At 60.2% G+C, this 56,923-nt stretch carries 54 protein-coding genes (1 of these 54 cut by a window edge); 34 read left to right on the top strand and 20 right to left on the bottom strand.

Annotated features, from left to right (window positions below):
• Positions 1–148 precede the first annotated feature (148 nt).
• From WJU23_RS22155 to WJU23_RS22165, 3 genes are read left to right on the top strand one after another with little or no spacing between them, the layout of a single operon-like run.
• Complete coding sequence (locus WJU23_RS22155) at positions 149–805, top strand: phosphoadenosine phosphosulfate reductase family protein (protein ID WP_346334819.1); 657 nt, start codon at positions 149–151, stop codon at positions 803–805.
• A gap of 25 nt (positions 806–830) precedes the next feature.
• Complete coding sequence (gene cysD / locus WJU23_RS22160) at positions 831–1,739, top strand: sulfate adenylyltransferase subunit CysD (protein WP_346334820.1); 909 nt, start codon at positions 831–833, stop codon at positions 1,737–1,739.
• 46 nt (positions 1,740–1,785) lie between these two features.
• Positions 1,786–3,126 carry a GTP-binding protein gene (locus WJU23_RS22165; RefSeq protein WP_346334821.1) on the top strand — a complete coding sequence of 447 codons (1,341 nt, stop codon included), beginning with the start codon at positions 1,786–1,788 and terminating at the stop codon, positions 3,124–3,126.
• A 91-nt stretch (positions 3,127–3,217) separates the two neighbouring features.
• Here WJU23_RS22165 and WJU23_RS22170 read toward each other — a convergent pair whose 3' ends face one another.
• Entirely contained in the window at positions 3,218–3,760 is a 543-nt protein-coding gene (locus WJU23_RS22170) for a hypothetical protein (RefSeq protein WP_346334822.1), read from the bottom strand.
• A gap of 214 nt (positions 3,761–3,974) precedes the next feature.
• On the opposite strand from WJU23_RS22170, the gene WJU23_RS22175 reads away from it, so the two are divergent.
• Genes WJU23_RS22175 through WJU23_RS22185 form a run of 3 tightly spaced genes read left to right on the top strand, consistent with a single transcriptional unit; the run spans position 3,975 to position 5,872 of the window.
• Positions 3,975–4,622: a YqiA/YcfP family alpha/beta fold hydrolase gene (locus WJU23_RS22175; protein WP_346334823.1), complete on the top strand. Its 648-nt coding sequence runs from the start codon at positions 3,975–3,977 to the stop codon at positions 4,620–4,622.
• A 42-nt stretch (positions 4,623–4,664) separates the two neighbouring features.
• On the top strand, positions 4,665–5,294 hold the full coding sequence (locus tag WJU23_RS22180) for a lysophospholipid acyltransferase family protein (protein ID WP_346334824.1): 630 nt from the start codon (positions 4,665–4,667) through the stop codon (positions 5,292–5,294).
• A gap of 56 nt (positions 5,295–5,350) precedes the next feature.
• Positions 5,351–5,872, top strand: a complete 522-nt coding sequence (locus WJU23_RS22185; protein ID WP_346334825.1) for a GNAT family N-acetyltransferase — start codon at positions 5,351–5,353, stop codon at positions 5,870–5,872.
• Between the two features lie 24 nt (positions 5,873–5,896).
• On the opposite strand, the gene WJU23_RS22190 is transcribed toward WJU23_RS22185, so the two are convergent.
• From WJU23_RS22190 to WJU23_RS22210, 5 genes are all read right to left on the bottom strand, one after another.
• Positions 5,897–6,838: an ROK family protein gene (locus WJU23_RS22190; RefSeq protein WP_346334826.1), complete on the bottom strand. Its 942-nt coding sequence runs from the start codon at positions 6,836–6,838 to the stop codon at positions 5,897–5,899.
• Positions 6,839–6,978: 140 nt separating this feature from the next.
• Positions 6,979–7,851 (bottom strand): L,D-transpeptidase, encoded by an 873-nt coding sequence (locus WJU23_RS22195; protein WP_346334827.1) that lies wholly within the window; start codon positions 7,849–7,851, stop codon positions 6,979–6,981.
• 39 nt (positions 7,852–7,890) lie between these two features.
• Positions 7,891–8,550 carry an HAD family hydrolase gene (locus tag WJU23_RS22200; RefSeq protein ID WP_346334828.1) on the bottom strand — a complete coding sequence of 220 codons (660 nt, stop codon included), beginning with the start codon at positions 8,548–8,550 and terminating at the stop codon, positions 7,891–7,893.
• Between the two features lie 38 nt (positions 8,551–8,588).
• Entirely contained in the window at positions 8,589–9,653 is a 1,065-nt protein-coding gene (locus tag WJU23_RS22205; protein WP_346334829.1) for an alpha/beta fold hydrolase, read from the bottom strand.
• Positions 9,654–9,740: 87 nt separating this feature from the next.
• Positions 9,741–10,352 (bottom strand): Uma2 family endonuclease, encoded by a 612-nt coding sequence (locus tag WJU23_RS22210; protein ID WP_346334830.1) that lies wholly within the window; start codon positions 10,350–10,352, stop codon positions 9,741–9,743.
• Positions 10,353–10,438: 86 nt separating this feature from the next.
• Here WJU23_RS22210 and WJU23_RS22215 point away from each other — a divergent pair, with 86 nt between their 5' ends.
• Both WJU23_RS22215 and WJU23_RS22220 read left to right on the top strand, forming a co-directional pair.
• Positions 10,439–11,527 carry a type III polyketide synthase gene (locus WJU23_RS22215; RefSeq protein ID WP_346334831.1) on the top strand — a complete coding sequence of 363 codons (1,089 nt, stop codon included), beginning with the start codon at positions 10,439–10,441 and terminating at the stop codon, positions 11,525–11,527.
• Entirely contained in the window at positions 11,524–12,723 is a 1,200-nt protein-coding gene (locus tag WJU23_RS22220; protein WP_346334832.1) for an NAD(P)/FAD-dependent oxidoreductase, read from the top strand. Before WJU23_RS22215 ends, WJU23_RS22220 begins: the two co-directional genes overlap by 4 nt.
• A 3-nt stretch (positions 12,724–12,726) precedes the next feature.
• On the opposite strand, the gene WJU23_RS22225 is transcribed toward WJU23_RS22220, so the two are convergent.
• A complete protein-coding gene (locus WJU23_RS22225; protein ID WP_346334833.1) occupies positions 12,727–13,911 on the bottom strand; it encodes a GntR family transcriptional regulator in 1,185 nt (394 codons plus the stop codon).
• 158 nt (positions 13,912–14,069) lie between these two features.
• On the opposite strand from WJU23_RS22225, the gene WJU23_RS22230 reads away from it, so the two are divergent.
• Together WJU23_RS22230 and WJU23_RS22235 are read left to right on the top strand one after the other, a co-directional pair.
• The gene (locus WJU23_RS22230) at positions 14,070–14,942 is read left to right on the top strand and encodes an HAD-IB family phosphatase (RefSeq protein WP_346334834.1); all 873 of its coding nucleotides are present in this window, start codon (positions 14,070–14,072) and stop codon (positions 14,940–14,942) included.
• Complete coding sequence (locus tag WJU23_RS22235) at positions 14,932–16,197, top strand: MFS transporter (RefSeq protein WP_346334835.1); 1,266 nt, start codon at positions 14,932–14,934, stop codon at positions 16,195–16,197. The genes WJU23_RS22230 and WJU23_RS22235 overlap by 11 nt, the downstream gene beginning before the upstream one ends.
• Before the next feature lie 82 nt (positions 16,198–16,279).
• Here WJU23_RS22235 and WJU23_RS22240 read toward each other — a convergent pair whose 3' ends face one another.
• Positions 16,280–18,175 carry an AsmA-like C-terminal region-containing protein gene (locus tag WJU23_RS22240; protein ID WP_346334836.1) on the bottom strand — a complete coding sequence of 632 codons (1,896 nt, stop codon included), beginning with the start codon at positions 18,173–18,175 and terminating at the stop codon, positions 16,280–16,282.
• Between the two features lie 238 nt (positions 18,176–18,413).
• Here WJU23_RS22240 and WJU23_RS22245 point away from each other — a divergent pair, with 238 nt between their 5' ends.
• The 3 genes from WJU23_RS22245 (at position 18,414) to WJU23_RS22255 (ending at position 21,506) form a co-directional block, all read left to right on the top strand.
• Positions 18,414–19,301 carry a GH25 family lysozyme gene (locus WJU23_RS22245; RefSeq protein ID WP_346334837.1) on the top strand — a complete coding sequence of 296 codons (888 nt, stop codon included), beginning with the start codon at positions 18,414–18,416 and terminating at the stop codon, positions 19,299–19,301.
• A gap of 60 nt (positions 19,302–19,361) precedes the next feature.
• Positions 19,362–19,916 (top strand): hypothetical protein, encoded by a 555-nt coding sequence (locus WJU23_RS22250; RefSeq protein ID WP_346334838.1) that lies wholly within the window; start codon positions 19,362–19,364, stop codon positions 19,914–19,916.
• Between the two features lie 177 nt (positions 19,917–20,093).
• A complete protein-coding gene (locus WJU23_RS22255) occupies positions 20,094–21,506 on the top strand; it encodes a serine protease (protein WP_346334839.1) in 1,413 nt (470 codons plus the stop codon).
• A gap of 34 nt (positions 21,507–21,540) precedes the next feature.
• Here the strand turns inward: WJU23_RS22255 and WJU23_RS22260 are convergent, their stop codons facing one another.
• Positions 21,541–22,944: a sulfatase-like hydrolase/transferase gene (locus WJU23_RS22260; protein WP_346334840.1), complete on the bottom strand. Its 1,404-nt coding sequence runs from the start codon at positions 22,942–22,944 to the stop codon at positions 21,541–21,543.
• A gap of 98 nt (positions 22,945–23,042) precedes the next feature.
• Here WJU23_RS22260 and WJU23_RS22265 point away from each other — a divergent pair, with 98 nt between their 5' ends.
• Positions 23,043–24,305, top strand: a complete 1,263-nt coding sequence (locus tag WJU23_RS22265) for an NAD(P)/FAD-dependent oxidoreductase (RefSeq protein WP_346334841.1) — start codon at positions 23,043–23,045, stop codon at positions 24,303–24,305.
• A 9-nt stretch (positions 24,306–24,314) separates the two neighbouring features.
• Here WJU23_RS22265 and WJU23_RS22270 read toward each other — a convergent pair whose 3' ends face one another.
• The gene (locus WJU23_RS22270) at positions 24,315–25,604 is read right to left on the bottom strand and encodes an acetylxylan esterase (RefSeq protein WP_346334842.1); all 1,290 of its coding nucleotides are present in this window, start codon (positions 25,602–25,604) and stop codon (positions 24,315–24,317) included.
• A gap of 208 nt (positions 25,605–25,812) precedes the next feature.
• Here WJU23_RS22270 and WJU23_RS22275 point away from each other — a divergent pair, with 208 nt between their 5' ends.
• The 4 genes from WJU23_RS22275 (at position 25,813) to WJU23_RS22290 (ending at position 32,664) form a co-directional block, all read left to right on the top strand.
• Positions 25,813–28,386 (top strand): tetratricopeptide repeat-containing protein kinase family protein, encoded by a 2,574-nt coding sequence (locus tag WJU23_RS22275; RefSeq protein WP_346334843.1) that lies wholly within the window; start codon positions 25,813–25,815, stop codon positions 28,384–28,386.
• Positions 28,387–28,391: 5 nt separating this feature from the next.
• Positions 28,392–29,873, top strand: a complete 1,482-nt coding sequence (locus tag WJU23_RS22280) for a carboxypeptidase M32 (RefSeq protein ID WP_346334844.1) — start codon at positions 28,392–28,394, stop codon at positions 29,871–29,873.
• Positions 29,874–29,891: 18 nt separating this feature from the next.
• Entirely contained in the window at positions 29,892–31,835 is a 1,944-nt protein-coding gene (locus tag WJU23_RS22285) for an ATP-dependent DNA helicase RecQ (protein ID WP_346334845.1), read from the top strand.
• A gap of 91 nt (positions 31,836–31,926) precedes the next feature.
• Positions 31,927–32,664, top strand: a complete 738-nt coding sequence (locus WJU23_RS22290; RefSeq protein WP_346334846.1) for a dienelactone hydrolase family protein — start codon at positions 31,927–31,929, stop codon at positions 32,662–32,664.
• A 37-nt stretch (positions 32,665–32,701) separates the two neighbouring features.
• On the opposite strand, the gene WJU23_RS22295 is transcribed toward WJU23_RS22290, so the two are convergent.
• Positions 32,702–33,268, bottom strand: a complete 567-nt coding sequence (locus tag WJU23_RS22295) for a hypothetical protein (protein ID WP_346334847.1) — start codon at positions 33,266–33,268, stop codon at positions 32,702–32,704.
• 54 nt (positions 33,269–33,322) lie between these two features.
• The gene (locus WJU23_RS22300; protein WP_346334848.1) at positions 33,323–33,493 is read right to left on the bottom strand and encodes a hypothetical protein; all 171 of its coding nucleotides are present in this window, start codon (positions 33,491–33,493) and stop codon (positions 33,323–33,325) included.
• 123 nt (positions 33,494–33,616) lie between these two features.
• Between WJU23_RS22300 and lpdA the strand changes: the two genes are divergently transcribed.
• The 3 genes from lpdA to WJU23_RS22315 all read left to right on the top strand — a co-directional run bounded on the left by lpdA (position 33,617) and on the right by WJU23_RS22315 (position 35,881).
• Entirely contained in the window at positions 33,617–34,993 is a 1,377-nt protein-coding gene (gene lpdA, locus WJU23_RS22305) for a dihydrolipoyl dehydrogenase (protein ID WP_346334849.1), read from the top strand.
• 14 nt (positions 34,994–35,007) lie between these two features.
• Complete coding sequence (locus WJU23_RS22310) at positions 35,008–35,418, top strand: hypothetical protein (RefSeq protein WP_346334850.1); 411 nt, start codon at positions 35,008–35,010, stop codon at positions 35,416–35,418.
• Between the two features lie 88 nt (positions 35,419–35,506).
• Positions 35,507–35,881, top strand: a complete 375-nt coding sequence (locus tag WJU23_RS22315; RefSeq protein WP_346334851.1) for a hypothetical protein — start codon at positions 35,507–35,509, stop codon at positions 35,879–35,881.
• A gap of 60 nt (positions 35,882–35,941) precedes the next feature.
• Here the strand turns inward: WJU23_RS22315 and WJU23_RS22320 are convergent, their stop codons facing one another.
• Positions 35,942–36,469 (bottom strand): hypothetical protein, encoded by a 528-nt coding sequence (locus tag WJU23_RS22320; RefSeq protein ID WP_346334852.1) that lies wholly within the window; start codon positions 36,467–36,469, stop codon positions 35,942–35,944.
• A gap of 69 nt (positions 36,470–36,538) precedes the next feature.
• A complete protein-coding gene (gene ychF / locus WJU23_RS22325) occupies positions 36,539–37,654 on the bottom strand; it encodes a redox-regulated ATPase YchF (RefSeq protein WP_346334853.1) in 1,116 nt (371 codons plus the stop codon).
• Between the two features lie 141 nt (positions 37,655–37,795).
• Between ychF and WJU23_RS22330 the strand changes: the two genes are divergently transcribed.
• The 4 genes from WJU23_RS22330 to WJU23_RS22345 all read left to right on the top strand — a co-directional run bounded on the left by WJU23_RS22330 (position 37,796) and on the right by WJU23_RS22345 (position 42,095).
• Positions 37,796–38,440, top strand: a complete 645-nt coding sequence (locus tag WJU23_RS22330; RefSeq protein WP_346334854.1) for an AAA family ATPase — start codon at positions 37,796–37,798, stop codon at positions 38,438–38,440.
• Positions 38,441–40,027: an MBOAT family O-acyltransferase gene (locus tag WJU23_RS22335; protein ID WP_346334855.1), complete on the top strand. Its 1,587-nt coding sequence runs from the start codon at positions 38,441–38,443 to the stop codon at positions 40,025–40,027. It begins immediately after the preceding gene.
• 13 nt (positions 40,028–40,040) lie between these two features.
• On the top strand, positions 40,041–41,033 hold the full coding sequence (locus tag WJU23_RS22340) for a hypothetical protein (RefSeq protein WP_346334856.1): 993 nt from the start codon (positions 40,041–40,043) through the stop codon (positions 41,031–41,033).
• A 282-nt stretch (positions 41,034–41,315) separates the two neighbouring features.
• Entirely contained in the window at positions 41,316–42,095 is a 780-nt protein-coding gene (locus tag WJU23_RS22345) for a ThuA domain-containing protein (protein ID WP_346334857.1), read from the top strand.
• Positions 42,096–42,224: 129 nt separating this feature from the next.
• Here the strand turns inward: WJU23_RS22345 and WJU23_RS22350 are convergent, their stop codons facing one another.
• The 4 genes from WJU23_RS22350 to WJU23_RS22365 form a co-directional block, all read right to left on the bottom strand.
• Positions 42,225–43,430 (bottom strand): homoserine O-acetyltransferase, encoded by a 1,206-nt coding sequence (locus tag WJU23_RS22350; protein ID WP_346334858.1) that lies wholly within the window; start codon positions 43,428–43,430, stop codon positions 42,225–42,227.
• A gap of 57 nt (positions 43,431–43,487) precedes the next feature.
• Positions 43,488–44,507: an A/G-specific adenine glycosylase gene (locus tag WJU23_RS22355; RefSeq protein WP_346334859.1), complete on the bottom strand. Its 1,020-nt coding sequence runs from the start codon at positions 44,505–44,507 to the stop codon at positions 43,488–43,490.
• Between the two features lie 68 nt (positions 44,508–44,575).
• Positions 44,576–45,286: a DUF1003 domain-containing protein gene (locus WJU23_RS22360; protein ID WP_346334860.1), complete on the bottom strand. Its 711-nt coding sequence runs from the start codon at positions 45,284–45,286 to the stop codon at positions 44,576–44,578.
• Positions 45,287–45,354: 68 nt separating this feature from the next.
• Positions 45,355–47,478 (bottom strand): tetratricopeptide repeat protein, encoded by a 2,124-nt coding sequence (locus WJU23_RS22365; RefSeq protein ID WP_346334861.1) that lies wholly within the window; start codon positions 47,476–47,478, stop codon positions 45,355–45,357.
• Between the two features lie 158 nt (positions 47,479–47,636).
• On the opposite strand from WJU23_RS22365, the gene WJU23_RS22370 reads away from it, so the two are divergent.
• Complete coding sequence (locus WJU23_RS22370) at positions 47,637–49,088, top strand: Gfo/Idh/MocA family oxidoreductase (RefSeq protein ID WP_346334862.1); 1,452 nt, start codon at positions 47,637–47,639, stop codon at positions 49,086–49,088.
• Positions 49,089–49,165: 77 nt separating this feature from the next.
• Here WJU23_RS22370 and WJU23_RS22375 read toward each other — a convergent pair whose 3' ends face one another.
• Positions 49,166–49,678 carry a peroxiredoxin gene (locus WJU23_RS22375; protein WP_346334863.1) on the bottom strand — a complete coding sequence of 171 codons (513 nt, stop codon included), beginning with the start codon at positions 49,676–49,678 and terminating at the stop codon, positions 49,166–49,168.
• A gap of 183 nt (positions 49,679–49,861) precedes the next feature.
• Complete coding sequence (locus WJU23_RS22380; protein ID WP_346334864.1) at positions 49,862–50,575, bottom strand: hypothetical protein; 714 nt, start codon at positions 50,573–50,575, stop codon at positions 49,862–49,864.
• 107 nt (positions 50,576–50,682) lie between these two features.
• Here WJU23_RS22380 and serS point away from each other — a divergent pair, with 107 nt between their 5' ends.
• The 8 genes from serS to WJU23_RS22420 all read left to right on the top strand — a co-directional run.
• Positions 50,683–51,954 carry a serine--tRNA ligase gene (gene serS / locus WJU23_RS22385; RefSeq protein WP_346334865.1) on the top strand — a complete coding sequence of 424 codons (1,272 nt, stop codon included), beginning with the start codon at positions 50,683–50,685 and terminating at the stop codon, positions 51,952–51,954.
• Between the two features lie 170 nt (positions 51,955–52,124).
• Positions 52,125–52,496, top strand: a complete 372-nt coding sequence (locus WJU23_RS22390; RefSeq protein WP_346334866.1) for a hypothetical protein — start codon at positions 52,125–52,127, stop codon at positions 52,494–52,496.
• Positions 52,497–52,562: 66 nt separating this feature from the next.
• Entirely contained in the window at positions 52,563–52,904 is a 342-nt protein-coding gene (locus WJU23_RS22395) for a hypothetical protein (protein WP_346334867.1), read from the top strand.
• A 287-nt stretch (positions 52,905–53,191) separates the two neighbouring features.
• Entirely contained in the window at positions 53,192–54,379 is a 1,188-nt protein-coding gene (locus WJU23_RS22400) for a PQQ-dependent sugar dehydrogenase (RefSeq protein ID WP_346334868.1), read from the top strand.
• A 41-nt stretch (positions 54,380–54,420) separates the two neighbouring features.
• Positions 54,421–55,551 (top strand): hypothetical protein, encoded by a 1,131-nt coding sequence (locus WJU23_RS22405; RefSeq protein WP_346334869.1) that lies wholly within the window; start codon positions 54,421–54,423, stop codon positions 55,549–55,551.
• 191 nt (positions 55,552–55,742) lie between these two features.
• Positions 55,743–56,126 carry a glycine zipper domain-containing protein gene (locus tag WJU23_RS22410; RefSeq protein WP_346334870.1) on the top strand — a complete coding sequence of 128 codons (384 nt, stop codon included), beginning with the start codon at positions 55,743–55,745 and terminating at the stop codon, positions 56,124–56,126.
• Positions 56,127–56,267: 141 nt separating this feature from the next.
• Positions 56,268–56,702, top strand: a complete 435-nt coding sequence (locus WJU23_RS22415) for a glycine zipper domain-containing protein (protein ID WP_346334871.1) — start codon at positions 56,268–56,270, stop codon at positions 56,700–56,702.
• A 43-nt stretch (positions 56,703–56,745) separates the two neighbouring features.
• Positions 56,746–56,923, top strand: partial view of a lactonase family protein gene (locus tag WJU23_RS22420; RefSeq protein ID WP_346334872.1) — the 5' portion only. Its footprint extends 902 nt past the window's final position; the window shows 178 of its 1,080 coding nt (coding positions 1–178); it begins with the start codon at positions 56,746–56,748; the stop codon falls past the right edge of the window.

The raw sequence follows: 56,923 nt of genomic DNA on the forward strand, positions 1-56,923 counted from the left end.
CTGTTGCGCCGATGATAGTTGGGCGATAGGCCCTGCGAAAGTAGGTCGCTGCCAGTTTATACCCCCTCCTTCAGCAATGAAGCGAGGGGGTTTTTTATGACACCTTTTAATTGCATACCTAACAGATATACTTTATCGGGAATCACTCATGACACCTGACGAAATCCAATCCGCCAACCAGCAGCTCCAGGGAGCCACCCCACTTGAAATCATTCAGTGGGCCGTCAATCAGGCTCCTGATGCCTCCATTGTGACGACCAATTTCCGTCCCTATGAAGCGGTCATCCTACATCTGGCCACCCAAATTCAGCCGCAGATCCCAGCACTTTGGATTGACCATGGAACCAATCTTCCTGAGACCTATATCTTCGCTGAAAAAACTCGGGCTAAACTCAATCTGAATCTCAAACCTTACCTCCCCAAAATGACCGCCGCCCATTGGCTGGCGCTCAATGGCGGCCAGGTCCCCATGCCAGATGAAGTGGAGCGTGTGGAATCCTTCAGCCGCATCATGAAATTGGAGCCTTTCGAGCGCGGCATGACCGAGCTTGCCCCTAAAGTCTGGATCACTGCCCTTCGCAAAGAGCAGAATCCACAGCGCGCCGCCACCCTCCAGCCAGTCATGTGGGATGCCAAATTCCAGTGCCTGAAGATCAATCCCATCCTCGAATGGACCCCGGTTGAAATGGATGCCTACCTCGCCGAGCATGACCTCCCGAACGAGCGCACCTATTATGATCCCGCCAAAGGCGACGAAAAGCATGAGTGCGGTCTGCACGCCAAGCTGGTCACCGATAAGCAGTAATTTCCATCCTGATTTCTCCCGACGAATGTCCTCCATCACGCATCTTCAGTTCCTCGAAAGCGAAGCGATCTTCATCCTTCGTGAAACCGCCGCCCAGTTCCAGAAACCCGCGCTCCTTTTCTCCGGGGGCAAGGATTCAATTGTCATGGCCTGGCTTGCACGGAAGGCTTTTTATCCTTCCAAGCTCCCCTTCTCCCTGCTGCATGTGGACACCGGCCATAACTTCCCGGAGGCCATGACTTACCGTGACTGGTTCGTGGAGGAGATCGGTGCCCAGCTCGTCGTCGGCAGCGTGCAGAAGAGCATTGATGAAGGGCGTTCTCAGGAGGAGAAAGGCATCAACGCCAGCCGCAATAAATTACAAACCGTTACCCTCCTCGACACCATCGAAGAACACCAGTTCGATGCCTGCCTTGGTGGCGGCCGGCGCGATGAAGAAAAAGCACGCGCCAAAGAACGCTTCTTCAGCCATCGCGATGAGTTCGGCCAGTGGGACCCCAAGAACCAGCGCCCGGAGCTCTGGAACATCTTCAACGGCCGCAAGCATTTCGGCGAGCACTTCCGCGTCTTCCCGCTGAGCAACTGGACCGAGATGGACATCTGGCAGTACATCCGCCAGGAAAACATCCCCCTTCCAAGCCTCTACTTCAGCCACAAACGCAAGATCATCGAGCGTCACGGCCAGCTCCTGGATACCGAAACCGGCTTCATCCCCTTGCTGGATGAAGAGAAGCCGAAGATCAAAGAGATGGTCATCCGCTTCCGCACCGTCGGCGATGCCACCTGCACCGGCGCGGTCGAAAGCACCGCCAGCACCATTGACGACATCGTCGCCGAAGTCGCAGCCGCCCGCCAGACAGAACGCGGCACACGCGCCGATGACAAGCGCTCCGAGACCGCCATGGAAGACCGCAAAAAAGAAGGCTATTTTTGATTCCAACGAGACCCGCCTGCAACGCAACCTATACTTTTCTGATCACATGGACGTTCTCGTCAACCCTACCGAATCCTCCCTTCTCCGTTTCACCACCGCTGGCTCCGTGGATGATGGCAAAAGCACCCTCATTGGCCGTCTGCTGTATGATTCCAAATCCATCTTCGAAGACCAGCTTCTCGCCGTCGAAGAATCTTCCAAGCGTCGCGGTGATGGCCACGTCAACCTGGCCCTCCTGACCGATGGCTTGCGTGCCGAGCGTGAGCAGGGCATCACCATTGATGTCGCCTATCGTTACTTCGCCACACCGAAGCGCAAGTTCATCATCGCGGATACACCTGGCCACATCCAGTACACCCGCAACATGGTCACGGGTGCTTCCACGGCAGACCTCGCCATCATCCTCATTGATGCGCGTCTGGGCGTCATCGAGCAAACCATGCGCCATACTTACCTGGCAAGCCTGCTGCGCATCGGGCATGTCGTCCTCGCGGTGAACAAGATGGACCTCGTGGATTTTGACGAGGCTGTTTATAATAAGATTGTCAGTGACTACATGGCCTTCGCCGGCGGCTTGGAAAACCTGCCGAAAATCTGCCCCATCCCGATGAGTGCGCTCAATGGCGATAACGTCGTGGAACGTTCCGCCAGCACGCCATGGTACACTGGCCCCAGCCTGCTGGAGCATTTGGAAAACGTGCAGGTCTATGCCGAGACGGCTGCCGATGCTGCACGCTTCCCTGTGCAGTGGGTTATTCGTCCGATCTCGGACGCAGCCGATGCACGCCTTGGAAATCTTCATGATTATCGCGGCTTCGCCGGCCGCATGGCCAGCGGCACTTTCCGGACGGGTGATGAAGTCATCGCCTATCCCTCCGCGATGAAGTCCACCATCACCGGCATTCACACGTTTGAAGGCCCGCAGGAAGAGGCCATCCCGCAGCTCAGCTACAGCCTGACCCTGGCAGATGAAATTGATACGAGCCGTGGCGGCATGATCGTGAAGGCCAGCGAGCCTGTCGAAACCAACCAGGAGTTCGATGCCATGATCTGCTGGTTTGCCGACAAGAAGACCCTCAAACCCCGCAGCCGCTTTCACCTCCGCCACACCACCAACGAAGTGCGCGCCGTGGTCACCGATGTCCTTTACAAAGTGAACATCAGCACTCTGGAAAAATCCCAGGAGAGCAAGGAATTCAGCCTCAATGACATCGGCTCCATCCGCCTGCGTGTCTCGGCCCCCATCTTCTTTGATTCCTATTCCAAGAACCGCACCACCGGCAGCTTCGTCCTTGTGGATGAGCAGACGAATAACACTGTTGCAGCCGGAATGATTATTCGCCCCGTCGCAGACGCTGCGGATGAAGACTCTGAAGTGGTGATTTAAGGCGGGTTAAGCAACTCTTATCTAAGATCTGACGGGACGGCATGCACACTCTTCATACCGTCCCGTCATGTTTCCCATGGGGATGCGAAGGTTAATTTCCCGCCGTCGCAGCACTGGAGAAGATCACCGCATGCTTGTCATAGGAAGCATTGGCACCTGACAGATCGGCAAGGTACTGGATGGCGTCCGTCAGAGGCAGATTACGAATGCTTAAAGTAAGAGTTTTCGCGGCGAGCGCGGGGTCCTTGATGATGATGTTTGGAATCACCTTGCCGTCGCTGGCTGTCTTGGAGAGCACCCGCAGGCCTTCCACAGCCTCGGCCAGAGTCACCTCGGTGAATTCAATTTTAGGAATCACAACGGATTCATAACTCTTCCGCACGGTCGTGACTCCAGACTTCTTCTGGGTACGAATCTGGGCCAGCAGGGCTTTGGTTTCAAAGTGGCGAGGATTGCTCGCCTCCACCTGGGTCAGAAGCTGGTAGGCCAACTCAATGTCGCCTTTGTAATAGGCGGCGCGGCCCATCTGGAACATTTCGTTTACATCATCCGCCGCTTGGGCAGTCATTGAGCAGGCAGCCAGGGTGGTGATGAACGCCAAACGAACTCCGACACGTTGAAGAAGTGCTTTCATAGGGTGGGGGGATAGTTGGATTAACCCAATCATTTCAACAGGAAAGGCTCTGAAAGACAAGCCTGTAATTGCATCAAGGCCTAATCAAAGGTTCGGCAAAGCCCGACGAGGCGTAAACACATCAATGCCCAGCTCACGCCTCCATTTTCTGCGCCTTCTCCTGGCGCTGCCTCTCGCATCCTGCAGGGTGATATTGCCAGAAGCAGCCCGCCCCGTGCGCAAGCTGATCTATGAAGCGCCCACTGGCAGGGCCACGGAGCTAGTGGTCCTGCTCCCTGGGCGCCACAGCAAGCCGGAAGAATTTGTCCGGGAGGGCATCGTCCGTCAGGTGCAGGAAAAGCGTCCCGGATCCCGCATCATCGTGCCGGATCTTCATTTGCGATACTACATGGAGCGCACGGCCAGCCAGTGCCTATGGGAGGAGATCATCCATCCGGCCCGGCAGAAGGGATTGCCAGTCACGCTCATGGGAGTTTCCTTGGGCGGACTGGGGGCGCTCATCACCTGGCTGGAGCACCCACAAGACATCCGCCAGGTTCTGCTGCTGGCCCCATATTTAGGGGAGGAGGAACTGATGACCGAGATCCGCGAGAACGGCCTGGCAACGTCTGGTTTTCCTTTGAAGGAGCCCCACAATCAGGAAGATGCCATGCGCCTGCTTTGGGTGAAAATGCATAAACTAAAGTCCCTGGCCACCTCTCCAGCCCTGCCAATCCGGCTGTCTTGTGGGCGAAAAGACCGCCACCTCTCAGCCAATCGCCTTTTTGCAGAGCGTTTCCTGTCCCCTGAGCAGTATCAGGAAGTGGCAGGGGGACATGACTGGGCGGCTTGGCGGCAGGGTGCGGCCTGGCTGCTGCGGTGAGACCCTTGCACTCAGCCGTCACACCTCTATGAGTAGGTGTTCATGGCCAAGATACGGATCAAAAACATCGGCAAGGTGATCGCGCTGCTCATGCGGGGCATCGGGGCCACTTTGCGGTTTGAGGTGGAGGACAAAGCGGGCGCTTTTAATACCTCGCGCACGGGCTGGATCTGGGCCTTCTGGCATAACCGCATGTTTGTCATCCCTTACATCCATGAGCTATGGTTTGCCCACATTCCGGGGGCCATCCTCAGTAGCCCCAGCGGTGATGGGCAGATCATCGCGGACGTCTGCGCCACCTTCGGTTTTGAAGCCGCCCGTGGCTCCAGCTCGAAGCCGCAAAAGGGCCTTGCGGCCCTCATCATGATGGCGGAAAAGGTGAAGGAAGGCCGGGACATTGGCATCACCCCGGATGGCCCGCGCGGCCCGCTTTATCACCTGCAGCCGGGCATCATCAAGCTCGGTCAGCTCACCGGCGGCACCATCGTCCCCGTGCGGGTGGAATACAGCCGTGCCATCCGTTTTAAAACCTGGGACCAGTTCCTCCTTCCCCTCCCCTTTTCCACCGTCCGTGTGATCTTTGAGCCTACGATGACAGTGCCGCGCAAGATGACCGAAGAGGAGTTTGAAGCCCAACGTCTCCAACTGGAACAGGCCATGGGCGGGGACTGAGAGCCAGCTTGACACCCAAGGGAGTTTCCGCAGACTCTCAAGAATCTATGCGTGAAATGCTATCAGACGGAGTCATTACCCTGCACCGGTATACCTTGCAGGATGCCGATGATCTCCATACAGCTGGCCTTGAATCTGTGACGGAGGTTTACCCATGGCTGCCCTGGTGCCACCCAGACTATACTCTCGAGGAGGCCGCGTCCTGGATCACCGGGGAAGAACATGCTTGGGAGGAGGGTCGTAATTACGAGTTTGTCATCCGCACCCAGGAGGGTGCCCACGTCGGAGCAGTCGGGCTCAATGGCCTGCATCATGTCAAGGGCGTGGCCAATCTAGGCTACTGGGTGCGCACTAGCCAGACCGGTCGCGGCTACGCCTCCCGCGCCGCCCGGCTGCTGGGTGAGTTTGGCCTGCAAGACCTCAAACTCAAGCGGCTAGAAATCGTGGCCTGCGTCACCAATGTGGCGAGCATAAAAGTCGCCGAGAAGTCAGGCGCTTTGAGGGAAGGCATCTTGCGCAACCGCATTCAGCTTCACGGGAAGTCCCATGATGCAGTCATGCATTCGCTCATCCCCTGAATCCCCCTTGCCTCTCGGCAATATTCACACCACCGAATCCGCCGCCAGCGCGGCATTGCCGATGATGCCGGATTCATTACTGAAGCGAGCCGGGACGATCTGCAGGCGCTCCCAGACCACGGTGCTGAGCATGGACTGGACTTTGCGCTTCAGAGGATCAAAAATCAGGTCACCGGCCTGGGCCACCCCGCCGCCGATCACGAAAGCGTCTGGGTTCAGCAGCCAGGCGATGCTGGAGAGGGCGGTGCCCAGCCAGTCGGCGATTTCATCCCAGATCTGCCGGGCGATGTCATCACCTGCTTTGGCGGCTTCAGCGATCATCTTGGGGGTGCATTCCTCCAGGGTCTTCTTAACGTGAGCCTCCGCATAGCGTTGCACTGCGTGCTCCGCGATCTCCCGGTTGCCCGTGTATTTTTCCAGGGCGCCCAGATTGCCGTAGTGCCCGGCGCGACCGTCACTGTCGATGCTCATCTGGCCGATTTCCCCCGCTGCACAGCCGCTGCCGCGATAAAGTTGGCCGTTTAAAATGAGCCCGCCGCCAATGCCGGTGCCCATGGTCAGGGCGACGACGTTGTTCAGCCCACGACCTGCGCCGTAGCGGAATTCCGCATAGGCCATCGCATTGGCATCATTTTCCACCACCACCGGCAGGCCTGTTTTTTCACTTAGAATGGCCTTCAGCGGCACATGCTTCCAGCCTGGGACATTCGTCAGCACATGGACAAAACCGTGGTCAAAGTCCACGAGCCCCGGTACGCCTACGCCGATGGCGGCAATGTCGGGATAGGTCTCGCGCAACTTGGCCACCCGGAGGGCCATCTCGCCGATCAATGCGGCAGGTCCGGGAAAATCAGCCGTGGGGATGGGGGCATCCGTGGTGAGCAATTCGCCGTCCCGGCAGACACCCAGCTTCACTGAGGTGCCGCCGAAATCAATGCCAACTGAGGTGATGGATCTTTCAGACATAGAAGGGGCGCGGAGGATGCGCGGGGCATCGTGTGGCGCAAGGACAAAAGGTGAAGGGCCTCCGGTCCGCCCTTCCATCGGAATCAGCTCCAGCCGGGTATCAGGCTGGGTGGTGATACTTCAAAAATGTCCTTCGTGGGCTATTGCAGCCCAGGTTCCGCAGGCCGCACCTCTTCAGGGGCAACCGGTGGCGCCGTCACCGATGCCGGGGCGGGCAGAGTGGTGATGGTGGCTGTGCCTGGGGCCGTTGCCCCTGTGGTGACATCGGGTCCTGGACCATTTGGATCATCAGGTTCCAGGGCGGTCGCTTCCTCGGCCTTTTGCGCTGCATCGGCTGCTTTTTTCTTGGCAGCCGCCAGCTTGGCCGCATTGGCTTTAGACTTCGCATTGGACTGTTTCAAATATGTCGCGTAGTCCGGGCCGCTGCCCACGATGGTCACGGGTGTGCCAAGCGTCACGTTCTGATAGATAGTGCCTGCGAATTTGGACGGCAGGCGGATGCAGCCGTGGGAGGCGCGGCGCCCCGGACGGGGAATCGGGCCGATGTGCATGCCCACACCATCGTTGGTCAGGCGCATGAAGTAAGTCATCTTGGCGGCTTCAAAGCGGCCTCCGGGCGGTAACAGGTCGCGTCCCTGCTTAAAGTCGGAATTGATCAGTTTGCCATTGGCATCGTAGCCCTTGCCATAAAGGTTGGACACTTTGTCCTGCACCTTCTCGATGATCTTGAATTCCCCGGTGGGAGTCGGAAAGCTGGTGATGCCGGTGGCCACATAGGTCCAGCCGATTTCATCATCGCCGTTGTAGAGAGTCGCGATCTGCTCATCCACATTGATTTTGATGGAGGTGATGCTTTTGCCTTGCCCCTTCCATTCATACAGTCCCGTGCGCTTGGCGGCTTCCGCAGGGGCAGGCGGGGGTTCTGCCGGTGGAGTTTGACAGGAAGTCAGCCAAAGGGCAGCCAAAAGAGCGGTAGTCTGGGCTGCGAAGCGCAGGAAGCGGATGGGGGGCATAATCGCCATACTACCCTCATACGATCTTGCACTCAAGAGTCAGCATGATTTGTCGAAGATTTCGAGCAGTTCGCCCGGATTCGAAATAACATGAACGGCACCATTGTCCCTCAATTCCGTCACCGAGCGGAAGCCCCAGTCCACCCCAATGGCCAGCATGCCGGAGCTTTTGGCAAACTGCATGTCAATGCCCGAATCCCCTACATAGGCGCATTCATGGATGTCCACGCCGAGCATCGCCGCTGCCTCGTGAGCCCCCGCAGGGTCCGGCTTGCGTGGCACCTCCAGGCGCTGGCCGAGGATGAGGTCAAAGAAGCCTGCGCCGAAAAAATGCTCCGTCATCGGCACGGTAAAACGGTGCGCCTTGTTGGAGATGACGCCGGTTTTGAGACCGCGTTTTTTGAGCTCATTCAAATTCTTCACAATGTCCGCATAAGGCTCCGTCTGCTGCTTCCAGAGGGTGTCGTAAAGGCTGCGGTATTCCTCGGTGCAGATGCGGATCAGCTCCTCACTCCGCACCGCTTCCGGCAGGGCGCGCTCCACCAGTTTCTCCATGCCATCGCCCACCATCTGCTTGAAGATTTCCACCTCACAGCGCGGATAGCCGCGTGCATCGAGCATGCGGTTGATGGATTCGGCAATGTCTGCCAGGGAATCAATGAGCGTGCCGTCCAGGTCGAAGATGAATGCTTTGAGCATCCCATCACTTGGCCCGGATTGCCCGCCGGTTCAAGGACTCACAGCCCGGACTGAGTATCGCCGGAGCCGATGACGATGGGGTTTTCGAGCTTCCACACGGCTGGTTGGCCCTTCTTTTGAGCCGCCAGCCAGTTGAGCGCCGGTGTGTAAAGGATCTCATGCCCGCCATCAAAAATCGTGATGCGGGCCTGCCCGGACACCTGGCGGAAGACCACCGGCTTGGGCACCCGCATCGCTTCATTTAGCAGGCGCGTTTCGGGCGATCCCGGCATCCAGCCTGGCCGTTTGGACCCTGGCGGATACAGCGCTACATACAGCGGGTCCGGCTCCGGCACGGGCCAGGAGGCAGGGATTTGCAGCGTCTCATAGTATTGAAGGATCTCCGCTTCAGGGAGCGGCGCTTCAGCCACTCTGTTAAACGCTAACAAACTATGCCGGAACGGAACGCTGCCCGTCCTGCCGTCCTGGAGGCCGTGGTTGATATCCAGCGGCACTGCTTTCGCCCGCGCCAGATGAGTGAGCGGCGAGCGCTTCATCGCCTCTGCCAGCGCCTCGCCCACTGGCGGACCACCCAGGCTTGCCTCGATGTTTTGGGCATACTTGTCCGGCCTGCCCTGCTTCACATGCTCAGTGTGCCAGGCGGCGATGTCGCTGATGCCACACCAGGCAGACACCCCTGCCCAGATTTCCGGATGCCGCCCGGCCATTTGCATTGCCATGTGGCCGCCGCCGCTCACGCCGATGAGGTAAATGCGGCTGGCATCCACCTTGTGGGTCTTTTTCATGTGCTCCACTGCGTCCACAATGTCCTGCACCGCCAGGTCACTGCCCATGGCCGCAGGGGTCATGTTAGGCCCCCGAAAGTCCGGTGCGATGAAGTGCCAGCCCCGGTCCATGCACCATTGGGCGTAAACCGGCCCATTCGATACCTGTGAATAGCCTCCGCTCCAGGTGTGCAGAGCCACCAGCAGGGGCTGCGGGTCCTCTGTTTTTGGCGACCAAGTGAGCGCAGGCTGGTCCGTCTGGTCCGCCGTGCTGCGGATCTTTATTTCCTGAATGTCCGCCTGCCAGCCGCGCAACGATTGGGCGGGCAGATCTGGCAAAAGGGATAGCAAACAAAAGGAGGCAATCAATAGACGGAGCATCCTTAGCCAACGTGCCGTCATCAGCACCTCTTGCGGGCCTTCACCTCACGCGAAGATCTCTCCCACTTCGACGCTGAATTCCGCAAATACCGTGCTCTGCACATGCCCGCTTTCCACAATGGCCAGCAACCTCTCATAACCGCTGCCCGATGGCTGGGTGTAAAGTGTAATGCTCTTGTTCTCCGGCTCCACCAGCCAGTACTCCTTCACCCCGGCCTCCGCATAAATGCCTGCCTTGCTCCGGTCCCTCTGCTGGGTATTGATCGCCACTTCGATGATGAGTTCGGCGGTGGTGGGGTGGGAGAGGGCAAAATCTTCCTCATCTCCAGCAATAACCGCAATATCCGGTTCAGGTTCCGAGTGAGCACAGGTGATGGGCCCCTCCTGGGTTAGAAAATAGCTCGGAGGAATGCAGGCGCGAAGCGTGCGCAACAAACGTCGCAAGATGGTTTCATGCAGTGGTGACTTGGGCAGCTTTTTGAAAGGCAATCCTTGGAGCAGCTCCACATCTTCTCCGAACATGCCCCGCCTGGAGAACTCGTGAAAAAGCTCCACGCTGATTTGGAACACCGTTGCCCGGTTTTCTGGACTGTCCAGGATCGTCATCAGTAGTCCATTTTGTCCCGTCTCCTCCCCGCCTGCAATCTCAGGATTCACCTCTAAAAGACGCCCGTCATCCCCCCAGGCGCGTTCTTTTGGGGCTGTTCATCCGGGCAGAACCGATTTATCGAAGCCATACTTTCATGCCTGCGTATATCCATCACATCGTCACCCAGGTCCCGCAGCATGCCAGCGCTCAGACGGAAGTGCGGGACCGCATGAAGGAATGGGCACCTGAGACCAAGACGCGTCGCCTAATCCAGACCCTGTATAACCGCAGCGGCATCGAGACACGCCACAGCGTCTGCCCGGATTTCACCGCCGGCTCAGAGCCCCTCCTGTATTTCACTGATGAGCAGGGCCTGCTCGTCTCCCCCAGCACCGGCCAGCGCAACCGCGTCTATGCACGCGCCGCCCGCAGCCTGGCCTCTGAAACCGGACGGAGGCTCATGGAAAAGGCCACCGGTTTCGCCCCGGCGGACATCACGCACATCGTCTTCGCCTCCTGCACTGGCTTCTCCAATCCCGGGCCGGATTACCACCTCATCCGCGACCTTGGCCTGTCGCAGAGTGTGGAAAGATACACCCTCGGCTTCATGGGCTGTTATGCCGCTTTTCCCGCGCTGCGCATGGCCGCGCAGTTTTGTGAGGCACGCCCGCAGGCCGTCGTTCTGGTCATGTGCCTGGAGCTTTGCACCCTGCATTTGCAGATGACGGACCAGCCGGATGACATCCTGGCCCACTCCCTTTTTGCCGATGGTGCCGCCGCCGCCATTGTCAGCGCCCGCCCGCCCACCGGTCCGGCCTGGCGGATGGACAGCTTTGAATCCGCCCTCCTGCCCATGGGGGAATCCGACATGGCCTGGGACATCGGCGACCAGGGTTTTAACATTGTCCTCTCCAGCTACGTCCCGGACGTCATCGGCACGAACATCCACGGCCTGCTCGCGGGGGTGCTTGGCCGGCAGGAGAAAATCCAGACCGATGTGCAAAACTGGGCCGTGCATCCCGGCGGCCGTTCTATTCTGGACAAAGTCAGCCAAAGCCTCGCCCTGCCGGAGGACGCTCTCCAGACTTCCCGCAGCATCCTCAAAGATTATGGCAACATGAGCAGCGCCACCATCCTCTTTGTCCTCGCCCGCATGCTGCAGCAGCCCGTCCAGGGCACGACGTGCGCACTTGCCTTCGGTCCCGGCCTCACCGTGGAGACGGCCCTGCTGGAACCTGTATGAAAACCGCCCAGGTCATCATCATCGGTGCTGGTCCCGTCGGTCTCATGCTGGCCAATTTCTTCGGCGACTCGGGCATCCGCGTGCTCGTGCTGGACCGCCGCATCGCGCATCCGCCCACCTCCCAGGCCATCGGCGTCACCCCGCCCTCCCTGCATCTTTTTGCCCGGCTCGGCCTGGCGGATTCCTTGATCCCCCAGGGAGTGAAAATCCAGGACTGCCACGTCCACGGCCAGACCGGTTATCTCGGCTACGCCTCCTTTCGGAAAATAGACCCGCCTTACCGCTACATCCTCTCCCTGCCCCAGCGCATCCACATGCAGGCGCTGGAGGACCGGCTCGCCAAATGTCCCAGCGTCACCCTGCTGCGTGGCATTGAGGTACACTCCGTCACCCAGGCATCCGGTTCCTCGCAGGCCACTTGCCTAACCAATGATGGCGAATTCAAGGCGGATTATCTCATCGGCTGCGACGGCCACCGCAGCCTCCTCCGCCAGGCCATCGGCGCGAGCGTGCAGCGTGTGGATTACGGCTGCCACTTTATGATGGGCGATTTTACCGACCACAGCAGTCTCCAGGAAGAAGCCCATCTTTGGTTCACCGCCGCCGGTGCTGTCGAATCCTTCCCCCTGCCCCAGGGTCTGCGCCGCTGGATCGTCCAGACGCCGCAGCCTGAGACCTCCGGCAGCTTTGGCCTCATCAGCCAGCACGTCCGCCAGCGCACCGGCCACCTGCTGCCGGTGGAGCATCAGCTCAATCAGACCTACTTCAGTCCCTGGCGCCTCGACTGCACCCCTTATCATCAGGGCCGCCTCATCCTCTGCGGAGATGCTGCCCATGTCATGAGCCCCATCGGTGGCCAGGGCATGAACACCGGCTGGGCAGATGCGGAGTTCCTTGCGCATGCCCTCACCGGCATCCTTCAGGGCCGCTTTCAAGCCGCCCCGGTCCTGGCGGCTTATGAAAAGCATCGCCGCCGTGCTGCCGGTGTCGCCGCCACGCGGGCTGCACGCGGCATGTGGTTAGGCACGCGCACCGGCCCCATCTCCAGCCTGCTGCGGGATGCCAGCATGAGCCATCTCCTGTTCAAAGGCCCCCTCGCTTCTCATCTCGGCCCCTTCTTCGCCATGCAGACCATTCCTTTTCGCAGCCTGGACCAAGTGCCTGCTTCTGTCTGGAAAAACGCCGCTATCCCATAAACTTCACTCCACCAAAAACTCCCTTTCATCCCTGGCGGAAATTTTTCCACCGCAAGACTCTCGCACCACCAGCGTAGCCTCCAGGCTGATCCGCCGCGCGGGCATCTCCGGCCGCTTCAGGCGCTCCAGCATGGTCTGCATGGCCACCTGGCCGATCTCCCGGCAGGGCTGGTGCAGCGTGCTAAGAGGCACGGAAAAGAATCCCGCAAAGGGGATATCATCCACGCCCATGATCCGCACCTCCTGCGGGATGCGTATTCCCAGGCCAAGCAGCACCTGCATCAGGCGGCCCGCTGTCCGGTCATTGGCACACACAAAGGCATCCGGCCTCACCGCCTCCACCATCTCCCGCAAGCTCCCTTCATCTTCTAGATCCACGCGCTGCACCTGCTCCGCCTCACATGCCAGCCCCGCTCCTGCGATGGCCGCACAGAACCCCGCTATTCGCTCCTCCACGGAGGAAGCCATCCGCTGCCTGCTGCATAAAAACACCGGGCGCCGGCTGCCCTGGCCTAACAAATGATTCGTCGCCAGCATTCCCGCCCGCCAGTTGTCCAGCCCCACCAGGTCAAGACCGCTGCGTCCTGGAAAAGGCACCGCATCCCGGTCCAGCAGCACCACGGGAATCTGTGCCGCCTTCAGCGCCGCCAGAATCTTCGTGTTCATTCCCTCGCGCTCCGCCGCCGTGATCTCCCCGGCTTCCTCAATCGGCGCAAAAAACACCCCTGCCACCTGCCGCGTGATGCACTGCTGGCAGATCTGCCACGCCCGCTCCAGCGTCCCTGTGCCTGGCGTCCCCGGCATGGCATTGCACCACAGTAGCGCATGCTCCTCCGCATGGGGTGCCTCCGCCAGACCCTGGCAGATGAATTCAAAAATGTCAGTCCTTCCCAGGTCCGGGATCATCAGGCCAAAGGACAGTGCCCTTTTTTCCCTCCTCCCTTCCCCATTGGCCCGCACAAACGTTCCCGATCCTGCCCGGCGCTCCACCAGCCCCTGGTGGCAGAGGTCCCTCACCGCCCGGCCAATCGTGATGCGCGAAGCCCCAAACCGCTTCTCCAGATGCGCCTCGCTTGGGATCCTTTCCCCCGCCTGATACTGCCCCGAAAGAATCTCCTTCCGCAAATTTTCAAAAACGAGCTGGTACTTGGGCTGCGCTGGACGGCGGACGGGCGGGGATGGTGTCATTTAAATATGACATTACAGCTTTGATGGATGTGGAGGCAAGCTAAAAGCGGCTTTTACCGCCTGTTGGCATCACCGATGCTTGGTAACCTGTTATATCAATTTTCACCGCCACCCTTATGGCTTATCGCACTTTCCCTTCCCAAACCCCCCCCACCTCCATGTTCAAAACATCCGATGCTGTCACGCAATACCTCGTGGCCAGCGACTTCGACAAAACGCTCAGTTTTAACGACTCCGGTCTCGTCCTCAGTGAAATGATGGGCGTCCCCGATTTCGAAGAAAAAGTCGCCGGCCTCGCCAAAATCAACCTCGTCCAGCAGGGCGCGGAACTCGCCTACCTCCTCCGTCACGATCCCGGTTTCCGGGGCGTCCGGCGGGAGCACCTGATTGAAACGGGCAAACAGGTCCGCCTCAAATACAACGTCCCACTCCTCACCCAGATCCTTGGCCAGCAGATCGCCAACTGCCGCTTCCAGTTCCATGTCATCTCCGCCGGCCCTACCGAGGTCGTCCGGTCAGCCCTGGAAGGAATTGTCCCGCCCGAGCGCGTGTTCGGCACCGACTTCGACTTCGACAGCTCCACTGGGGAGATCTCCTCCGTCCGCCGCGTTCCCGCCGGTTATGGCAAGGTGGCCGTTCTTCAGGATCTGGAATCCCGGCTCCATGTCAGCCCGGACCGCACCATCTACATTGGTGATGGCAGCTCGGACCTGTACGTCATGCAGCATGTCAACAGCCGCGACGGCCACACCATCGCCGTGTCCGAGGCCAAATCCATTGGCCGCATCGCCAAGCGCACCGTCCTCAGCGACCACAGCCCCAGCGTTCTTGTCCCCATCCTGGAAGACATCCTCAAATGGGATTCTGCCCAGATCCGCCAGCTCTTCGCGGCCCATGGCCTCACCCTTCAGGACTGGGATAAAGTACGCACCGACTGGCTGGCCTTCCATGACGAGCTGGAACCACCTCTCGCCGTGGAGCATCGTTGGTTAGGCGCTGAACTCAAGCCCGTTCATCTCAATGGAAACTGATCCCCCCTCTCCAGGGGATGCAGCCTCAGTGCCACCGCCCGTCGCCGCACGGCGGGCGGTGACCCTGCTGTTTTTCATCAATGGCGCCCTCTTTGCCAGCTGGGTGTCGCGTATCCCCGCCCTTCAGCAAAAGCTGGACCTCAGCCACGGCACCCTCGGCCTTGCCCTCCTCGGCATGGCCACCGGTGCCCTCGTCTCCATGCCCCTTGCTGGCTGGTGCTCCACCCGTTACGGCAGCCACCGCGTCTGTCAGCTTTCAGCCGCTCTTTATGCCCTGGCACTGCCCCTGCTGGCCTTCGCGCCCGGCACCGCCGCCTTCATGATCGCTCTGGTCTTTTTTGGTGCCGCCCATGGTGCCCTGGATGTCGCCATGAATGCCCAGGCCGTGCAGGTGGAAAAGCAGTACCCCCGGCCCATCATGGCCGCCTTTCATGCCTGGTTCAGCCTCGGCGGTCTCGCCGGGGCCGCGCTCGGCGGCAGCCTGGCCACCTGGGGTCTTTCCCCCGTGGGCCATTACCTCCTGGCAGCAGGTCTTCTTGGCGGCGTCGGTGCCGTCTTCGCCCTGCCGCGCCTTTTCCAGGATACGGAGCCGTCAAACCCGACCCTTTCTTCCCTCGCGTCCACTTCAACGCGTGCCCCGCTGGACTGGGGTCCCGAAAAACGCCGCCTGCTCCTCCTCGGCACCGTCGCCTTCTGCGTTATGATTGGCGAAGGGGCCATGGCGGACTGGAGCGCCGTCTTCCTCCTTCAGGTGACGGGCGCAGCGGAAGGCATCGCCGCTGCCGGTTATGCTGCTTTTTCCATCGCCATGGCTGTGTGCCGTTTTTGCGGGGACCGCCTCGCCCAGCATCTCGGTCCCGTTCATCTCGTCCGTCTCAGCGGTCTCCTCGCCACCGTTGGTCTTGCCCTCGCTCTTCTGGACGGGCGGCCCGTATCCGCCCTGATCGGCTTCGCTGCCGTCGGGGCGGGCTTTGCCACCGTCGTGCCGCAGGTCTTCAGCGCTGCCGGGAATGTCCCCGGCGTCGCCTCTGGCCCTGCCCTCGCCACTGTCACCACCATGGGCTACCTGGGTTTCCTCATCGGTCCGCCCTTCATCGGTCTTGTGGCGGAGGCCGTCGGCCTGCGCCTCTCTCTTGGCACCATTCTGTTGACCAGCATGATGCTCATCCTTCTCGCTCCTGCCTTGCGCCTCCCCTCCGGTCGTCGCCGCCGCTCATCTGCCACAAAAAACAAATCCATCTTTGTTCCCATTTGATCTTGTTATCCACTCCAACCCGGTGTCCCCAAACCCAAAGATGCAGGTCTTGAACAAGACTAGGATGAAGAAATAACTGGCCTCACTCCCCCTCGTCCCCAAACATTCCCAGTGCCTGGAACGGCAGCGTCAGGCCTTCCTTCAGCACCTTCCCGCTGAGCTGCACACTGTCCTTCGTCACCTCGGCGGACCCGCCCAGCAGCTTCTTCACGCCGCCTACCGGCCCGTCCGGAGAAACGCGGATGTCATCCAGCGGCCCTCGAATGGTCATGTCCGTCAGCACGTGGCTTAGTGGCAGCGTGATCCGGCCCACCACTCCGCGCAGATTTGCCCGGGCGTGCCCCTCCACCTGTCGGCTGACCAGATCCACCGTCCCTTTGGAGGTCACCGTCACGGCCTCGCTCCGACCTTTGAACGGGTCGATGGTCGCCACCCCGCGTGTCATCGAAAACGTCACCTGGAACGATCCCGCCCCCGCGCGGCCCCGGTCCGGCAGCAATTTCGGGAAGAGCGCATACGTCTGCTCCAGCAGCGGGATGTGCACGACAGGCGCATTCGTCAGCACCAGGCTGCCACTGCCGGTGGAGCGCACCGGGTCATTGCAGATCACCCCGTTATACTCCAGCGACAGGTCAGACTTTTCCAGCCCACCGCCCACCTCCCCCAGCCACGGCTCCAGCCGCGCCAGTTGCAGGGACTTGATCGTCACCTTGGCCTTGCTCAGTGTTTCCCCGTCATAGTTCGCATCCAGAGTGAACCGTCCCTCCAGCATTTTTCCGTTGAGCCCGTCGAATTTCCATTCCCCGTCCTGGTAGGAAAGCCCGCCCGTGATCTCATCCACCTCCACCGGTCTCCCCCGCACCTGCACCACGATCGCCGCCGGCGTCTTAAACTGCGCGCTCGCCAGCGTCCACACCGGCGGTTGCTCGCCCGTTTTCAGTACAAAATCTCGCGCCACGATCTCCGGGAAAGTCTTCACCGTCACCCCTGCAGGCACCTTGTCCGCCAGCGCCGGGAATCCCCGCGCCAGCTCCACCAGATCCGCATTTCCCTGGATCTCCGTCACCGTCACCGTCTTCGTGCTGCCTTCATAGCTGCCTTTAAAAGCATCGCTCCGGCCCCCACCATCGGTCAGCGTACCGCCCATCATCAGCGGCGTCTCCCGCCAGCCGGACCGTGTTAGCTCCACCAGCGCCGCCCCCGTTGTCAGCTTCAGGTCAGCGGCCAGGCTCAGCCCGCCCTGGGACACCTGTCCTTCCACCAGCGCCTCCCGCATCGGCAGGCCCCGCCAGTTTAGCTCCGTCCCGGTGCCCTTCACCTCCGCGCTCCACACCACCGGCTTGCTCTGCAAGTCCGCCGAAAACGCCCCCGTGATCTGAAACTCGCCGCTGCCATCCTCGAAGCGCAGCGTGTTCAGCACACTCCGCAACGCCCGTAAATCCATCTCGAACGCCTCCTTCGGCCCCTCTCCCTTGGCCCCCAGCAGGATTTCCCCCTTCATATCCGTCCTCAGCGCCCCGTGTCGCATTCCCACCTGGGTCAGTTCCAGCTTCCGGTCCTGCAGCACAAAGTCCGTCGAAAAATCCGTCAGCTCCACTGTCCCCTCTTCATCCGTAAAGACCAGCGTCGCCTCCTCCGCCCGCCATTTCGTGATCGCCCGCCGCTCAGCCCAGGCCTTTCCCCACAGCACATCCACATCCAGCCGGCTGATCTGCAGCAGCGGCTGCCCCTCATCCTCCAGCCGGTACAGCGCCGCCTCCGTCAGCGTGATTCCTCCCCACACTGTCCACGTTTCCGCTTTCGATTTCAGCATCAACCCCCGCTCCGCCAGCCGCTCATTCACCTTAGCCTTCGCCTCCCGTACCAGCCAGTGGTGCCCTATCCATAGTCCCCCCAGCACCACCACCAGGACACACACCACCCAACCCAGCCTGCGAAAAGGGGAAGAAACAGAATCAGAAGCAGTAGTCTCAGCCATACCCATCAAATCGAATCCTCTTCCCCAGACACGCCTGCACATCTTCTTTAGACTTTTACAACCCTTCGTGATCAGAGCGGAATCCGTCAGAGGCAGAAGCCCAAAATAAATCTTCGAACAAGTCAGGCTGCGCCAGATTGAGCAACGTTCTCATTCAGGTTGTCTTCCGTGCACCGTCAGGCTGCTGTGCATCAGGGTTGACGCTGTGCGCCTTTCTGCCTGATTCGTCCTCATCACCATGAAACGCCTTTCCTTCCTGCCGCTGGTTTTCCTCCTTGCCCACTGCACCGCTCCACAACCGGGGAGCAATGCTGACAGCCTTCCGCCGGCGGCCACACGCGGCCTGCCTCAGATCATCAACGTCTCCGCCTATGACCCGAAAGAGCGCCAGCGGGAAGGCCGCAGTTATTCGGAGAACGATGTCTCCGCCCTGCGCGCCAACGGCGCCAGCGGCCTCATCGCCCGGGCGGGCAAGGGTGGCAACCTGGACACCAAATGCGCCAATTTCCTCACCGCTGCAGATCGTGCCGGGATGCTGGTGGGCGTTTATTACCGTCTGCAAAACCATGTGGATGCCGTCGCCCAGGCGGACCAGTTTATTAACCGTGCTCAGTCGCTGGCCCGCAGCCGTTCCTGGAATGCTTCCTCGCTGCTCCTGTGTGGAGACTTCGATGCCAACTCCCGCCTCTCGGATATCCTGCGCTTCATGGACAGGGTGGAGTCCCGCACCGGGGTCGTCCCCGTAGCTTATCTGGAAAACAGCGCCCATTTAAAAATCCTCCTGGGAAATGCCGATGCCACCACCAAAGCCAAACTCCGCCGCATGCCCTACTGGCTGGCCCTATACTCTCACGAAAGCGGTGCAGGGCCGCAGTTCCCTGCCCCAGGGAATCCTAAAGGCCTCGTCAACCAGTACCGCGTCTGGTCTGACTGGACCCTCTGGCAGTATGGCGGTGTGGACTGGGAAGGCGGCCGCTCACGCCCCAAGGTGTATAACCACGGCCCCTGGCGTTTCAGTCCCTACTTTGGCAACATGGACCGTCCGCTGGAGCGCAATGTTTTCAATGGTTCTCCTGCCGCCCTCCAGAACTTCTGGAAGCGCCATGGCCTGCCACTCAAGCGTTGAGTTTTGCGGATCCCTCCGTATAAGCATCCACTCATGAACCCTTTGTCCTTGCTCCCTTTCATGACACAAAGCATTCGGCGGGCTGGGACCGCTGCCATGCTGGCTTTCCTGGCCAGTTGCAGCACCCCGAAGGATGCAACGGAACCAGTTGAAACGCTAGAAACGGCGGAAACGTTTTCCTCGCCCGCCGCTGAGACCCCGGCTGCTGCACCTACCGATCCTGCCGTCAGCCTGTCGGAAAGATCCCTCTTGGAAATGACCTTTGAGGAAGCCCAGGCCCTCAGTCCCCAGAACCTCCAGGTCGGCCCCCTATATCGCGTCGCTGCGGATGCGGTGGAAGTCCTCAAAACAGACCGCGCTGGCAACCCCGTCAAGGTGCTTGCCAAGGGCCATGTCTTTTTGGAAATGGACCTCGGTGAACGTGCCACCGGACTCTGCGACGAAGCCACCGTGAGCATCCGTGACATCTTGCTTGAGGGCAATCCCATGGTCAAACAAGGCGTCAACGTCGCCAAATCCACTTCGGAGAAAACCACCATGTTCATCCACTATGACCGCCTCAACATCCGGGGCCGTTATGAGATTGTGAAGCTGGAGGACATGCCCCTGTTCTGAGTTCGGTATAGATCACTCTTCCGGCACCAGTTCATGCTTCAGGGTAAAGGGATCCAAGCCGGGTCCCGATGCCATTTAGCCTACACACATGTCGAAATATTCTTCGTGATTAATTCGTTTATGTCCGAAAGCTGACTAGAATAAGCGGAAAGCATAACCCTTAGCCTGAGTTCCCTTATGTTGAAATATCTCCGCAAATATTCCATTGCCACAGGCATTTTTGCAGCCTGCGCCTTCATGGTGCCATCAGCACCGGCAGATGACGGCCAGTTAGGCAGATTAGAAGTGCAGGATTTCATGGGGAAAAAGGTCTATGAAAATGCACGTGTTATCGGCCCCACCGACAAGGGCTTGAAAGTGGTGCACGATGCAGGCATCTCCATCATCGCCTTTAAAAACCTGCCCCCTCACATCCTCGCCAAGTATCCCCAGACTGAGGCACCAAAAATGGAGGATCTAAAACCCGCCCCTGTCCCGCCGACGACAGCAGCCAAGCCTGAGGGCACCCAAGTGAACCCCGGTGTACCTGGTGCCGCGGTATCCTCTTTTGATCCGAACTGCCTTGTGCTGATCAGGACTGATGGCGGAGCCGGGTCGGGTTTCATTGCCTCCACTGGGGGCAAGAGCTACGTCTACACCAATGCGCATGTACTTTGTGGAACGCCAGGCTCCTTCACGAAAAAAATTGTCAGTATCAAGACCGCCAGCGGGAGAACCCTCCCGCTCCCTCCCGAGTTGGAACTGTCCGACTCCTATGATGCAAATTCTCCTGGCGGACTGGAAGACATCGCGCGCTTTCCAGTGACCTTGCTGGAGGGGGAAACGGCCTATGAAATCAAGCCCTTCGATGTGACAGGATCCATGAACCGCAATGTGGTGGCCTATGGCAACAGTGCCGGAATGGATGTTGTCACCTCCCTCAAAGGCCAGATTCTGGGCCTGGGCACCGACCGGATCGAAATAAGCTGTGAAATCGTCGGCGGAAACAGTGGGGGACCCGTGGTTCTGGAAGATGCAAAGCAGGTCATTGGAATTTCCACTTACCTGTCTGCCAAAGGAACGCGGGACATTTGGAGCAAGAATACCGTTTTTGATGGAGTCCGCCGCTTTGCCGTCCGGCCTGAACAGGTCACCAAATGGCGAAAGATGTCCCTCGGCGCGCTTCTCCATGGTCTCAGTGAGCTTGAGGCCTTTGACCGGGATACTCTGACATTAGCCGCCGCCTGTTATCTGAATCCCAGACCCAATCGCGGCGGATTTGACATGCCCACCTTGTCGAGGGGTGACTTTGTGGTGAAGCAGATCATCATTGATGGCGGGCGTCATCCATTGGGTGCAACGATTTCGAATGGCATTGCCCGTGTCAATCAGCGGCTGGGAGCTTCTTCCTCCACGATATCCATGCAAGGGGTGGTCCCCGTTTTTTCCGAGTTTTTCTCGTCGGTAACACAAAAATCAAATGCGCAGATCACCTCGATACAAATGTCGGACCGGGCTCCCTATGTCCGACAGTTTTTTGCCGAACTCATCGAGACTCGAAAGGCTGTCCATGCCCAGTTTGTGCAAGAGGGCCTAACCCGGTTCAGATAAGGCTTTCCACCATTAAAAGCGTGCCTAAAAAACGTTATAGTTCTGGAAATACTGCCGTCAGGTCCAGCGGATCCTCCATCTTCTTTTGCAGATCGCGGAGCTGCTTGAACAGGGTCTTCACCCGCTCCTTTTGCTCCGCTTGGCCGGCCAGGTCATGCAGCTCATCGGGATCTTCGGTCACGTGGTAAAGCCGCAGTTTTTTGGCCACAGGATAGGCGATGAGTTTCCAACCATCGGCGATGATGGCTCGCTGAAGGTTCAGGTAGGCTCCATAGACAGGGGCTGCGGTGGGTGCGGAGGACCCGTCCCGGATCAATGGCAGCAGGCTTTTGAACTCGACGTCCTGAGGTTTGCCGCCGGCCAGGTCCAGGCTGGTGGCCATGACATCCTGTAGGTAGATGGGCGCGCCCACTTTCCCGGGCTGCACGCCGGGGCCTTTGACCATGAAGGGCACGCGCAGGCTGTGTTCATACATGTTCTGTTTGCCTAACAAACCATGCTTGCCCACGGCCAGACCGTGGTCGGCGGTGAAGAAGATCCAGGTATTCTCCGCCTGGCCGCTGGCATCCAGGGCCGCTAGAATACGGCCGATCTGTGCATCCAGATGAGTGATCAGCGCATAGTATTCGGCCCGGTGCGTCTTGACGGCAAATTCCGTGCGGGGAAACGGGGCCAGCTTCTCATCCCGCAGGGGATAGCAGCCGATCTCCTTTTTATACGGGTATTCCGGCTGATAGCTGGCCGGGATGGCGATGCGGTCCAGCGGATACTTGGACACATACTCCGCCGGTGCCTGGCGGGGATCATGCGGGGCATTGAAGGCCACATACATAAAGAAAGGTTTCGTCTTGCCCAGGCCGCTTTGCAAGAAACCCACGGCATCATCCGCCGTCACCTCGCTCCAGTGCTTGCCGCCCTGCCAGAAGCCGCCCTGGGCGGGATCGGACGGGCTCCAGACATCCGGCTGGCCAGCAATGGGGCGGTTGTACGCCGCCGGTGTATCCTTGGGCATCCCTCCACGGACATTGGCGGTGCGGCCGAAACACTTGTCCGCAGGCACCGCCACATGCCACTTGCCAGTCATCAGGGTTTCATATCCGTGGGCCGCCATGCGCTGGGACCACATCTGGCCCTCCTTTTGCGCCTGTGGAAGGTTCACCTGCTGCGCCCGCCACACATGCTTGCCGGTATTCAGCATGGTGCGGCTGGCCACGCAGACTGCTCCGCTCCAGGAGCCCATGTTATACGCATGGGTGAAGACTTTGCTTCTCTCCGCCAGTCGGTCCAGGTTCGGCGTCTCAATGTCCGTTTTTTCAAAATGGCGGACTGCATCATAAGTATAGTCATCGGCAAAGAGGAACAGGATGTTCGGTTTCTCCGCCGCACTGAGGCTGATGGGCAAAAGGCAGGCGCAAAGGACAAGAAGCTTCGAATACATGGGAGGAGTGCAAACGAACGAAACTTCCCGTCATTTCAACCCATCCCGCTGGCGTGCTGTGTGCTTGTCTGAAAGCCGAACTTCATCTATCTGTGCCCATGTCCCAATCCCCCCCGTCTGCTGTGGAAAAGCCTCAAGAGGTGCTCATCCTGGGAGGTGGCTTTGCCGGCCTGTCCTGCGCCAAGGGGCTGGATGATCCCCGCTTTCACGTGACCCTGGTGGACCGCTGGAACCATCACCTCTTTCAGCCCCTGCTCTATCAAGTGGCCACAGCCGGCCTTTCCACCACCGAGATCGCCCAGCCGCTGCGCTCCATCCTATCGGATTACAAGAACGTCACTACGCTCATGGATGAGGTGGTGCGCATTGACCTGGAGGGCAAGCAGGTCATCACCAAGGAGCGCACCCTGCCCTATGATCACCTGGTCATCGCCCTGGGAGCCAAGACAGGGTTCTTTGGCCGCAATGAATGGGAACCCTTCACCTTCGGCCTGAAGAGCCTGGAGGATGCCATGAACATCCGTCGGGAAGTGCTGCTGGCTTATGAGAAAGCCGAGGCCGCCAATGATCCTGCGGAGACGGCGCGGCTGCTGACCATGGTCATCGTCGGTGGCGGACCCACTGGCGTGGAGATGGCAGGCTCCCTGGCGGAACTGGCCAAGGTGGTGCTGCGGGAGGACTTCCGGCACATTGACCCGGCACAATCCAACGTGCATCTCATTGAGGCAGGACCGAAGCTCCTGCCAGTCTTCCCGGACACGCTGACCGACTATACCCGCGAGCACTTGGAGGAGTTGGGAGTGAAGGTGCACCTCAACTGCCCGGTGAAGGAAGTGGGGCAGGGGTATGTCATTGCCGGAGAGCAGCGCATCGAGGCCAACATCATCGTCTGGGCCGCGGGCGTGGAGGCCAGCCCGGTGACCAAGACACTGGCCGGCGTTCCCCTGGACCGGGGCGGGCGCATCCAGGTGCAGCCGGACCTCAGCCTGCCGGACTATCCTCAGGTTTACGCCGCCGGAGATCTCGTCAGCCTCACCGATGTCAATAAGGTACGCGTGCCCGGCGTCTGCCCCGCCGCCATCCAGATGGGCCAGCACATCGCCAAAGTCATCCTGAAGGGCGACCGCATCCCCTATGCCTATTGGGACAAGGGCAGCATGGCCACCATTGGGCGCAAGGCCGCCGTGGCCATGTTCAAAGGCATGAACTTCCGCGGTTTCTTCGCCTGGCTCATGTGGCTGTTCGTCCACCTGCTGTTCCTGGTCGGCATGAGAAATCGCGCCGCCGTCTTTCTGCACTGGGTGTGGTCCTACTTCACCTGGCAGCGCGGGGCACGGATCATCCTGAACCGGGACGAATAACCAAAAGTATCACTGGCCGCGCATGGCCCGCACGTGAGTGAGTGCGGCCTCGGTCATGAACTTGCTGGCCTCAGGGCTGCTTTTGTGGCCCGTCAGCGGCATGGTGAGGATGCTTTTGGGCACCGTCAGCGCATTGTAGGCGGCATAAACGCTGGTGGGCGGGCAGACGGTGTCAATGAATCCCACAGTAATCGCCGCACCCTGGCACTTGGCGCGGCTGGCGAAGTTCACATTGTCAAAGTAACGAGCAGTTTGCAGCTCGGCCTCCACCGGTTTGCCTTCGATGTGGGTGACTAACTTGGGCCAGCCATTGATGCGGCCCACGACGCTGCCCGTGTGATCGCAGCCGGCGGGCACGCCGGCACAGAAGAAGGTGACGCGCTCGTCCAGCCCGGCGGCGGCGAAGGCCTGAAAGCCGCCCTGGCTGCTGCCATAGACGATGAGCGTCTTGCCATCCCACTCCGGCTGCGCCGTCAGGAAATCCAGCGCGCGGATCACGCGCAGGAACATGCTTTTGAAGTAGTTTTTCTCGCGGTCATCCCGGCCCTGATATCGGTAGTTCAGCAGGGCACCGGCCGCCTGTTCGTCATAAAATTCTGTGGGCTTGCCGTTAGGCAGGCCGTGCGCATTGATGTCCATGGCCAGCATGCCGCCTTCACGCGCAGACCACGACAAAATTCCCATGCTGGAGCCGCCCACACCTGCGCCATGGACGAATAAAATGGCCGGACAGCTTTTGGCCTTCGCCTCCTTCGGCCTGCCATAATAGCCGGACACCGGAGCTCCCAAGCAGGTGATCTGCGCATCAAAGGCATCCACATTGGCCACCGTGCTTTTCACTGGAGTGAGAGTGGATTTCATCTCCACCTTGGCCAGCGCGGCTTTTTGGGCGGTCCAAAAGGCGTCAAAATCGTCCGGCACGGGCAGGCTGGGCTGGATCTTCAGCGGGCTGAAGGCGGCCCCGGCCTGGGCGAATTCTTTCTGGCCTGGCAGGCTGAATCGCATCAGCAAAAAACCCGGCTCATCCAGAGTGCCTGTGATGCTGGCTTTGCCATTCTTGATTTCCACCGTTTCTTCCCGCTTCGGCTCCACGCCATCTTTGGACAGAATGCAGATGACCTTGCCATGGGATAAAGATTTTCCTTGTTCAGTTACTTCCAGATCAAACCGGACAGTCTCTCCCACCTCGTAAACAGCCTTTGGCCGGCCGGTCACGGCTTTCAAGGAATAAGCCGGCTTTGGGGCCGTCTGGGCGGCCAGTGGGAAGGCGATGGCTAGAAATAAGAGGCTGCGGATCATGAGCCAGATTCAACGGCGAAATGAAGGAAAGTCTGTCGTCGGGCCTTCGCTCTTTTCTTGAGGAAATCAGCAAGGCTGAACGTTTGAGGTGCCAGGCAAGTCAAAGCGCTGGCTTGACCCTGGCCCGTGCTCGTTGCAAGTTTGTTGTTAAGCGTTAAATCCGCGCCCATCCCCCATTCATCATGACAACCCCCGCCGCACGCCTTGCATGAGTTTGCCGGATATCGCTGGACATGAATTGCAGGACCTGATCGGCAGCGGCAGCTGCGGTGCGGTTTACCGTGCAAGCGCCGGCGGCAAAGCCTGTGCGGTAAAGGTTTTCTCCTCCATGGCCATCAACCGGAAGGCGCTGGCCACGGCCCTCAATGCCCTGCGCCAGGTGCCGCATCATCGCGGTGTGCTGCCGGTGGAAAATTTTAATTTCGACCGCAGTCCCTATTACACAGCCATGCCCTTGGTGGGCATGATGATGAAGGATACCCAGGGCCGGCGGGTGTGGCAGACGCCCACTCTGGAATCCCTCTGCAACCAGCCGAATCCAGAACAGGCCTGGAACTACATCTACCAGCTTGCCGATGCCCTGGCCTGGCTTCATTTGCATGGCATCCCGCATGGTAACCTGCGTCCCGGTAATGTGCTGCTGGAGGATGACGCCGAAGCCAGCCTCCGCCTCACCGACATCGCCCAGGGCTGGGTGGGCGGCATCCACCACCTGGAGCTGACAGACCATTTTGTGCATCTATGTCCCGAGCAGGCGGAAAATCCAGATGGCGTCTTTGCCGGATACGGAGCCAGTTGGGATGTCTATAGCTTCGGCGTACTGGCCTACCGCCTCCTCACCGGCCAGCTCCCCCGTGGAGCCCGGGCCTGGGCGGAGCAGGTGGCCTCTGTCCAGAAGAAAGCGGCTTCCGGCCTGGCTTATGGCATTGACAGCGCCGCCCTCATCACGGCAGTGCGCGCGCAGCCCAAGATCTCCTGGCCGGACACCCCGCAATCCAAGTGGGATGAACGCCGCCGCAACATCATCGAGCGCGCCCTGGATCTGAATTCCGCCGCCCGCTGGACGGACATGCGGGAAGTGGTACGCGAGTTTGAAGTGCTGGAGTCTGATTATTTGCTGGAAGAATCCCGCGAGCAGACCGTGCAGGAGCGCAAGAGGCAGGCGGTCAAAGTACGGTCCCTCCAGGTCGTCACGCTCAGTCTCGTCACGCTGGTGATCCTCATCAGCACCTATGCTTTTATGACCCTGCGTCGTGCGCAGAAATCCGAAGTCACGAACTTGCAAAGCGAGGCGGTTTTAAAAGACGCCATTGAGACACGCGAGGCGGACAAGGCCGCGCTCACCACCCAGCGGGACCAAGCCCTCGCCCAAAAGAAAACGGCCGATGCCAACCTGCAGCACTCGCAGAGAGCGGTGGACCAGTTTCTGACGCAGCTCCTGCAAACTCCCACCAGCAACGAGCTGGACACTGAATTCTCCAAAGGCCAGCTCCGCGATGCCCTCGCCTTTTGCCAGGCCGGGCTTCCTTTGCTGGAGGCCGATCCGGCGCTCGGTGTGGAACGGCTGCGCTCCTATGGCAACATAGGCCGGATCTATCTGCGCATGCGGGACTATGATGAAGCCCGCTCGTATTTGGAAAAGGCCCGCGACCAGGCCGCCATGCTCCTGAAGGATAACAAAGACCACCCGCAGGTGGCTTTGTACCATCAGTGGTTCGGCAGATACAGCCTGCTGCTTTCCGACCTGTCAGATCGCAAAGGGGAAAAAGCCAGCTCCCTGGCCTTCCTCTCAGACGCTACCCACAGCCTCACTGAAGGCCTCGCCGCCGATCCCAAGAACCGTCTGGCCCGCAACGAGTGTGCCCGCGCCTGGATGGAATACGGAAAGCGCATGCTCAGCCATGGCGACCTGACCGAGGCTGAACAGGCCCTGGCCCATGTCTCTGAGGTGCTGGACCCCAAACTCCTCGGCGGCGAGCCCATCCCTGATGAGCAGTTCCTCCTGGCCCGGGCCCAATTTGCCAAAGGCCTGACGCAGCGGGATGCCGGGCGCATCCAGGACGCCCTCACCACTCTCATTGATGCCGTCACCGTCATGGGAGACCTCGTCATGGGCTCCTCCCCGCGCAACCAGGAGCAGGCACTCATGCTGGCGGATGCCTACACGGAGCTCGCGGAGCTGATCGGCAAAAGCATCGGGGCCAAAGAAGCCCGGGAGGCCCATATGCAGGCCATCCCCATTCTGCTGGAGCTTAACCGCCTGCTGCCGGAGTGGACTGAAGTAAAATACCAGCTCGCCAAAAACTACGGCGGCATCGCCCTGCTGGAGCGGGATGCAGGCAACAACACGGAGGCAGTGAAGAAGAAGCAGGACGCCATTGAACTAATGAACGAGATCCTGGAGGAGGAGCCGGACAACCTGCACTTCGGCGTTCTGCAGGCCAAGCTCAAAGGCGAGTATGCGGAGCTGATGTCCGATACCGGCAAGCCCACCGCTGCGCTGCCCATTGTGCAGCAGGCCGTCACCTCTCTGGAGGCGCTGCTTTCCAAAGAACCGGACGCGCGCCTCACGCCGGAGCGCAGGAACCAGGAGATCCAGCTCGCCCAGATGTATGGCGTGCTGGGCCACACGAGCCAGACACTCAGCAAAAAGGACGATGCCAGAAACGCCTTCAGCTTTGCCGTGAAGCGCTGGGAAAAACTCGCCGCCCTCGTCCCTGGGGATGACACCATCCAGCAGGGTCTCACCTGGGCGAAGGATCGCCTCACGAAGCTGAAATAAATCTCATGCCATCCACCGCTTTCGACCAGCTGATCGCCCTCGCCCAAGAGGTCTCCGTTCTTACCTCCACCGAGTCCATGCTTTCCTGGGATCAGGAAACGTACATGCCCGCGCGCTCGCTCAACCATCGTGCCCGCCAGATGGCCTACCTGAATGGCAAGGCCCACTCCCTGGCCACCGGTACCGTTTTCCGCAAACTGCTGGCCAAGGCCGAAACCGAAAAGACCCGCGATGCCAAAGCCGCCGCCAACCTGCGCGAGCTGCGCCGTGACTATGACCGCGCCGCCAAACTGCCGCAAAAGCTCGTTATCGAGGAAAGCGAACTCTGCGCCCATGGCAAAGCCGCCTGGGCGGAAGGACGCAAGAAGTCTGACTTCAGCCTCTTCGCCCCGCACCTACAAAAGCTCGTCACTCTGGCCCGCAAAAAGGCCGATCTGTGGGGTTACGCGGATGAACCTTACGATGCCCTTTTGGAGACCTATGAGCGCGGCGCCCGCACGCGGGAAGTGGCTGAACTCTTTGCCAAGCTGAAGCCCGACCTCACCCAGATCGCCCGGCAGGCGGTGGAGCAGAGCGCCTCCGTGAAGCCTAACCTGTTGCGTGGCAAATATCCCATTGAGAAACAGCAGATCCTCAATGCCGAAGTCGCCGCCAGCCTGGGCTTCGATTTCGAGGCGGGCCGCATTGACACTACCGCGCATCCCTTTTGCACCACCCTCGGTCCTGCCGATATCCGCCTAACCACACGTTATGATGAGGCGGACTTTACCTCTTCCCTCTTCGGCGTCATGCATGAGGCCGGGCACGGGCTTTATGAGCAGGGCCTGCCGGTGGATGACTTCGGGCTGCCCTCCGGCCGCGCCTGTTCTCTGGGCATCCATGAATCCCAAAGCCGACTGTGGGAAAACCACGTGGGCCGCTCCCGCAGCTTCTGGGAAAAGTGGCTGCCACGCACGGCCGAGATCTTTCCTCATCTGAAGAAGATCAAGCTGGATGACTTCCTCCGCGCCATCAACCGCGCCGAGTATTCCTTCATCCGCGTGGAGGCGGACCAGGCCACCTATGACCTGCACATCCTTTTGCGCTTCAGCATCGAGCGCCGCCTCGTCAGCGGCGAGCTGGCCGTCAAGGATGTGCCGAAGGCCTGGAATGAGGAGTTTGAAAGTTTGTTCGGCATGGTGCCTCCGGATGATGCCCACGGCTGCCTGCAGGACATTCATTGGAGCATGGGCGGCCTCGGATACTTCGCCACCTACACGCTGGGCAATCTGAACGCCGCCCAGCTTTTCGCCACTGCCCGCAAGCAGAAGAAAATCGCCACCGCCCTGGATCGGGCCGACTACGCCCCGCTGCTCACTTGGCTGCGCGACAAAGTCCACTCCCAAGGCGGCACCCCCCTCCCTGGTGAGATCATGCTGCATGCCACCGGCAAGCCTACCGACGCCAAATGGCACCTCAAGCATCTGCGGGAGCGGTTTGGGGAGTAATTGCCTTCCTTCTCAGTCATGCCGCACGATCTCACCGCCACACTTCAACAGCATTTTGGCCATAAGGCTTTCAGGCCGGGGCAGGAACAGGTGATGGGGGCGCTGCTGGAGGGGCGGAGTGCGCTGGCGCTTTTTCCGACGAGTGCGGGGAAGTCGTTGTGCTACCAGCTGCCGGCGCTGCTGATGGACGGGGTGACGCTGGTCATCTCGCCGCTGATTGCGCTGATGAAGGACCAGGTGGAGGCGCTGCGGGCGCGGGGGATTGGGGCGGCGCGGCTGGATTCATCGCTGAAGCTGGATGAGGCGCAGCAGGTCTTTGATGACCTGCGCTCGGGCAAGACGAAGCTGCTTTACATCGCCCCGGAGAGGCTGATGAATGAAAACTTCATCGAGCGGCTGAAGCGGCTCAAGATTGCCATGATGGCGGTGGATGAGGCGCACTGCATCTCGGAATGGGGACACAATTTCAGGCCGGAATATCTGCGCCTGGCGCTGGTGGCGAAGGAGCTGGGCATCCGGCCTGTGCTGGCGCTCACAGCCACGGCGACCCCCAGTGTGGCTGCGGACATCCGGCGGGCGTTTGACATCGCGGATGCGGATCATGTGCAAACGTCGTTTCACCGGCCTAACCTGCATTACCGAATCACGCCCTGCCCGGCGGCGAAGCGTAAGGAATATCTCACCAAGCTGCTGAACAAACGCAAGGTGCCCTCCATTGTCTATGTGACGCTGCAACAGACGGCGGAGGAGGTGGCAACGCATCTGCAGCGCAATGGCGTCAATGCGCTGGCCTATCATGCCGGCCTGGCCGATGAGCATCGCCATGCGGCGCAGGACGGTTTCATGACCGGGGAGACGGATGTCATCGTGGCGACGATCGCTTTTGGCATGGGCATTGACAAGGCGGACATCCGCGCGGTTTACCATTACAACCTGCCGAAGACGCTGGAGAACTACATGCAGGAAACCGGTCGCGCGGGGCGCGATGGAAAAGCCTCTGTCTGTGAGATGCTGGCCTGCCAGGATGACTGCATCGTACTGGCCAATTTTACTTATGGCGACACACCGACGCCGCAGGCATTGCGGCAATTGTTGGATCATTTGTTACGCCAGGGGGATGAATTTGACATCTCCATCTATGAGCTTTCCGGCAGCACGGACATTCGTCCGCTGGTCATTGAGACGGTGCTGACGAATCTGGAACTGAACGGACTGGTGCGGCCACTGGGCATGTTTTATTCCAGCTATAAGTATGCCTTTCTCCAGCCGGAGGCGCGCATCCTCTCTGGTCACAAGCCGGAGCGGCAGGCATTCCTTCGGCGGCTGTTTTCCTGCGGCAAACGCGGGCACAAATGGACGACAATCAGCCCCGATGAGGCCGCTGCTGAAATGGAGGAGCCGCGTGACCGCATCATGAAGGCACTGACCTGGCTGGAGGAGGCCGGCGAGATCCAGATGAAGCCCAGTGGTGCCCGCCAGCGCTACCGCCTGTGCGGGGAGCCGGCGCGGCGCGATCCCGACCAGGTGGCGGTGAAAATGCAGGCGCTGTTTGCGGAGCGCGAGACGCGGGATGTGCAGCGGCTCCAGCAGATCCTGGAACTGGCCAGCCAGCGCGAGTGCATCACCCGCTGGCTGCTGCGTTATTTTGGCGAAGAGATGCCCGCCGACTGCGGCACCTGCACGAGCTGCAAGGAGCGGGAGAAAGGGGTGGACATGAGCCAGCCGCGCCCCATTCCCCAGGCGGCCCGTCCCAGCGTCACCACCGAGGATGTGGCGGTGATCCGCGACCTCATGGACGAGCGCCACGCGGCGCTGCGCACGCCGCGCCAGCTGACCCGTTTCCTCTGCGGCATCTCCAGCCCCGCCACCAGCCGCTCCCGGCTGACGCGTCTAGGCACCTTCGGCATGCTGGACCAGGTGCCTTTTGATGACGTGCTGGCGCAGGCGGAGACGATGCGGTGAGGTGATGATTGTGAATTGCGATGGATCGCTTGTATCCCTCCGGCTCCCCTGCCACGTTTGACCGCCAGCAAAACCTTTTTTCAAGCGCCCTATGACCCTCCGCGAGCCTGAAATTGTTGAACTCTCCACACCCTCAGGTCCCATGCGCACGATGGTGCTGCGGCCTGCGGGTCCGGGACGTTATCCAGGGCTGATTTTTCACTCAGAGATTTTTCAACTGACGGCTCCGATTGTGCGCACGGCAGCCTTTCTCGCAGGCCATGGGTTCATCGTCGCCGTGCCGGAGATTTATCATGAGTATCTGGCTGCGGGGACGGTGCTGGCTTATGACCAGGCGGGCTCGGATGTGGGGAACCGGCTGAAGACGGAAAAGTCCGTCGCTGCCTATGATGCGGACAATCGGGCGGTGCTGGACTACCTGAAAGCTCATGAAGACTGCACGGGGCGGCTGGGTTCCTTTGGCCCGTGCATTGGCGGACATCTGACTTACCGCGCTGCCCTGCAGCCAGATGTGGCTGCGGCGGCCTGCTTTTATCCCACCGACCTTCACAAGCGCAGCCTGGGGGCCGGCATGAACGATGACTCCCTGGCCCGCGCGGCAGAAATCAAAGGCGAGCTGATGCTGGTCTTCGGACGTCAGGACCCGCATGTCCCTGCAGAAGGCCGTGCGCTCATCTACCAGACACTGACCGCTGCCGGGGTGAATTTCACCTGGCATGAATTCAATGCCGCCCACGCCTTTCTCCGCGATGAGGGCCTGCGCTACGATGCCGAACTGGCCCGTCAGGCGCTGGGCCTGACGGTGGATTTTTTCCGGCGGTGTTTGTGAGACTGACAGGCAGAGTCACTGCAACCGGTGTGGTGGGCTAATCCTCCGACGGCTCCCACAGCTTCACTGCCCCCGGTAACAAGGCGGAAGCACCCGGAGGAACCAGGGCGATGACGAGGTCCACGGGGATGATGACGCCATCCAGGTCACGGCGGAAGTTGCGCGCGTGGGCATCGGTGATGAGAATGCCGTCCCGCTGGCGATACCAGGTCACGCCGTGGACTTCGGGGTTGATGATGCAGGCATCGTCCACCCGCTCAAAGCCATGCGCAATAAAGAAGTCCGCCGCGTCTTCCAGCGTGGCGGGCAGGTTTTCATCTTCCGCAATGAAGGGCTGCTCCACTGCCATTTGCGGCTCCGCGTCTGTACCGACCACCTTGCCAAGATACTGGGTGCGCATCCCGAAAACATCCGTCATGACCGCCCAGCGGCGCAGGTATTCGGAGGGCAGCGCGGCCCGCATCATCAGACGGCTCTTGTTTTGAAACGTGCGCGGATCCAGCAGCCGGGTTTCATCCATGATGCGGCCGTAAAACCCGGGGAGGGTGTGTTTGACGACGACACCTAATGTCTCGGAGCCAAAAATAGTATGTTCACCGCCCACGCCGAAAACTTCAGACGGGGGGTGGTGGAGACTCGGCCTCAGCCTGCAACTGCGTCAGTTCACCTTCGCGGGCTGCGAAGAGCGGCTGCTTTGAATGCCTGCCAAAACGGATTTGCGCATCTGCTCCCGCGAGACGCGTGGCTGATTGGAGCAGATCGCGAACAGCTTTTTTGGGTCGGTGATGATGACGGCTTCCGGTTTCGTCTTGGATGATTGTAACGCCATTCGGCCGGGATTCCATGCAGAAAATCACCTGCACCGTTTCTCCCGGCGGGGGCAGTCTCTTGTTGAACTCGCCCACCCCCTGCGCTTTTCTGCGCGTATCATCACTCCCCCAATCTCACACTCATGAACTACGACCTCATCGTCATCGGCGGCGGGCCTGCGGGCTACGTCGGAGCCATCCGCGCAGCGCAACTCGGCAAAAAAGTGGCCTGTGTGGAGAATGACCGCGCCGGGGGCACCTGCCTGAACTGGGGTTGCATTCCCACCAAGGCCCTGCTGAAAAACGCCGAGCTTTACCACACCCTCACCCACCGGGCCGAGGAATTTGGCCTCAAAGTGGAAGGCCTCAGCTATGACTGGTCCAAGGTCGTCGGCCGCAGCCGGGGCGTGTCCGACAAGCTGAACAAGGGCATCGAGTTCCTCTTCAAAAAGAACAAGGTGGACTACCTCAAAGGCACCGCCAGCATCCCGGCCGAAGGCAAGGTGGAAGTGACCGCTGCCGACGGCAGCAAGGAAACCCACGAGGCCGCCAACATCCTCATCGCCACCGGGGCCAAAACCCGCGACATGCCCGGCTTCCCCTTCAACGGCACCACCGTCATCGGCAGCAAGGAAGCCATGACCCTGGAAAAGCAGCCAAAGAGCATCATCGTCATCGGCGCAGGTGCCATTGGCATCGAGTTCGCCTATTTCTTCAACGCCTACGGCACCAAGGTGACCGTGGTGGAAATGCTGCCTGACGTGCTTCCTGTGGAAGACACCGAAGTGTCCAAACTCCTGGAAAAAAGCCTCACCAAGGCCGGCATCCGCATCCTCACCAACACCAAGGTCACCGGCACGTCCGAGGACGGCAAAGGCGTCAAAATCACCGTCGAAGGCGCTGCCAATGAAACCCTCGAGGCCGATGTCTGCCTCGTCGCCATCGGCGTGAAGCCCGTGCTGCCAGGCGGCATTGAGCTGAAGCTGACCGACCGCGGCTGGCTGCACACGGACGACAAGTATCAAACCAGCGTCAAAGGCATCTACGGAGCTGGCGACATCATTGGGCCTCCGTGGCTCGCCCACGTGGCCAGCTACGAGGCCGTGCAGTGCGTGGAAGGCATCTTCGCCGGTCACAAGCCGAAGAAGGTCACCGTCTTCCCAGGTTGCACCTACTGCCATCCGCAGGTGGCCAGCATCGGTCTCACCGAGCGCGCTGCCAAGGAAAAGGGCCTCAAGTTCAAGGTCGGCAAGTTCCCTTACGTCGCCAGTGGCAAGGCCCTCGCCGCCGCCGAGCCGGAAGGTTTTGTCAAAATCCTCTACGGTGAGCCTCATGGCGAGATCATCGGCGCCCACATCGTCGGCAGCGAAAGCACCGAGATGATCGCCGAGATCGGCCTGGCCATGAACCTCGAAGCCACCTGGGATGAAATCGAAGCCACCATCCACGCCCACCCGACGCTGAGCGAGATGGTCAAAGAAGCCACCGAAGTGGCCAAGGGGCACCCGATCCACGTTTAACTTCACATCCCTCAATGAAGGCGATCACCGAACACTTGATAGTGGCGGTGATCGCCATTTTTATGGCCTTCGTCGGTTATTGGTTGATGGATAAATATGCCTCCCTAGACTTCGGATGGGGAAGGATGGAATGGACGAAGGAGAGCTTGGGCTGGGCAGTCTGGTTGTCAGTCATCTCGGTTTTGACCTGGCTGTATCTCTACCGGGTGTGCCGCCGGCTTCACTGGTTGGTCATGCCAGTCATGGGCGTTTTCAGCCCGATTATCGGAGCCCTACTCCTTGTCATCCCGTATCTTATTTTTCCTTTTTTGGTCATCTGGATGTATGTCCCGGTAGTCTTTCCGGTGGGCATTGTCACAGGTTTTCTGATCAGTGCGGCGACGCTGCCTTTCCGGCCTCAGAAGATCTTGAGAGGTAACGCGTGAAAGGTTGCCACTTGTTACTGGGGATTGCCAGCCTGGTCGGTTCAGGCTCGGCAGGGTGAATAGGCAAATTAAACGTTAAATGAGTATTATGCAAAACTCACAACTATTCCGCCGCGGTGTTGTTCTCCCTCAAAATCGAGAAGCTGAAGCGTCATTAAGATTGAATGATGTCAGCGAGAATACGCCCGTGCGCTATTTGAAAATCGGGAATCAACAGGAATTCGAATTACTGTGGGGGGTGGGAATTTTCCAGCGTATTAACGCGTACTCAAATGGCCTCATTGATGATTATGAAGAGTGTTTTGTGGATGCCAGTTCTATGCCCGCAGTTCTCAAAGCAATTAAAGAAATCCAATTCTCCAATAACCCGCATGATATGAAAACAGAGCATTTTTTGGTCTCTCTTTCATCCCTGGCTAGTGAAGCCGCCTCGTTGGGACGCCCTCTTCTGTTTGTTCTCTGACAATCGACAGCTTCATCAGTTATTTTTACAAACTGCTCGGTCGTAGCAAGACCGCCCCCTTCACACAAAATTCGCCTTCATTCTCGGCTCCCGAATCAAGGCCGTGCTGAGCTTTTGCGCCTCCTCAGCAGGCAACCACAGCTCCAGTCCAAGACGCAAAACGAAGCGGTTCGGCGTGGCATTGGGGCGCAGGGTGAGCAAGATGTCCACGGCAGTGGTGACCAGTTCGGGTGCCAGCATTCCTTGGGCGTGCAGTTCCTTGACGATGATCACCAGCGCCATCGCGGTGCTGCGGGAGCGGCCGGCCCAGCATTGGAAAACCAGGGGCTCACGGGCGGTGCTGGCCGCATAGGCCAGCAGGCTTTCCAGATGTGTGACGTTCGGCCCCGGCCCCTCACCGCCTGGCGTGGGCAGGGCATCTTCAAAGGCCAGATGACACGCGCTTTTGGCACCCGCCAGCTCCGCCTCGGCATGCAGGGGATCGCGGATGCTCACCACATGCCAGCGGCCCGGGTCCGCTGCCAGAAACGGCCCGACCTGGATGGCCGAGCAGATGGCCAGTTCGCGGTTCAGGCGCTCAATGAACATGGTGCGTCAATTCACGCCCCGTGGCGCTTTGCAAAAAGAGATTTCAGGGCCAAAAGGGCAGGGGACGCCTCACACATTGAAGCGCCATTCCACAACGTCACCGTCGCGCATGACGTATTCCTTGCCTTCGATGCGCAGCTTCCCGGCCTCGCGTGCTTTCGCTTCGGAGCCTAGAGTGACGAGGTCATCAAAGTGGACGATCTGCGCGGCGATGAAACCGCGCTCGAAGTCGCCATGGATCACGCCGGCGGCCTGGGGGGCCTTCATGCCTTTGGTGATGGTCCAGGCACGGGTTTCTTTTTCACCCGTGGTCAGATAAGTCTGCAGGCCCAGCAGGGAATAGACGCTCTTGATGAGCAGGTTCACCCCGCTGTCTTCGACGCCCAGATCGGCGAGATAAGCCTTGGCCTCATCTTCAGGCAATTCACCCAGCTCGCTCTCGATGGCGGCGCTGACGACGGTGGCACTGGCCGCATGGGCATGCTTCACATACTCACGCACCTTGGCCACCTGAGGGTGTTTGTCAGGGTTTTTGGAGGCTTCGGCCAGTTCGTCCTCAGCCACGTTGCAGGCGTAGATGCAGGGCTTGCCGCTAAGCAGGAAAAAGGACTTTAGCAGCTTCTTTTCTTCATCATTCAGCTCCAGCGTCACGGCGGGCTTCATCGCATCCAGGTGCGGAAGCAGTTTTTCGCAAAGCGCGTGTTCCGCCTGGGCTTCCTTGATGCCGCGCTTGGCATCTTTGTCCGTGCGGGACTTGCGCTTGGACACGCTGTCCATGTCGGCCAGGATGAGTTCCGTATTGATGACCTCGATGTCGCGGATGGGGTCCACGCTGCCATCCACATGGGTGATGTCGCCACTTTCAAAACAGCGCACCACGTGCACGATGGCGTCCACCTCGCGGATGTGGCTGAGGAATTTGTTGCCCAGGCCTTCACCCTGGCTCGCGCCTTTCACCAGACCGGCGATGTCCACAAATTCAATGGCCGCAGGCACCAGCTTCTGCGAGCCGCTGAGCTTGGACAGCACCGCCAGCCGCTCGTCCGGGACAACGACGACTCCCTGGTTGGGCTCGATGGTGCAAAAGGGGTAGTTCGCCGCCTCCGCCTTGCGGGTGCGGGTGACTGCGTTAAACAGAGTGGATTTGCCTACATTGGGAAGGCCGACGATTCCAGCTTGGAGCATAAGAGGGTGAGGATAGCGGTCTCCGCCTCAGGTGCGAACGAAAAGTGCGCCTCTTTCACTCCCCACACCGCGGATTTCCTTCATGGAAGCCTCCGCCATCTCCTGCTTGCCCCGCCTTCCGGTCTGGGTCAAAAATGACACATGTCAGTCCCTGCCGCCCACTCCGTCGCCCTCCAGCCAGACTCCTGGCAGGCCGCGCTGGCCCAGGTCTGCACCCATCTCCTTCAGGAAAAAAAGCAGATCCTCCTCTGCATCACGGGCAAGTCCGGCGCTGGCAAGTCCACCCTCGGCAAGCTCATCCGCAAAAAAGGACTCCCCGGCCTGCAGCCCCGGAAAATCGGTGTCATTGACGATGGCGTACTGGCCGTTCCCCTTTTCGGCATCTTCACCCGCCGCATCAAAAGCCGCAGCCGTGAGCGGGACAATCTGGCCCCCTTCAGTCACTTCCTGAAGAACAAAAAGATGGTCGTGTATGTGAACACCAAACCAGAACGGCGACTGGACCGTTGCGACGTGGCCCTGCGCCTACGCCTGCCGGAGGAGATCCGTGAGCAGCGCCTCAATGACCGTGACCACGATGGTGGAATACGTTTCCGCAGCACCGTGAATGCGGATGATGAAGTCGGCATCCAGGCGGATCATGTCTTTGACTTATGCCTGGTGGAGTCTCATGATCCCGCGCCGCTCACTGGCGCTCAATCTTCCATGGTCCTGGTCCCGTTTCTATCCAAAGCGGCCCCGGACATGGCGAACTGGGCCTCTTATGCGGCAGAATGCTGCTCCTAGATGACCTTCACGTCCTGGCAATACGCCCTCTTTCTCCCGCTCGTCGTCCTGCTGTACTGGCCGTTGCCACGGCTCGGTCGCATGGGGCTGCTGCTCGTCGCCAGCTACTTCTTTTATGGCATGTGGGACCTGCGCTTCCTGGCGCTCATCATGGCCTCCACGGGCATTGACTACTTCTGTGCGCGCTCCCTCATCGGCGCACGGGAGTGGCGGGGAAAGGTCCTCCTCACTACTCTCGCCCCCTTCCTCTGGCTCGGTGGCTGCGCCCTTTTTGCCAAGGAATACGTCACCATCAGCCAGGCCAGCCTCATCGTTGCCGCCGTCTTCCCCCTGCTCTTTGTCCCCGTGCATGAGTGGCTCTGGACCCGGCCCGAGCCCGCCCGCCGCCGGGGTTTCCTGTGGCTCAGCATCCTGACGAACCTCGCCGTCCTGGGCTTCTTCAAATACTTCGGCTTCTTCGCTGACAGCCTCGTCGCCCTCCTCGGCTCGGCAGGCATGGATCCTGGCTGGACGCTGCCAAACATCATCCTGCCTGTCGCCATCTCCTTTTATACCTTCCAGTCCGTCGCCTATGCGGTGGATGTGTATCAAGGCAAGGTACAGCCCGCTCCGGACCTGCTCACCTTTTCCGCCTACCTGGCCTTTTTCCCCCAGCTCGTCGCCGGTCCCATCGAGCGTCCGGGCAAATTCATGCCGCAGTTCACCCAGGCTGCCGTCTGGGAGTGGGAGCACCTCCATGCCGGCCTGCGGCTGCTGCTCATCGGCGCGTTTAAAAAAGTCTTCGTCGCGGATAACTGCGCCATCATTGCCAACTACGTCTTCAATCCCGGCTCCACGCCCAATGCCCCCTGGGCGCTGCTTGGCATCGTCGCCTTCGCCTTCCAGATCTATGGCGACTTCTCCGGTTATACCGATCTCGCCCGTGGCTCCGCCCGCCTGCTGGGCATCCGCCTCAGCATGAATTTCCGCTTCCCGTACCTCGCCACCGGCCCGTCGGACTTTTGGCAGCGGTGGCACATCACCCTTTCCAGCTGGTTCCGGGATTACGTGTATATCCCCCTCGGTGGCAACCGCACCGGGCCCACCCGCACCGTGGTGAATCTCTGGATCACCATGCTGCTCGCCGGCCTCTGGCATGGGGCGAGCTGGACCTTCGTCCTCTGGGGCGGATACCACGCCGCCCTGCTCACGCTCTACCGCATCGTCCCCGCCCTCGGCAAACTCGAGACCACCGCCCTGGAGGAAGCCTGCACCTGGCCCCGGCGCACCCTCGCCATCGTGCTCATGTTCACTTTGACCCTCTTCGGCTGGGCCATCTTCCGTGCGCAGACCATGCCCCAGCTCGGAGTCTGGCTACATGCCCTCACCGACTGGACCGCCGGAGAAGACTGGACCAAACCCGCCCTCTGGCTCGTGTTCCACATCCTGCCCCTCATCCTGCTCCAGCTCCTCACGCTGAAACCCCGCGATGAAGCCGAGCTGACCCGCCTCCCCTGGGTGGCCCGTGGCCTCGTCTTTTTCCTCCTCTTCGTCGCCTTCGTCAGCTCCCTCTCCACGGAGCAGGAGTTCATCTATTTCCAGTTCTGATTTTCGCCTCCCGATGCGCGCCCTCACCCGCAGCTTCCTTCTCTTTGCCGCCATCCTCCTCGTGGCGGAGCTCGCCGCCCGCTTCGCCTTCGTCCGCACCATGGAGGGCCGGTTTGACTATGGTTACCACCCCACCGCCGGGTTTGTTGAAACCTCCGATGGCCAGATCGAGCTCCAGCGCTCCGGCGGCCGCCGTTTTTTCCCCCAGACCTTTGCTAAAGAACGCCCCGCTGGCGTCTATCGCGTCATCGTCATTGGCGATTCCGTCGCCCGTGGCAAGGACGTCCCCCTCTCCTACACCGGCCAGCTTGAAAAAAAGCTCCGCGACCAAGGCATCCAGGCCGAGTGCATCAACATGGCCCTCCCCGGGTTCGGTGCCCGCCGCAAGGACCTCGTCCTCCAGCAGGCCATGAAGTACCAGCCCAGCCTTATCGTCCTCCATGTCGGTTTTTCCAATGAATACGAGGACGAGCGCGAGTGGAAGCGCCGGGATGATTTCAACAGTCCCCACCCTAAAAACTGGCTCATGCACTCTCTCGTCATGCGCCAGTTTTATGAGATGAAGACCGAGAAAATCTACTGGCAGTGGCTGCCCAACAGCGTCCGCGACCAGTCCGGTATTTCGGATGCCAACATGGAGATGCAGGCCTCCGAGGACGAGACCATCCAGCGCGAGTGGCAGGCCCGGCTGGAAAAGGTCACCCAGGACGGCCTCCAGCGCCTCCGCGCCGCCCAGATCCCCACCGTTCTCGTCCTCCAGGCCTCCAACACCCGCAAGCCCGACGGCCAGGGCGGCATCGTCCTGGATGATGAACTCCTCAACACCTGGACCGCCCCCCTGGAGAGCGACCTCGTCGCCCGCGTCCGCATGAAAGAAGCCATTCCTGCCACCCAGGTTCAGCAGCTCTATTCCGATACCAACCACGTCCGCCCCGAAGGCCACCGCCTCATCGCCGCCCAGATCCTGCGCACCCTCCAGCAAAAAGGCTGGCTCCCCGCAAAGTAGGTCAGTTGGGCCCCAACTGATGCTTGGAAACCACAGCTACAAAACACCCCGCACCCAAAGAACGCCCGTAGCATGCGCAGTGTGGCACGATAGGCACGCCGCACGGAGCGCGAGTATGTTGATCGAAGCGAAACTACTCGCCTTTCATGGATGATGAAGCCTCCTGGGCAAAACCAGCCTCCGTTGTCCAAGACACCTGCCTGATCACCCTGCAGCAGGGTTCCGCTGCCGGGCAGTTTACTCCGTAAATCACGCTCGCAGCTCACGTATTCGTCCTCCACCATGAAGTCCCTCCTTCTCACCCTCGCCTGCCTCCTCGGCCTCACCACGCCGCTGTCCGCGCAGTCACCCGCCCACATCGTCATCATGGTGGTGGAGGAAGAATACAACTACGACGCCCCCACCACCATGGGCGACTTCGCCGCCAAGGACCTCCGCCCCCTCGGCCACAAGGTCACCGTCATTCTTGGCGACCAGCCCGAAAAACACCACTTCCCTGGCCTGATTGAGGCCCTGAAGGACGCTGATCTCCTTATCCTCTTCTCCCGCCGCCGCTTCCCGCCGAAGGAGCAGCTTGCCGCCATCCGCGCCCACCTGGATGCGGGCAAGCCCCTCCTCGGCATCCGCACCGCCAACCACGCCTTCATCCCCGTCCCCACGGAAACCGTCACCGATCCCGCCCTCGCCACCTGGCCCGAGTTCAACCCCGAAGTCCTCGGTGGCCAGAACACCGGCTACGAAACCAAAGGCCTGCCTTACAGCGTCAGCATCGCCCCCGGCGCAGAAAGCAGTCCCCTCCTCCAGGGGGTAAACCCCGCCACGATCCAGGGCCACAAATCCCTCTACAAAGTCCTGCCCCTCGCCGCCGATACCACCCCCCTGCTCATCGGCACCGCCCAGTCCCCCAGCACCACCCCGCCCCAGCCCGTCGCCTGGACCCGCCACCACGGCCCAAACAAAGCCCCCATCTTCTACACCAGCCTCGGTGCCGCCGATGACATGAAGATCCCCGCCGTCCGCCAGCTCCTGCTCAATGGCGTCAAATGGACCCTGGGCCGCTGAGTGAAAACAAAGTCGAGTGGCCCATCGCCCCAGAACATTGCCCTGGTCAATAACGTCTTGTTGCTGACAGCAAACAGGCACGATTTCATACAGGTGCCAGGGCTGCGGTTTGAAAACTGGCGCGAATCATCACTCCACCTCCGCCACACCGCTGTTGCCGTAATTTTTCTGCCAGCGGCCTTCCAGCGTGTGGACGATGTGCGGGGTGTAGAGCTCGGGTTCGAGGAGGAAGGAGTCGTGGCCTTTGGCGGAGTGCACGGTGATGTGCATGCAGGAGGACTTGGCCTTTTCCAGGGCGCTGATCATCTCGGCCTGCTCTTCGGGGTAGAAGCAGAAGTCGGAGTCAATGCTGAAGACGAGGTAGTGATGACCGGCGGCGGTGCTGCGGGCGAAGAGCTGCTCGTAGTTGTCCACGCCGGCATCCCGCAGGGGGTCAAAGCGCAGCCACATGTTGATGATGCGCAGGTAGCTGTTGGCATCGAAGCGGCTGACGAATTTTTTCCCCTGGTAGAGCATGTAGCTTTCGACGTTATGCCCCACCTTATACCAGGAGAGCTGGCCGTCGGGCTGGCTGACATTGGCCCCGGCGCGTTTTTCGATGGTGTCCAGGTGCACAAAGGTCTTGTGGGAGATCATGCGGGCGAGCGCCAGGCCATAGGCCGGGTTGGGACCTTCGTAATAGTCGCCGCCGTTAAAATGAGGGTCGTTTTCGATGGCCATGACCTGCTCAAACAAGGTCATGCGGGTGAGCACCGTGGTCTTCAGCCCGGTGGCTACCGGCATGACGATGCGCACGCGCTCCGGGTATAGAGTGGCCAGATTCAGCGCCAGGAGGCCGCCGATGCTGGTGCCGATAACCGCATGAAGCTGCCCGATGCCGAGATGGTCCAAAAGGGCGATCTGGCTGCGGACGACGTCGCTGGTGAGCACGGGGGGAAAGGTGCTGCCGTAGGGCTTGCCCGTTTCCGGATTGATGGAGGCGGGGCCGCTGCTGCCGTAGCAGCCGCCCAGGTAGTTGGCGCAGATGACGCAGTAGCGGGTGGTGTCCAGGGCTTTGCCGGGGCCGATGAACAGGTCCCACCAGCCGGTTTGCACGTCCTTCGTCCAGCGCTCGCCGATGCCTTCGATGGCCTCGGTGTGGCCGGCAGCGTGCTGGCTGCCGGAGAGGGCATGGAAGAGCAGGATGGCGTTGTCCTTTTTGGCATTCAGCCTGCCATACATCTCATAGGCCACGGTGATGCCCGGCAGCGAATCGCCGCTGGCGAAGAGGAAGGGCTCAGACTCGGAGCCGAGATGGAAGAATTGCGTGGCAGTTTTGCCCTGACCTTTGGACATAAGAAGAGGACGTAGCAGCAGGAAGACGGGCTTTCAAGGTGCAAGGTGACCCAGCGGTCACGCCTCCAGCTCGAAGAGGGCATTCTTCAGCAGCCTGTCCAGCGCCCGGCGGTAGGGGCTGGGCATGGCAGTGGCCGGAAGTTCCGCATGGGGGATGACGCGATGGGAGGCGGGCCAGTCATGCTTTTGGTTAGGCGCGGCCTCATGCACCCACAGGGTCACTTTATAGCGGGTGATGCCGTAGGTGGCCTTAAGCAGGACGGGCGGCGGATTCTCCGTCAGGCTGTCAGGCAGGGCCGGGAGCTTCCACAGGCCGGTGCGGCGCGCGCCGGTTTCCTGCTCCAGCAGCACGCCATCGGCGGTGTGGAGAAAAATCACCCGCTCGGTCACCTCGGTGATCTGGGTCTTGCCAGACTTCACCGGCAGGCTGGCAGGCTCCGTGGCGCGGCAATGTTTTTTGACCGGGCAGACCGGGCATTGTGGCTGCGCTGGGCGGCAGGTGACCTGGCCCAGTTCCATCAGCGCAGAGTTCAAGGCACGCGGGTCGTCGGTAGCACGGACGAGTTCCGTCGCCCGTTCCCACAGGCGTTTGCTGCCAGCAGGGGAATCAACTGGCGTGGCATCATTGTCCAAACGGGACAGCACACGGGCCACATTGCCATCCACAATCGGCTCCGCCAGCCCAAAGGCAAAGCTGGAGACCGCCCCCGCCGTGTAAGGCCCGATGCCCGGCAGCGCCAGAATGGAAGCAGGCTCGTTTGGAAAAACGCCCCCATGCTCCTCCATCACGGTGCGGGCCAGCTTTTGCAGATTCCTCGCCCGCCGGTAATACCCCAGGCCCTCCCAGGCCATCAGGATGTCACTCTCAGAAGCAGCCGCCAGCGTGGCGAAATCAGGAAAGCGGGCCAGCCACCGCGCATAATACCCCCGGTCCAGCACCGTGCTGATCTGCGTCTGCTGCAGCATGATCTCGGAGACCAGGATGGCATAGGCATCCCGCGTTTCACGCCAGGGATAAACGCGCCCGTTCTGGTGGAACCAGGAGACAAGATCTGAGGCAAGGGAGGAAGCGGGCACGAGGATGCTGTGCTTACGATTCAGCGGCTTTCAAGGCAGCATTTGCATACTCTCGACCGGTTCCCATTTCAGTATTTAGCGTCACGGTTGCGGCCTTTGGCCATCTCCCGAAGAAGCTCCAACTGGATTTGCTGAACCTCCATCAGGCGGGTGGCATGCTGATGGAGCAGATAGTCCATCTTGTCATGCAGATGGCGAATCTCGAGTTCAGCTTTGAGATTGATTTTATAGTCATTTTCAGCCCGTTTACGGTCACGGCTTTCCTGGCGGTTCTGGCTCATCATGATCACCGGTGCCTGAAGGGAAGCCAGGCAGGAGAGGATGAGATTCAAAAGGATGAAAGGATAGGGATCATATCCATGGTTGGCCAACAGGAGGACATTGAGCAGGATCCAGACAGCCATGAAGCCACCAAAGGACATGATGAACGTCCAGCTGCCGCCAAATTCAGCCAGCTTGTCTGAGAGTTTCTGGCCGACGGTCAGCTTGCCGTTTTCATCTTCTTCCCCCGCAGGATGCTCGCTCAACACTTCCTGGCGCCGGAGGCTTTGCAGCACTTCCTCATCCAGATGGCTAAGGTCGCCTAACTGGGTTTGCAATAACTGCCGGACGTATTCCAGCCTGGCTTCGTTGAGCGCATCAATCCCAATCAGGGAATTGTCCGTGAGCTCCGGGTTTTTCTCCCGGAGGACACCTGCGATCTGAGGGGGTAGCGCCGCCAGGACGCGCAGTTTTTCAGAGGAGTAAACTTTGCCGGTGACAGCGCAGGTTTGGGCCATACCCCATCCATAGATCCATTCGTTTTAACTGACAAGCGAGGTGCAGGCTTTCTTCGACGGCAGTAAGATCACCGTGAAGAAACAGACTTCGGCGTGCTCTTCAGCAGCTTTTCCAGGGCTTCGTCCGGGGTGACGCCTTTTTTCAGGGCTTCGTCGTATTCGGTCTTGGCCTTGTCCCACTTGGGCGGGTTCCAGGTGGCGTAAAGGACGGCGAGGTTGAAGTGGGCTTCGCCGTAGTTGGGGTCGATGGCCAGGGCGGTTTTGAATTCACGCTCGGCGCGGTCCATGAGGCTGAGGCGGGTGGAAATGATGCCCAGGTAATGATGGGCACGGGCGTTTTTCGGGCTCTTTTCCAGGCCTTTTTCAAAAGCGGCGGTCGCATCGTTCCAGCGCTGCTGTTTGAAGTGGGTCACGCCCAGATGGAAGGAGGCCAGTTCGTTGCCAGGATCAATGGTGAGGCATTTTTTCAGCGCGGCCTCAGCATCGCTGAGTTTGTTTTCACGCTGGCGGGAATACCCCAGGCCGACAAGGGCGGTGGTGTTTTCCGGCTCAACGCGCAGCGCATCCTGGTAGAGGGCGGCGGCCTCGGCAAATTTCTGGCTGCTGAAGGCTTCATTCGCCTTTTCCAGCAGGGAGTTGACGGGCTTTTCCTCGGCCTCTTTCGCACCGGCAGGTTTCGGGGCCTTGGCAATGAGCGTGCCCTGGATGCTGTCCCCGCCGAGCAGTTCCCGGACGGAGGGATCGGAGAAGAGTTTTTCTTCATCCGGGGTCAGGCTCATGCGGCTGCCGCGCAGTTCTTCCACCTGCTCCAGCAGCTTGGAGGAGACACCTTCCATTTTTTGCAACTCGGCTAAAACGAGGTCCTTGGCCTGCTGCTGGCGGTACTGGCTGCGCAGCTGGCGCATAACGATCTCGCGCAGCAGGTCGTTTTCTTTGGCCAGTTCCGGGGTGAGCAGGTCGGGCTTGCCTTCACGCAGATTGTTGAGCTGGAGAGTCAGCTCGGCCACCTGGGTCTGGTAGCTGGCGCTCTGCTGGCGCAGGGTGGTCATCTCTGTCTGCAATGCGGTGAGCTGGCCGCGCAGCTCGGTGATCTCCTGGTCCTTGCGCGTGGCGTCCTGCTGGAGGGTGGCCACCAGCTTTTGGGCGGAGGCGAGCTCCTGCTTAAGGCGGTCGTTTTCCGCGACGATGAGCTTGACCTCATCGCTGGCGGGCGCGCGTTTTTTCAGGGCTTCAATCTCGGTCTGCATGCCCAGGTTCTGGGCGCTGAGTTTGTCACGCTCCACCGTGGCGGCGTCACGGGCGGCGACGGCTTCATCCCGCTGTTTGATGGCGGCATCGCGCTCGGCCAGCAGGTCGTTACGTTCCTTTTCCAGGGTGGTGATACGCAGGGCGGCATCGGCCAGTTTTTGGGAGGCTTCTTTGGAGGCCAGTTCGGCGGCCTCAAGGCGCTGGGAAGCCTTGCGATACTCGGCTTCCAGGCCCAGCTTTTCCTTCACCAGCGCATCCATCTGGGTGTTGGTCGCCTGTCCGGAGGCGATCTGCTGCTTCAGCGTTTCCACAGCCTTTTCCAAAGCGGAGGACTTTTGGAAAAGCGCATCTTTGTCCGAGCGGGCAGTGGTGATCTCTCCCGAAGCCCACTGATACCATTGCTGCCACTTGGAGAGGTCCATCTGCATCTGGTTGTTCTGCGTCTCCAGGGCCAGCATGCGCTGACGGTAGTTTTGTTCCCATTGGGAAAGCACATCACTCAGGCTGGGCATCGTGCCCGCCGGGGCCGCCAGGGTGCCTGGCGCGGGGGCCACAGCCGTGCTGCTGAAGCCGGGCATGGCCGCAGCAGGGGCCGGGGAGGGCGCAGAGGCGGCGGCCGCCGGCTGGGCCTGTGGCTGAGGCTGCGCCAGCCGCGCCTGCAGGCGGGTGATGGCCTGCTGCGTCAGTCCACGGCGGTTGGAGAGCACTTCCGGCTGCCATTCAGGATGGGCCTGCGCGAGACCGTCAAAAATCTGACCCATCTGCTGATATGTCTGCAGCGCACCCTGGATATTGCCATCCGCTTCCAGCTTCTCCGCGTCCCTCTTCATCACGAAACCGCGGAAAAACTGCTCGGCAGCATCATCCACCTGTGCCTGGGCAAAGGGGGAAACGATCAAAGCAAGGCCAAGGGCGGCCAGGGGGGCGAGACGGCTTTTCATCATGGGGAGGCGGAATTTAGCGGATTTCCTCCCTCTTGTAAATAGCCGTCCCACATTGCCTGCTGGACGGGAAAGCGCATGGTTGCTAGCATTCAGGCGCAATTTCGGGAAAAAACCGCCGTTTACCCCGTTCCCCCAAACTCAACCATCCTTATAACCCCATGGGTCTTAACATCATCTCACGTCGTCATTTTCTGGGCCGCACGGCCAGCCTCGCCGCAGGCGCATTCGCCGGTCCAAACCTCCTCCTCCGCGGCCAGAACGCCGCCGGCAAAAGGCTTAACCTCGCCGTCATCGGCGCCAATGGCAAAGGCCAGTCGGATACCCAGGGCGTGACCCTGAACCACAACGTCGTGGCCCTGGTGGACGTGGACATGAAGCGCCTGAATGAGGCCGCCAAGAAGCGCGAAGACCACCACCTGAAGTCCGGCGAAAAAGCCCCCGCTGCGCCGAAGCTGTACCAGGACTTCCGCAAGATGTTCGACGAGATGGCCAACGAGATTGACGGCGTCATCGTCTCCACGCCTGACCACACCCATTACGTGGCGGCCATGCATGCCATCAAGCACAATAAGCACGTCTGCGTGCAGAAGCCCCTTTGCAACTACATCGGCGAAGTGCGCAACCTGCACAAAGCTGCCAAGGACGCCAAAATCACGACCCAGATGGGCAACCAGGGCCGCACCATGGACGGTCAGCGCATCGCCAAGGAATGGATCGAGCAGGGTGCCATCGGCACGCTCAAGGAAATCCGCCTGTGGACCAACCGCCCCATCTGGCCCCAGGGCCCCCTGGTGAAAAAAGCCGCCGAAGTGCCTGAAGGCCTCGACTGGGACCTCTGGCTGGCCAGCGAGGCCACCGAGCCCTACTTCGAATTTGAAATCCCTGAAGGCATGAGCGCCAAGCGTGGCAACAGCATCCACCCCTTCAACTGGCGTGGCTGGTGGCAGTTCGGCTCCGGCGCCCTGGGCGACATGGGCTGTCACATCATGGACTCCACTTTCAGCATCCTCGGCCAGCTTATCCCTGAGCAGATTGATGCCACCAGCAGCCCCATCTCGGACACCTGCGCCCCTGTCTGGTCCGACCTCGTTTACCACATGCCTGCCGGCAAGCACGGCGCGCTGAAGGTCTCCTGGCAGGACGGCTCCAAGGACGGCAAGCCGAACAAGCCTGAAATCTCCCCGCACATGACCAGCGACCTGGCCAAGAAGGCTTTCGACAAAGCCAGCAGCGGCATGATGTTCATCGGCACCGAGGCCACCATCTTTGAAGGCGAGGCCTATTGCTCCAGCCCGGTCATCTATAATGAAGACCGCTACACCCAGGTGCGCCTGGACATGAAGGCCGGCAAGATCAAGCAGACCGAGAAGCGCAGCGCCATGCCAAACAACCCGCAGGGCGAGTGGGCCCACCACATCGTCAACGGTGGTGATCCAAGCTCCAACTTCGACTACAGCTGCCCGCTGACGGAGTTCGTCCTCCTCGGCAACCTCGCCGTCCGCGCCCAGCAGAGCGTGCAGTGGGACAAGCAGGGCATGAAGGTCACCAATGCCGAAGCCGCCAACAAGTTCATCTCCCGTCCCGCCTACCGCGACGGCTGGAAGGTCTGATCTCTTGACAGGCTATTAGTTAGACTCAACTTTGATCCCCAGGTCTGCTCCGTCAGGCCTGGGGATTTTTTGTGGCGTTACTTTAGATCCGCCAGCGCCTTCTTGATGTCATCCGCTTGGCTCGCCGTCGAAGCGCTCGCATCATGCCAGACGATCTTGCCGTCCTTGACCAGAAAACATTGCCGCTGGGACATGGCCAAAAGTCCGCCCATGACCTTACCTACCTTGAAGGCCTCCAGCACCTTGCCATCCGGGTCCGCAATGAGGTCATACGGCAGCTTGCGCTCCGCCTTGAATTTCTTCTGCGCCTCTACCTTGTCCAGGGAGACCCCCAGCACCTGCACGCCCTCCTTGGTCAGGTCCGCAAACGCATCCCTCAGGGAGCAGGCCTGGGCCGTGCAACCGGGCGTATTCGCCTTCGGGTAAAAGAACACCACCGTTGGCCCCTTCTGGTAAACATCCGCAAAATTCACTGTCTGCCCATCCTGGTTCACGGCGGAAATCTGCGGAGCAGGCTGGCCAATGAGGGTTTCTTTGGCCTCACAGGAGCTGCCAAAAAGGCCGGTAAAGATGGCAGTGAGAAGTCGCATGGTGTGTTTCATTGGATCGGAGCTGCCCAGACTGTTCGCCCCAAACGGCTCGCCGGATTCATCCGTTTGTCGTTCAATACACAGCGAAGAAGGATATGCCCTCCAAAAGGAATCCCAAGCCCTGCTCCCTCCTGTAAATCCTGCCAATCCTGGAATCCTGTCTAAAATTCTCAGCCAGCAGACTCACTCCCGAATCCCCCGATACCGATACGCCAGATACCCCTTCTCCTGCAAAAACTCCATGCGCACCTGGCGGCGGAAGACTTTCCAGGTGGGATGGCAGCCAGCCTCGTAAACATTCACCCGCGTCCGGGCCGGGTTCCCCCAACCGGCAAAAAGCAGCACATGCGCATTGTGCGTATTCAGGATGTCCCCCGGCCGCAGCTCGTGATGGCTCGCCAGCCGGGTGCACAGGGCGGGCAGCTCCCGCGTGGAATAGGACCGCTCCAGCCGCCAGCAGCGGGAGACCAGGCCGGAGCAGTCGATGCCCGCCGCCTCCAGGCTGACCGCCGCGTCCAGTCCGGCGCGTTTCACCGGCGTATAGATGTCCCCCGCCGCCAGGCCCCGCTTCACCTTCTCATCAAACGATTCCAGAGTATCAAATCCGCCCCATTGATACGGCATGCCCGCATTCCACCTGCCCGGGATCCACCACCCCGGCCGGGTGCCGTCCGCCGGTTGATAACCGATGTCCGGCGTATCCACCCGTATACCCCGCGCATCCTCCCCATGCCGGATATTCGCCTCCGCCGCCCGCCACCGGTGCTGGCTATACGCCTGCGCGATCGCCATCACCTCCGCCCGGCGCACCGCTTTTCGCGGCGTCGTATCCACCTTCACTTGCGGGGATGAACACGCCGCCAGCACCAGCAGCAGGCCGACTAAACAGGCGTTCAAGCACAGGGGCGGAATTTGAAAAAGGGCAGGGGATCGCATCGGCATTTGCACGGTAAGCCCGCCCGCGTACTCGACAACGGCCTTTCTCCCGCTAATCTCCGCGCCCTATGCTCGATATCCGCCTCATCCGCGACAACCCTGATCTGGTCAAAGAACGCCTCGCCACCCGCAGTGGTGACTTCGCCTCTGTGGTGGATGAGGTCCTGTCCATTGACAGCGCCCGCCGCACGGCGGAGACCGAGCGCCAGAAGCTCCAGGGCGACCGCAACCGCATCAGCAAAGAGATCGGCATGGCCAAAAAGAATGGCCAGGACACCACCGCCATTGAGGCCGAAGTTCGCGGCATCAATGAGCGCATCGAGCAGATCGGCCATGAAGCCGACGCCGCCGATCTGCGCCAGCGCGAGCTCCTCCTCGGCCTGCCCAACATGCCGCATGAGGCCTGCCCCATTGGCCACAGCGCCGAGGAAAACCCCGAGGTGCGCGTTTGGGGCGAGAAGCCCAAATTCGACTTCGAACCCAAGGACCACACCATCCTCGGCCAGCAGCTCGGCCTGCTGGACTTTGAGGCCGCCGCCAAAATCACCGGCAGCGCCTTCGTTGTCTATCGCGGCCAGGGTGCCCGGCTGGAGCGCTCCCTCATCAGCTTCCTGCTGGACCTCCACACCACCCAGCACGGGTATGAGGAAATCAGCCCACCTCTTTTGGTCAAAGCCGATTGCCTCGTCGGCACCGGCCAGCTCCCCAAATTTGGCGACCAGGTGTATCATAGCGCCGAGGATGATCTCTACCTCATCCCCACCGCCGAAGTGCCCGTGACCAACCTGCATCGCGATGAAATTTTAAAGCTGGAGCAGCTCCCCATCAACTACGCCGCCTACACCCCCTGCTTCCGGCGCGAGGCAGGAAGCGCCGGCCTCGGCACCCGCGGCCTCATCCGCATGCACCAGTTTGACAAAGTGGAGCTCGTCAAGATCACCACCCCGGAGACCAGCATGACCGAGCTGGAAAGCCTGACCGCCAATGCCGAAAAAGTGCTTCAATTGTTAGGCCTGCACTACCGCATCATCGAGCTTTGCACCGGCGACATCGGCTTCGGCTCCGCCAAGACTTACGACATCGAAGTCTGGGCCCCCGGCCAGGGCACCTATCTGGAAGTATCGAGCTGCTCCAACTTCGGCGATTACCAGGCCCGCCGCATGAACCTGCGCTACAAGGACGAGAACGGTAAAAACCGCGTCCCCCACACCCTCAACGGCTCCGGCACCGCCCTCGCCCGCCTCTTCGTCGCCCTCGTGGAGACCTATCAGCAGGCCGATGGCAGCATCCTCATCCCCGAAGCCCTGCGTGGACACTTCGGCAAGGACAGGATCAGCTAAAGCCAAGACTGGAAAACCACTAATAGGCACTAATTAACACTAATATTCTAACCAGTAATTCAGGGTTCTGGGCATTAGTGCCTGTTAGTGAGCATTAGTGGTTTAAAAAGCCAGAACCCTGGTTGCGCGGCCACTTCGGCAAGGACAGGATCAGCTAAAGCGCCGTCAACATGCATGAGGAAATCCAAGGCCTCTGGTTCTGTCCCTCTCCGGAAGTGCCTGGAGAGCTGGACTATTACCACTTCGATACTTCCGGCAAGGTGGTCACTTTCACTCCCTTACCTCCGGAGCTGGGTCTGGGCCGTCAGTTGATGGCAATCGCCTACCGGACCGAGCCGGAGGGCGAAACCGGCTTTAGATTACGTTTAAGATCTCAGGATTCCTGGCAGCACATGCAATACCATCTGGTCTCTGGACTGTTGACCATCTATGATGATCGCGGCCATGAATGGAAATTCTCCCAAGTCCCCGAAACTGAAATCCCGCCGTGGTTTGAAGAGCGTCTCACTGAGGAGCACCGAAAGCTGGAGGAGCGTCTGTAGCAAAGAGTGGTGTAAAGTCTGTTCTGTAAAATTGGTTCGGCCTTGACTGCGCCCCGATAACAGGGTGTGCAGCTCGGTCACGCCAACGGGTTCAAGCCCAAAACCCTTGCCACACGCATGGGCCAGGTCGAACTGCGCATCCCTCAGGTGCGCCATGGCGGCCTGCTGGTGGACTGCGCCGTGCTCATCGCCATCGGCATGGATGGCAAACGCACCATCCTGGGCGTCAGCGACGCTCACCCAGGTATCGGCGGCACGTCAGGCCGTCTTCCCCGCCGTGCCCTGGTCCCGCGTCGCGTGCGGGACCAGCTCCATCTGCAACAGAGCGCACAGGCCTATGTGCCGCGTCTGGAGATGCGCAGTTCGGCTCATGGAAGTGGCCATGCGCCATGGTGCCCTGGGTTATGAGGCAATGGGCCTCCCCCTTCCCTTTTCCAATTTCCGCTTCGGTGTCTTTATTTTATGAGGCAACGCGCCTGATCGACACTTTTACAGAATAAACTTTGCACGGCCTGTCAGCCATGCATGCTGAAAGAGCTGGAATGTGCCGGACATTAGCAATGCGAATCTCTTTCTCAATCTGTTCCTGTAAATCCTGCCCATCCTGCAATCCTGTCGAAAATCCGGGCTTCTCCCTACGTTTTGTCTCTTCCCAAAGTCTGCGTTTTGCCTCAATCTCCCATCTCTCTCTCTTCATGAAACTCGTCTCCCTTCTCACCTCCGGTCTTCTCCTGGCCAGCAGCGCCCTGGCGCAGGATACCGTCAAGCTCACCCGCATCTATGAGAACCTGGAGACGAAGTTTCCCATCGCAGTCGTAATCCCGCCGGATGACAGCCAGCGCCAGTTCCTGGCCCTCCAGCGCGGCCAGATCCTGATCTTGCCGGAGGACGAAAAAGCCGCCGAGGCCAAGACCTTCCTGGACCTCAGCAGCCGCAACATGGAGGCCGACAACGGCAAGTTTGAAGAAGGCCTCAACGGCCTGGCCTTTCACCCCAAGTTCAAGGAGAACGGCCTCTTTTACCTCTGCTACACCCTGCAGAAGCCCAAGCGCCTGGTGGTCACGGAAATGAAAGTCAGCGCCGATGGCAACAAGGCCGATGAAAGCACCGAGCGCACCCTCCTGGAGATCCCGCTGATCAACTGGAACCACCACGGCGGAAACATCCTCTTCGGCCCCGACGGCTACCTTTACATCGGTGTGGGGGACACCTCCAAGCGAAACGACGAGCAGCGCATGGCCCAGCTCAATGCCGTCCTCGTCGGCAAGGTCCTGCGCATTGACGTGGACAGCCGCGAATACAACAACGCTTACGGCATCCCCTCCGACAACCCCTTTGCCGACGGCGTCAACGCCCAGCCGCAGGTCTATGCCTACGGCATCCGCAACCCCTGGGGCCTGCACTTTGACGGCCAGGGCCGCTTCTGGCTGGCCGATGTCGGCCAGGATCTTTGGGAAGAGATCAACTGGATCGTCAAAGGCGGAAACTACGGCTGGAGCTACCGCGAAGGCTCCCGCACCTTCCCCCTGCGCCCAGACCCCGCCCCGTCCGAGATCAACCTCATTGACCCCATCCACGAATACCACCACGGCGACGGACTCAGCATCACCGGCGGCGTCACTTACATCGGCAATGCCCTGCCTGAGCTCAAAGGAGCCTATGTCTATGGCGACTTCGTTTTGGGTAAAATCTGGGCTCTGCGAGTGGACAATGATGGCAAAGTGCAGAGTAACGACCTCCTTTACACAAGCCCGCAGACCGCTGCCAACGATCCCAAAAAGAAGCCCAGCGTTCACATGAAGCCCACCGCCTTCTGCTACGATGCCAAGGGTGAAATGCTCGTCCTGGACTGGAACGGCGCCATCCATCGCCTCAGCAAATAAGCCAGCGAAACCCGCTTCTCCGGCCCCCTTTTTCCCGAACCATGTCCGATCTGATCTCCGCCGCCGCCGATCTCAAGCCCACCACCACCTGGCAGGAAACCGTCTGGGCCTATACCCCGGAAGAATCCCTGGTGGACCACAGCAGCAAGGCCCGCCTCTGCGTGGCCACCCTGCTGCCCTTCAAGGACCAAAAGCCGGACTGGGACGGCTTTTCCAAAAGCATCCGCTGGATGCAGCAGTGCGGTGAATATTATGGCGTGGAAATGGTCTTCGTATTGAATGCGGATACCGGCTATATTTTTGACCTCAGCAACGAGCTATACGCAGAAGTATTGAAGCGCTTCCGCGCCGAGTTCCCCTCGCAGAAGTTCATCGCCGGCGTCACTGCTCGCGGTGCAGAAAAGGACGACATTTTCAAAGCCGAGCGCTACTGGCCCCTGCTGGACATTGCCCAGAGCCATGACAATGGCGAGATGATGATCATGACCTCCCGGCTGCTGAACATCCTGGAGCCGGAAGCCCGCCGTGATGCCTATTTTGAGATCGCCGAGCACATCACCCACCCCGCCATCGCCCATGCTCTGGAGCCGTCCTTTGTCCCCTGGGCCAGCCCGTATGAACCCTGGCTGCTGCACGAAATCGCCAATCATCCGAAGTATGTCGGTGGCAAAATCAGCACCCTGGACGAGCCGCACTTCCTTTACTGGGCCGCCATGTGCAAGGACCTGAACCTGCCCTTCGCCCCCCACAGCGGCGATGACTACGGCATCCCCACCGCCATCCGCCTGGGCCTGCCCCTGCTCATCGGTGCCGGCGTCAGCGCCTGCCCGCTCATCTGCGCCGCCCGCGACATGTGGCTGCTGGACAGCGTCGCAGACAAGAAGTTCAAGACTGGCAGCGGCCGCTTCGATACCCGCGTCTATAAGCTCTTCGAGGCCTTCCAGTCCTTCGAAGACCTCGTCTTCCGCCTGGATGACCGCATGAGCGCCGCCCCGTATAAACACAGCACCGCCCATGTGCTGCACCACCTCGGCCTCATCGAAGCCCCCGAATCCCATCCAGACTGCAAAGACCTCCGTGGCAGCGACGAAGCCCTGCGCATGGAAGAGGCTATGCGCCGCCCCCTCCGTGTGGCCAAACGCCTGGGTATCCCCTATTTCGCACGTAAATAGCAGCCCGCTGAGAAGTGGCCGCACCTAGCGCAGCGCCGCAAAGCGAATCCCAGCGCGGAAAGCCGGGGCGAAGCCGAAAACGTCCCTGGCACACCCGCCGCCGCACCCCAATTCGAATTTTAAATGAAGACAGGTTGTCTAACCTGTTGAGCGCAGTTCGCTGCGCTCATGAACCCCCATTCTAAATTCTTATGAAAGCGAAAATTCACCATCTTATGGCCCTGGCCACGGTGGGTCTGGCGCTGACCCTTAGCTCCTGCGTCAGCCCTTATGCAGGCCCGCATGAACGCGACGGTGCCGTCATCGGCGCGGTCGGTGGCGGTGCTCTGGGTGCCATCATCGGCAACCAAAGTGGCCGTCCGCTCGAAGGGGCCGCCATTGGCGGTGCCCTGGGTGCCTTAGCCGGTTCCTCCATCGGGGCCAGTCAGGACCGGCGCTACTATCATCGCGGCGGCTACGGTTACAGCCGTCCCGTTTACTATCGCGGCGGTCCCCGCTATAGCCCTTATCGCGGCAGCTACTACCGCTCTGGCTATAGCTACGGCCACCGTGGATACCACCCTGGTTACTGGTAATGCCCTTCTGTCGTTCCTCGGGACGGCAGATGTCCCTGACGGGAGGTTTTGAAACTTTTTTACTGAGCTTCGAATACTTCCCGTCAGCGGGCGTCTATGCGTTTGTGCGTGCTATTCGCCCGCATGACCCCCCTCACTACCATGAACAGAATCCTTCGTTATTTGGCAGCCGTCGGCACCCTGGGTTTGGGCCTGAGTCTGACTTCATGTGTGACCCCTTATCCCGGTCCTAATGAACATATGGGAGGCGTCGCCGGAGCCATTGGAGGCGGTGCGTTAGGGGCCATCATTGGCAACCAAAGCGGGCGCCCGCTTGAAGGAGCCGCCATCGGCGGTGCCCTGGGTGCTCTGGCTGGATCCGCCATTGGGGCCAGCAATGATCAATACTATGGCTACCGTCAGCCCGTCGTTTATCGCCGCCCGGTCGTCATAGCACCCCGGCCCGTATTCGCCCCGGCACCAGTGCTATACGGCCCCCGGCCCTTCGGCCCCAGCTTCGTCGCCACCACCGGGTACCATTATGGGCCCGGCATCGGTTACCGTCGTGGCTTTGGCTCTGGTCCATATTGCTGGTAGGCAATGGATGGAATAGACGGGTCTCAGACTCCGTTCTGGTACCATGCGACCTGCCCATACTTTCCTCGCCGTCCTTGCCACCCTGTTGACCAGCTTCGCGGGGGCCAGTGAGATCCGGGTCTATGTGTCTGAAAGCGGGGACAAGCGCATCGCCGTTTATACCCTGGATGAAGCGACTGGCGACCTCACCCGCAACGGTGCCATGGACTTGCCAGGCGCAC

Source organism: Prosthecobacter sp. SYSU 5D2 (genome assembly GCF_039655865.1).
Classification (GTDB): Bacteria; Verrucomicrobiota; Verrucomicrobiia; order Verrucomicrobiales; family Verrucomicrobiaceae; genus Prosthecobacter.

Coding starts and splice junctions, on each gene's coding strand:
- WJU23_RS22155 (WP_346334819.1), top strand. CDS start 149: ATGACACCTGACGAAATCCAATCCGCCAACCAGCAGCTCCAGGGAGCC.
- cysD (WP_346334820.1), top strand. CDS start 831: ATGTCCTCCATCACGCATCTTCAGTTCCTCGAAAGCGAAGCGATCTTC.
- WJU23_RS22165 (WP_346334821.1), top strand. CDS start 1,786: ATGGACGTTCTCGTCAACCCTACCGAATCCTCCCTTCTCCGTTTCACC.
- WJU23_RS22170 (WP_346334822.1), bottom strand. CDS start 3,760: ATGAAAGCACTTCTTCAACGTGTCGGAGTTCGTTTGGCGTTCATCACC.
- WJU23_RS22180 (WP_346334824.1), top strand. CDS start 4,665: ATGGCCAAGATACGGATCAAAAACATCGGCAAGGTGATCGCGCTGCTC.
- WJU23_RS22185 (WP_346334825.1), top strand. CDS start 5,351: ATGCTATCAGACGGAGTCATTACCCTGCACCGGTATACCTTGCAGGAT.
- WJU23_RS22190 (WP_346334826.1), bottom strand. CDS start 6,838: ATGTCTGAAAGATCCATCACCTCAGTTGGCATTGATTTCGGCGGCACC.
- WJU23_RS22195 (WP_346334827.1), bottom strand. CDS start 7,851: ATGCCCCCCATCCGCTTCCTGCGCTTCGCAGCCCAGACTACCGCTCTT.
- WJU23_RS22200 (WP_346334828.1), bottom strand. CDS start 8,550: ATGCTCAAAGCATTCATCTTCGACCTGGACGGCACGCTCATTGATTCC.
- WJU23_RS22215 (WP_346334831.1), top strand. CDS start 10,439: ATGCCTGCGTATATCCATCACATCGTCACCCAGGTCCCGCAGCATGCC.
- WJU23_RS22220 (WP_346334832.1), top strand. CDS start 11,524: ATGAAAACCGCCCAGGTCATCATCATCGGTGCTGGTCCCGTCGGTCTC.
- WJU23_RS22225 (WP_346334833.1), bottom strand. CDS start 13,911: ATGACACCATCCCCGCCCGTCCGCCGTCCAGCGCAGCCCAAGTACCAG.
- WJU23_RS22230 (WP_346334834.1), top strand. CDS start 14,070: ATGTTCAAAACATCCGATGCTGTCACGCAATACCTCGTGGCCAGCGAC.
- WJU23_RS22235 (WP_346334835.1), top strand. CDS start 14,932: ATGGAAACTGATCCCCCCTCTCCAGGGGATGCAGCCTCAGTGCCACCG.
- WJU23_RS22240 (WP_346334836.1), bottom strand. CDS start 18,175: ATGGCTGAGACTACTGCTTCTGATTCTGTTTCTTCCCCTTTTCGCAGG.
- WJU23_RS22245 (WP_346334837.1), top strand. CDS start 18,414: ATGAAACGCCTTTCCTTCCTGCCGCTGGTTTTCCTCCTTGCCCACTGC.
- WJU23_RS22250 (WP_346334838.1), top strand. CDS start 19,362: ATGACACAAAGCATTCGGCGGGCTGGGACCGCTGCCATGCTGGCTTTC.
- WJU23_RS22255 (WP_346334839.1), top strand. CDS start 20,094: ATGTTGAAATATCTCCGCAAATATTCCATTGCCACAGGCATTTTTGCA.
- WJU23_RS22260 (WP_346334840.1), bottom strand. CDS start 22,944: ATGTATTCGAAGCTTCTTGTCCTTTGCGCCTGCCTTTTGCCCATCAGC.
- WJU23_RS22265 (WP_346334841.1), top strand. CDS start 23,043: ATGTCCCAATCCCCCCCGTCTGCTGTGGAAAAGCCTCAAGAGGTGCTC.
- WJU23_RS22270 (WP_346334842.1), bottom strand. CDS start 25,604: ATGATCCGCAGCCTCTTATTTCTAGCCATCGCCTTCCCACTGGCCGCC.
- WJU23_RS22275 (WP_346334843.1), top strand. CDS start 25,813: ATGAGTTTGCCGGATATCGCTGGACATGAATTGCAGGACCTGATCGGC.
- WJU23_RS22280 (WP_346334844.1), top strand. CDS start 28,392: ATGCCATCCACCGCTTTCGACCAGCTGATCGCCCTCGCCCAAGAGGTC.
- WJU23_RS22285 (WP_346334845.1), top strand. CDS start 29,892: ATGCCGCACGATCTCACCGCCACACTTCAACAGCATTTTGGCCATAAG.
- WJU23_RS22290 (WP_346334846.1), top strand. CDS start 31,927: ATGACCCTCCGCGAGCCTGAAATTGTTGAACTCTCCACACCCTCAGGT.
- WJU23_RS22300 (WP_346334848.1), bottom strand. CDS start 33,493: ATGGCGTTACAATCATCCAAGACGAAACCGGAAGCCGTCATCATCACC.
- lpdA (WP_346334849.1), top strand. CDS start 33,617: ATGAACTACGACCTCATCGTCATCGGCGGCGGGCCTGCGGGCTACGTC.
- WJU23_RS22310 (WP_346334850.1), top strand. CDS start 35,008: ATGAAGGCGATCACCGAACACTTGATAGTGGCGGTGATCGCCATTTTT.
- WJU23_RS22315 (WP_346334851.1), top strand. CDS start 35,507: ATGCAAAACTCACAACTATTCCGCCGCGGTGTTGTTCTCCCTCAAAAT.
- WJU23_RS22320 (WP_346334852.1), bottom strand. CDS start 36,469: ATGTTCATTGAGCGCCTGAACCGCGAACTGGCCATCTGCTCGGCCATC.
- ychF (WP_346334853.1), bottom strand. CDS start 37,654: ATGCTCCAAGCTGGAATCGTCGGCCTTCCCAATGTAGGCAAATCCACT.
- WJU23_RS22330 (WP_346334854.1), top strand. CDS start 37,796: ATGTCAGTCCCTGCCGCCCACTCCGTCGCCCTCCAGCCAGACTCCTGG.
- WJU23_RS22335 (WP_346334855.1), top strand. CDS start 38,441: ATGACCTTCACGTCCTGGCAATACGCCCTCTTTCTCCCGCTCGTCGTC.
- WJU23_RS22340 (WP_346334856.1), top strand. CDS start 40,041: ATGCGCGCCCTCACCCGCAGCTTCCTTCTCTTTGCCGCCATCCTCCTC.
- WJU23_RS22345 (WP_346334857.1), top strand. CDS start 41,316: ATGAAGTCCCTCCTTCTCACCCTCGCCTGCCTCCTCGGCCTCACCACG.
- WJU23_RS22350 (WP_346334858.1), bottom strand. CDS start 43,430: ATGTCCAAAGGTCAGGGCAAAACTGCCACGCAATTCTTCCATCTCGGC.
- WJU23_RS22360 (WP_346334860.1), bottom strand. CDS start 45,286: ATGGCCCAAACCTGCGCTGTCACCGGCAAAGTTTACTCCTCTGAAAAA.
- WJU23_RS22365 (WP_346334861.1), bottom strand. CDS start 47,478: ATGATGAAAAGCCGTCTCGCCCCCCTGGCCGCCCTTGGCCTTGCTTTG.
- WJU23_RS22370 (WP_346334862.1), top strand. CDS start 47,637: ATGGGTCTTAACATCATCTCACGTCGTCATTTTCTGGGCCGCACGGCC.
- WJU23_RS22375 (WP_346334863.1), bottom strand. CDS start 49,678: ATGCGACTTCTCACTGCCATCTTTACCGGCCTTTTTGGCAGCTCCTGT.
- serS (WP_346334865.1), top strand. CDS start 50,683: ATGCTCGATATCCGCCTCATCCGCGACAACCCTGATCTGGTCAAAGAA.
- WJU23_RS22390 (WP_346334866.1), top strand. CDS start 52,125: ATGCATGAGGAAATCCAAGGCCTCTGGTTCTGTCCCTCTCCGGAAGTG.
- WJU23_RS22400 (WP_346334868.1), top strand. CDS start 53,192: ATGAAACTCGTCTCCCTTCTCACCTCCGGTCTTCTCCTGGCCAGCAGC.
- WJU23_RS22405 (WP_346334869.1), top strand. CDS start 54,421: ATGTCCGATCTGATCTCCGCCGCCGCCGATCTCAAGCCCACCACCACC.
- WJU23_RS22410 (WP_346334870.1), top strand. CDS start 55,743: ATGAAAGCGAAAATTCACCATCTTATGGCCCTGGCCACGGTGGGTCTG.
- WJU23_RS22415 (WP_346334871.1), top strand. CDS start 56,268: ATGAACAGAATCCTTCGTTATTTGGCAGCCGTCGGCACCCTGGGTTTG.